This window comes from Halomonas ventosae, assembly GCF_004361885.1.
Lineage (GTDB): Bacteria > Pseudomonadota > Gammaproteobacteria > Pseudomonadales > Halomonadaceae > Halomonas > Halomonas ventosae_C.
The window spans coordinates 1-40,865 of record NZ_SNWH01000022.1; the positions used below are offsets into that span (position 1 = coordinate 1).

Annotated in this window: 41 protein-coding genes, 1 tRNA gene and 1 rRNA gene; 19 read left to right on the forward strand and 24 right to left on the reverse strand. The window is 66.0% G+C overall.

The window, feature by feature from the left end:
* Nucleotides 1-58: 58 nt before the first annotated feature.
* Entirely contained in the window at nt 59-223 is a 165-nt protein-coding gene (locus DFO68_RS15550) for a hypothetical protein (RefSeq protein WP_166637578.1), read from the reverse strand.
* Between the two features lie 272 nt (nt 224-495).
* On the opposite strand from DFO68_RS15550, the gene DFO68_RS12960 reads away from it, so the two are divergent.
* Nucleotides 496-939, forward strand: a complete 444-nt coding sequence (locus tag DFO68_RS12960; protein ID WP_133484064.1) for a MerR family transcriptional regulator — start codon at nt 496-498, stop codon at nt 937-939.
* Nucleotides 936-3,521 carry a heavy metal translocating P-type ATPase gene (locus DFO68_RS12965; RefSeq protein ID WP_133484065.1) on the forward strand — a complete coding sequence of 862 codons (2,586 nt, stop codon included), beginning with the start codon at nt 936-938 and terminating at the stop codon, nt 3,519-3,521. Before DFO68_RS12960 ends, DFO68_RS12965 begins: the two co-directional genes overlap by 4 nt.
* A gap of 123 nt (nt 3,522-3,644) precedes the next feature.
* Here the strand turns inward: DFO68_RS12965 and recJ are convergent, their stop codons facing one another.
* The 10 genes from recJ to ffh all read right to left on the reverse strand — a co-directional run bounded on the left by recJ (nt 3,645) and on the right by ffh (nt 14,235).
* Entirely contained in the window at nt 3,645-5,450 is a 1,806-nt protein-coding gene (gene recJ, locus DFO68_RS12970; RefSeq protein WP_133484066.1) for a single-stranded-DNA-specific exonuclease RecJ, read from the reverse strand.
* A gap of 446 nt (nt 5,451-5,896) precedes the next feature.
* Entirely contained in the window at nt 5,897-7,285 is a 1,389-nt protein-coding gene (gene thrC / locus DFO68_RS12975; RefSeq protein ID WP_133484067.1) for a threonine synthase, read from the reverse strand.
* Nucleotides 7,286-7,288: 3 nt separating this feature from the next.
* Nucleotides 7,289-8,605, reverse strand: a complete 1,317-nt coding sequence (locus tag DFO68_RS12980; protein ID WP_133484102.1) for a homoserine dehydrogenase — start codon at nt 8,603-8,605, stop codon at nt 7,289-7,291.
* A gap of 82 nt (nt 8,606-8,687) precedes the next feature.
* Nucleotides 8,688-9,431: a DsbC family protein gene (locus tag DFO68_RS12985; RefSeq protein ID WP_133484068.1), complete on the reverse strand. Its 744-nt coding sequence runs from the start codon at nt 9,429-9,431 to the stop codon at nt 8,688-8,690.
* Nucleotides 9,432-9,434: 3 nt separating this feature from the next.
* Nucleotides 9,435-10,325, reverse strand: a complete 891-nt coding sequence (gene xerD, locus DFO68_RS12990; RefSeq protein WP_133484069.1) for a site-specific tyrosine recombinase XerD — start codon at nt 10,323-10,325, stop codon at nt 9,435-9,437.
* Between the two features lie 128 nt (nt 10,326-10,453).
* Nucleotides 10,454-10,810 (reverse strand): 50S ribosomal protein L19, encoded by a 357-nt coding sequence (gene rplS, locus DFO68_RS12995; protein WP_133484070.1) that lies wholly within the window; start codon nt 10,808-10,810, stop codon nt 10,454-10,456.
* Between the two features lie 132 nt (nt 10,811-10,942).
* Nucleotides 10,943-11,737 (reverse strand): tRNA (guanosine(37)-N1)-methyltransferase TrmD, encoded by a 795-nt coding sequence (trmD, locus tag DFO68_RS13000; protein ID WP_133484103.1) that lies wholly within the window; start codon nt 11,735-11,737, stop codon nt 10,943-10,945.
* A 29-nt stretch (nt 11,738-11,766) separates the two neighbouring features.
* Nucleotides 11,767-12,315, reverse strand: coding sequence for a ribosome maturation factor RimM (gene rimM / locus DFO68_RS13005; protein ID WP_133484071.1), 549 nt, complete (start codon nt 12,313-12,315; stop codon nt 11,767-11,769).
* A gap of 40 nt (nt 12,316-12,355) precedes the next feature.
* Nucleotides 12,356-12,604 carry a 30S ribosomal protein S16 gene (gene rpsP, locus DFO68_RS13010; RefSeq protein WP_133484072.1) on the reverse strand — a complete coding sequence of 83 codons (249 nt, stop codon included), beginning with the start codon at nt 12,602-12,604 and terminating at the stop codon, nt 12,356-12,358.
* A gap of 230 nt (nt 12,605-12,834) precedes the next feature.
* Complete coding sequence (gene ffh, locus DFO68_RS13015; protein WP_133484073.1) at nt 12,835-14,235, reverse strand: signal recognition particle protein; 1,401 nt, start codon at nt 14,233-14,235, stop codon at nt 12,835-12,837.
* Nucleotides 14,236-14,459: 224 nt separating this feature from the next.
* On the opposite strand from ffh, the gene DFO68_RS13020 reads away from it, so the two are divergent.
* Both DFO68_RS13020 and DFO68_RS13025 read left to right on the forward strand, forming a co-directional pair.
* A complete protein-coding gene (locus DFO68_RS13020; RefSeq protein ID WP_133484074.1) occupies nt 14,460-15,260 on the forward strand; it encodes a cytochrome C assembly family protein in 801 nt (266 codons plus the stop codon).
* A gap of 76 nt (nt 15,261-15,336) precedes the next feature.
* Nucleotides 15,337-16,626 carry an HlyC/CorC family transporter gene (locus tag DFO68_RS13025; RefSeq protein ID WP_133484075.1) on the forward strand — a complete coding sequence of 430 codons (1,290 nt, stop codon included), beginning with the start codon at nt 15,337-15,339 and terminating at the stop codon, nt 16,624-16,626.
* Here the strand turns inward: DFO68_RS13025 and DFO68_RS13030 are convergent.
* Nucleotides 16,623-17,258, reverse strand: coding sequence for a 1-acyl-sn-glycerol-3-phosphate acyltransferase (locus tag DFO68_RS13030; protein WP_133484076.1), 636 nt, complete (start codon nt 17,256-17,258; stop codon nt 16,623-16,625). The two genes, DFO68_RS13025 and DFO68_RS13030, sit on opposite strands and share 4 nt — an antisense overlap.
* Before the next feature lie 49 nt (nt 17,259-17,307).
* Complete coding sequence (locus DFO68_RS13035; RefSeq protein WP_133484077.1) at nt 17,308-17,925, reverse strand: TetR/AcrR family transcriptional regulator; 618 nt, start codon at nt 17,923-17,925, stop codon at nt 17,308-17,310.
* A 192-nt stretch (nt 17,926-18,117) separates the two neighbouring features.
* On the opposite strand from DFO68_RS13035, the gene DFO68_RS13040 reads away from it, so the two are divergent.
* Entirely contained in the window at nt 18,118-18,804 is a 687-nt protein-coding gene (locus tag DFO68_RS13040) for an SOS response-associated peptidase (protein WP_133484078.1), read from the forward strand.
* Nucleotides 18,804-21,659: an insulinase family protein gene (locus DFO68_RS13045; RefSeq protein WP_133484079.1), complete on the forward strand. Its 2,856-nt coding sequence runs from the start codon at nt 18,804-18,806 to the stop codon at nt 21,657-21,659. Before DFO68_RS13040 ends, DFO68_RS13045 begins: the two co-directional genes overlap by 1 nt.
* 113 nt (nt 21,660-21,772) lie before the next feature.
* Here the strand turns inward: DFO68_RS13045 and sbcB are convergent, their stop codons facing one another.
* The 4 genes from sbcB to minC form a co-directional block, all read right to left on the reverse strand.
* Entirely contained in the window at nt 21,773-23,263 is a 1,491-nt protein-coding gene (gene sbcB, locus DFO68_RS13050; protein WP_133484080.1) for an exodeoxyribonuclease I, read from the reverse strand.
* A gap of 124 nt (nt 23,264-23,387) precedes the next feature.
* Entirely contained in the window at nt 23,388-23,639 is a 252-nt protein-coding gene (gene minE / locus DFO68_RS13055) for a cell division topological specificity factor MinE (RefSeq protein WP_133484081.1), read from the reverse strand.
* A complete protein-coding gene (gene minD / locus DFO68_RS13060; RefSeq protein WP_133484082.1) occupies nt 23,636-24,454 on the reverse strand; it encodes a septum site-determining protein MinD in 819 nt (272 codons plus the stop codon). The genes minE and minD overlap by 4 nt, the downstream gene beginning before the upstream one ends.
* A gap of 59 nt (nt 24,455-24,513) precedes the next feature.
* Nucleotides 24,514-25,260 carry a septum site-determining protein MinC gene (gene minC / locus DFO68_RS13065; protein ID WP_133484083.1) on the reverse strand — a complete coding sequence of 249 codons (747 nt, stop codon included), beginning with the start codon at nt 25,258-25,260 and terminating at the stop codon, nt 24,514-24,516.
* A gap of 255 nt (nt 25,261-25,515) precedes the next feature.
* Here minC and DFO68_RS13070 point away from each other — a divergent pair, with 255 nt between their 5' ends.
* The gene (locus tag DFO68_RS13070) at nt 25,516-28,308 is read left to right on the forward strand and encodes a DUF349 domain-containing protein (protein ID WP_133484084.1); all 2,793 of its coding nucleotides are present in this window, start codon (nt 25,516-25,518) and stop codon (nt 28,306-28,308) included.
* Between the two features lie 67 nt (nt 28,309-28,375).
* Here the strand turns inward: DFO68_RS13070 and phbB are convergent, their stop codons facing one another.
* Nucleotides 28,376-29,122 carry an acetoacetyl-CoA reductase gene (phbB, locus tag DFO68_RS13075; RefSeq protein WP_133484085.1) on the reverse strand — a complete coding sequence of 249 codons (747 nt, stop codon included), beginning with the start codon at nt 29,120-29,122 and terminating at the stop codon, nt 28,376-28,378.
* A gap of 194 nt (nt 29,123-29,316) precedes the next feature.
* On the opposite strand from phbB, the gene DFO68_RS13080 reads away from it, so the two are divergent.
* Both DFO68_RS13080 and DFO68_RS13085 read left to right on the forward strand, forming a co-directional pair.
* Nucleotides 29,317-29,393: transfer RNA gene (locus tag DFO68_RS13080), tRNA-Met, on the forward strand.
* A 315-nt stretch (nt 29,394-29,708) separates the two neighbouring features.
* Nucleotides 29,709-30,647 (forward strand): tetratricopeptide repeat protein, encoded by a 939-nt coding sequence (locus DFO68_RS13085; RefSeq protein ID WP_133484086.1) that lies wholly within the window; start codon nt 29,709-29,711, stop codon nt 30,645-30,647.
* Here the strand turns inward: DFO68_RS13085 and DFO68_RS13090 are convergent.
* On the reverse strand, nt 30,641-31,825 hold the full coding sequence (locus tag DFO68_RS13090) for a MalY/PatB family protein (RefSeq protein ID WP_133484087.1): 1,185 nt from the start codon (nt 31,823-31,825) through the stop codon (nt 30,641-30,643). The two genes, DFO68_RS13085 and DFO68_RS13090, sit on opposite strands and share 7 nt — an antisense overlap.
* 43 nt (nt 31,826-31,868) lie before the next feature.
* On the opposite strand from DFO68_RS13090, the gene DFO68_RS13095 reads away from it, so the two are divergent.
* Nucleotides 31,869-32,300, forward strand: coding sequence for a hypothetical protein (locus DFO68_RS13095; RefSeq protein ID WP_133484088.1), 432 nt, complete (start codon nt 31,869-31,871; stop codon nt 32,298-32,300).
* Between the two features lie 7 nt (nt 32,301-32,307).
* Here DFO68_RS13095 and DFO68_RS13100 read toward each other — a convergent pair whose 3' ends face one another.
* Nucleotides 32,308-32,649 carry a hypothetical protein gene (locus DFO68_RS13100; RefSeq protein WP_133484089.1) on the reverse strand — a complete coding sequence of 114 codons (342 nt, stop codon included), beginning with the start codon at nt 32,647-32,649 and terminating at the stop codon, nt 32,308-32,310.
* Between the two features lie 50 nt (nt 32,650-32,699).
* Between DFO68_RS13100 and DFO68_RS13105 the strand changes: the two genes are divergently transcribed.
* The 6 genes from DFO68_RS13105 to DFO68_RS13130 all read left to right on the forward strand — a co-directional run bounded on the left by DFO68_RS13105 (nt 32,700) and on the right by DFO68_RS13130 (nt 35,965).
* A complete protein-coding gene (locus DFO68_RS13105) occupies nt 32,700-33,524 on the forward strand; it encodes a hypothetical protein (RefSeq protein WP_133484090.1) in 825 nt (274 codons plus the stop codon).
* 60 nt (nt 33,525-33,584) lie between these two features.
* Nucleotides 33,585-33,992 (forward strand): acyl-CoA thioesterase, encoded by a 408-nt coding sequence (locus DFO68_RS13110; protein ID WP_133484091.1) that lies wholly within the window; start codon nt 33,585-33,587, stop codon nt 33,990-33,992.
* Nucleotides 33,989-34,456, forward strand: a complete 468-nt coding sequence (ybaK, locus tag DFO68_RS13115; RefSeq protein WP_133484092.1) for a Cys-tRNA(Pro) deacylase — start codon at nt 33,989-33,991, stop codon at nt 34,454-34,456. Before DFO68_RS13110 ends, ybaK begins: the two co-directional genes overlap by 4 nt.
* Nucleotides 34,457-34,527: 71 nt before the next feature.
* Complete coding sequence (locus DFO68_RS13120; RefSeq protein WP_133484093.1) at nt 34,528-34,854, forward strand: hypothetical protein; 327 nt, start codon at nt 34,528-34,530, stop codon at nt 34,852-34,854.
* On the forward strand, nt 34,826-35,347 hold the full coding sequence (locus tag DFO68_RS13125) for a DUF501 domain-containing protein (protein ID WP_133484094.1): 522 nt from the start codon (nt 34,826-34,828) through the stop codon (nt 35,345-35,347). The genes DFO68_RS13120 and DFO68_RS13125 overlap by 29 nt, the downstream gene beginning before the upstream one ends.
* A gap of 63 nt (nt 35,348-35,410) precedes the next feature.
* Nucleotides 35,411-35,965, forward strand: a complete 555-nt coding sequence (locus DFO68_RS13130) for a TIGR00730 family Rossman fold protein (protein ID WP_133484095.1) — start codon at nt 35,411-35,413, stop codon at nt 35,963-35,965.
* An 11-nt stretch (nt 35,966-35,976) separates the two neighbouring features.
* Here the strand turns inward: DFO68_RS13130 and DFO68_RS13135 are convergent, their stop codons facing one another.
* Nucleotides 35,977-36,477: a hypothetical protein gene (locus DFO68_RS13135; RefSeq protein WP_133484096.1), complete on the reverse strand. Its 501-nt coding sequence runs from the start codon at nt 36,475-36,477 to the stop codon at nt 35,977-35,979.
* A gap of 50 nt (nt 36,478-36,527) precedes the next feature.
* A complete protein-coding gene (locus DFO68_RS13140) occupies nt 36,528-37,043 on the reverse strand; it encodes a tetratricopeptide repeat protein (protein WP_133484097.1) in 516 nt (171 codons plus the stop codon).
* 222 nt (nt 37,044-37,265) lie between these two features.
* Here DFO68_RS13140 and DFO68_RS13145 point away from each other — a divergent pair, with 222 nt between their 5' ends.
* Nucleotides 37,266-38,297, forward strand: coding sequence for an NADP(H)-dependent aldo-keto reductase (locus tag DFO68_RS13145; protein WP_133484098.1), 1,032 nt, complete (start codon nt 37,266-37,268; stop codon nt 38,295-38,297).
* Nucleotides 38,298-38,415: 118 nt separating this feature from the next.
* Complete coding sequence (gene yaaA / locus DFO68_RS13150; protein WP_133484099.1) at nt 38,416-39,195, forward strand: peroxide stress protein YaaA; 780 nt, start codon at nt 38,416-38,418, stop codon at nt 39,193-39,195.
* Nucleotides 39,196-39,199: 4 nt separating this feature from the next.
* Here yaaA and DFO68_RS13155 read toward each other — a convergent pair whose 3' ends face one another.
* Entirely contained in the window at nt 39,200-39,778 is a 579-nt protein-coding gene (locus DFO68_RS13155; protein ID WP_133484100.1) for an isochorismatase family protein, read from the reverse strand.
* Nucleotides 39,779-39,887: 109 nt separating this feature from the next.
* Here DFO68_RS13155 and DFO68_RS13160 point away from each other — a divergent pair, with 109 nt between their 5' ends.
* Complete coding sequence (locus tag DFO68_RS13160; RefSeq protein ID WP_133484101.1) at nt 39,888-40,688, forward strand: Tim44 domain-containing protein; 801 nt, start codon at nt 39,888-39,890, stop codon at nt 40,686-40,688.
* A 98-nt stretch (nt 40,689-40,786) separates the two neighbouring features.
* Here the strand turns inward: DFO68_RS13160 and rrf are convergent.
* Nucleotides 40,787-40,865, reverse strand: a 5S ribosomal RNA gene (gene rrf / locus DFO68_RS16085); the annotation flags it as partial.

Here is a 40,865-nt window from a genome sequence, read left to right on the forward strand (position 1 = left end):
ACGAAGCAACAGGGCAGCGCTGTGCCGCTGCGAACATGGCCGAGGCATTAGCTTAAACTCAGGCAAATTCTGTCTTGACCGTGGGGTCCACTTTACCGCTAGCGCCTTCAACATTGGCGAAAGGCAGTCCGGCAAATGCTGGAGCGGATGCCAGCATGCCGATGCCTGCAGTGACGAGGCAGCGGGCAATGGCGAGGTGAAGCGTGTTGAAGTTGTTGTACATAAACTCGATATCCTTTGGGTGAATGGGGAGGTGTCATGATTCTTGCGGGGGTATCCAAAGTATTTGCGAATCTCCTGCCCAGGGTCAAGTACAAACGACCGTTTTAAAGCTAACAAGACTAGAACTTTGGTCATAGCATTGTTTTATTCTTTTGACTTTCAATGTCTTGAGAAGAGAGCACTTGCCCCCTTCGCCAGGTAACACGATGTCTTGACCTATGGGTAACCCAAAGGTTTTACACTCTGGTCAGGCCATAAGCGAGAGAGCCGGACATGAAGGTCAGCGAACTGGCAAGCCGGGTCGGCGTTACCGCCGAGACCGTGCGCCACTACACCCGCGAGGGATTGCTGCATCCCGAGCGCCATCCCCACAACGGCTATCAGCTGTTCGGGCAGCGCGAAGTAGAACGGCTGCGCTTCATCCAGCGCGCTCGCACCCTGGGCTTCGGCGTGGCCGAGATCCGTGACATCCTCAACCATGCCGACCATGGCGACTCGCCCTGTCCCATGGTGCGCGACCTGATGGCCAGCCGACTGCCCCAGATCCGCAAACGGATTCGCGAGCTACAATCCCTGGCCACCCGCATGGAACAGGCGCTGGCTGCCTGGGAAGAGATGCCCGACGGCACTCCTGACGGCCACAGTCTCTGTCGCCTGATCGAGGGCTTTCCCGAACCGCTGACTGCCGGCCATGAGGTTGGCGAGGAGACCCGATGAATATGAATACTAGACAGACGTTGACACGCCAAATTCCCGGCATGAACTGTCAGGGCTGTGTAACGCGCATGCGCGAGGCGATCCAGGCGCAAGATGCGCGAGCCGAGGTGATCGGCGAGCCTGCCGAGAAGCGTCTCGAGATCACCACCACCTTGGCCGATGACGACCTTGACAAGACACTGATCGAGGCCGGCTACCCTCCTGCGAACACGGAAGCGGCGCCTGCCAACGACACCGGCACCTCGAACGACGAGCCGGACGCCCCGAGATCGGGTGAACCACCACCTCAGCAAACTGCCGACGAGGGCGCCACCACCCGGCGGCTGTCGATCGGCGGCATGACCTGCGCCAGCTGCGTGAAGAGCGTCCAGCAAGCCCTGGAGCGCACGCCTGGCGTGGTCAACGCAGAGGTCAACTTCGGCACCCATACCGCCCAAGTGCGCGGCCGCGCCACTGCCGATGTCCTGGTCCGCGCCGTGGAAGATGTAGGCTACGGGGCCGAGCCGATTATCGACATGCGCGAGGCGGAGCAGGCCCGCGCTGAGCGTGACGAGCGTGACTATCACTGCCGTCTCAAGGGCAGCGCCTGGTCCCTGGCCCTGGCTGTACCGCTGATGGCCAGCATGTTCGTCTTCCACCCCGCCCCGGTGGGGGCCGGGCGGCTCTACTGGCTGGTGATCGGAATGCTGACGCTGGCAGTGATGGCCTTCCCCGGCCGTCATTTCTTCGTCAATGCGTGGAAGAACTTCCGCCACCACCAAGCCAACATGGACACCCTGATCGCCATGGGCACCGGCACCGCCTGGGCCTACTCTATGGCGGTGGTCGCCGTCGGGCCCTGGCTGCCCGAGATGGCCCGCGGTATCTACTTCGAGGCGTCGGCGATGGTCATCGGCCTAGTGCTGCTGGGCAATGCCCTGGAGCTGCGGGCACGGGGCCGCACCAGCGATGCCCTCAAGCGTCTGCTCGACCTGCAGAGCCGCACCGCGCGAGTGATCCGCGACGGCGAGGAGCGCGAGGTCGAGATCGACGAGGTCAGCGAGGGCGACCATATTCGCGTGCGCCCTGGCGAGCGTCTGCCGGTGGATGGCGAGGTCACCGAGGGCCAGAGTCATATCGACGAGTCCATGCTCACCGGTGAGCCACTGCCAGTGGCCAAGGGCGAAGGCGACGAGGTAAATGCCGGCACGATCAATGGCAAGGGCTCGCTGATCTACCGCGCCACCCGCGTTGGCAATGACACCCGTCTGGGCCAGATCACCGAGCAGGTGGCCAGCGCCCAGAACTCGCGGCCGCCCATCGGCCAGCTGGCCGATAAGGTGTCGAGCGTCTTCGTGCCCTCGGTGATGATCATCGCCGTGATCACCGCACTGGTCTGGTACAACGTCGGCGCCGAGCCACGCGTGATTCACATGCTGGTCACCGCCACCACGGTACTGATCATCGCCTGCCCTTGTGCGCTGGGCCTGGCCACGCCGATCTCGACCATGATCGGCGTGGGCAAGGCAGCGGAATACGGCGTCCTGGTGCGCAACGGCGATGCCCTGCAGACCGCCAGCAAGCTTACCACTCTGGTAGTCGACAAGACCGGCACCCTGACCGAAGGCAAGCCCGAGGTGACGGAGTCGAAGGTGATCGAGGGCGATGAACGGAAAGTGCTGGGTCTGGTGGCGGCCCTGGAGCGCGGCTCGGAACACCCGCTGGCCGCCGCGCTGCTGAGCCACAGTGAAGCCCGCGGAGTCGAGCCCGCCGAGATCACCGATTTCGATAGCGTCACAGGTGGCGGCGTCAAGGCCCAGGCCACCGATGGCAGAGCGCTACTGCTGGGTAACGCCCGCCTGCTGGAGGAGGCCGGCATCGAGCTGGACAAGGGCCGGGCGCTGGCCGGCGAGTGGGAGGAGAAGGCACGCAGCCTGGTCTACCTGGCGGTGGATGGCCGGCTTACTGCGCTGTTCGGCATTAGCGACCCGCTGCGTCATGACACCCTCGCCGCCGTGAAGCGCCTGCAGGCCGACGGGCTCAAAGTGGTGATGCTTACCGGCGACAACGCGCATACCGCCGGGGCCATCGCTCGCGAGGTCGGCATCGATGACTTTCGCGCCGGGCTGCTGCCCGAGGACAAGCATGCCGAGATCGAGCGACTCCAGCGCGAAGGCGAGGTCGTCGGCATGGTCGGCGACGGCATCAACGACGCGCCGGCGCTGGCCCGAGCCGACGTGGGCTTCGCCATCGGCCAGGGCACCGACGTGGCCATCGAGAGTGCCGGCATCACCCTGGTGCGCGGCTCGCTGCACGGTGTCGCCGCCGCCATCGAGATCAGCCGGGCCACCCTGCGCAATATCAAGCAGAACCTGGTAGGCGCCTTCGGCTACAACGTGCTGGGTATTCCCATCGCCGCCGGCGTGCTCTACCCCATCACCGGCACCCTGCTCTCGCCGATGATCGCCGGCGCCGCCATGTCGCTCTCCTCGATCACCGTGGTCAGCAACGCCAACCGCTTGCGCCTGTTCCGTGCCCGGGGCGAGAGCAACACCGACAAGGGTGGCACCATGCCCGGAGAAATGAAGGAGGCATTGTCATGAGCTGGATCGTCAATCTGGCAGGACTCGCCTTGATCGTCCTGATCGCCTGGTGGTTCTGGTTTGCCGGTTAGGTGCGGCCGGCTAGGTGCGGCCGACGGCGAGGATATCGAGCGCAGCAAGAAATCAGTCTTCACGCTCTGCGTGCTCGATCATCAGTTGCAGACTCTCGCGCCCTCGCCAGCGGTTGCGATTGAGCTTGAAGGCACAGCGCAGGCGATCGCCAACACCGAAGGCCGGCACCTCGCCGGGCGTCAGAGCACGGAACCAGATAGCCTTCAGGCTCGCTGATCCAGCCGAGAGCTCAAGCATCAGGTGGCTGCCATCGGCACCCACTGGGCGCAATGCCTCGATCAGGAACTCGCCCTGGAACAGCGGGGCATCGAACTCCCGGCCATAGGGCGCAAGTCGCTCAAGCTCGTCCAGGGTCGCCAGGCCGAGCTGATGAGGCACAAGCTCGCCGTCGGTATAGATCCGCGGGCCGAGCTCGGTATCACCCAGCTGTTCGCCCACTGCCTGCAGGAAGGCTGCACGAAACGCCGCCAGCTGCTCGCGCGGCACCCCTACCCCGGCGGCGCCGCGGTGGCCGCCGAAGCGCGGCAGCGCCTCGGGCGCCAATGCAAAGGTACGCTGCAGAGCATCGCGCAGATGCAGCCCCTCGATGGAGCGACCGGAGCCGGTAAGCATGCCAGGGGCCGCCGCCGGGGTCAGCACCAGCGCCGGTCGGCCGAAGGCTTGTACCAGCCTTGAGGCAACGATGCCCTGTACGCCCGGGTGACCATCCTCCAGAAAAACGACGATGGCGGGCTCGTCGGCCCTCAGCGCCGCCAGGGCCAGGGCCTGGGCCTGCTCGGCCATCTCAACTTCGATCGCCTTGCGCGACTGGTTGTCCTGATCCAGCGTCTCCAGGTGCCGGGCCGCCGTGGCGTCATCCGCCGCCAGCATGAAGTGCAGCGCTGCATAGGGATCATCGAGCCGCGAACGCGCGTTGATCCGTGGCCCCATCTGGAAGGCCAGGGTCTCGGCGTCGAAGGGCACGCTGTCAGCCCCCAGGCGTGCCGCCATGGCGCGCCAGCAGGCGGCCTCCATGCGGTTGATCAGGGTGAGGCCATGGGTCACCACGGCGCGGTTGGCGGGGCTGTCACCCAGCGAGACGCAGTCGGCCACCGTGCCCAGCGCCACGTAGGAGAGCCAGGGCGAGAGCTTGGGCGTGGACGGCGCCAGCACCCCCCACTCGACCAACACCTGCCGGGTCAGCGACATCATGAGCCACGCCACCATGCAGCCGGCGATGGTGGGGTCGGGATAGCTGCAATCATCGCGAGTGGGGTTGACCACGGCGTAGGCCGAGGTCGGCGGCCCCTCCACCGGCAGGGCGTGGTGGTCGCTGACCACCACCTCGATGCCGGCGACCTTGAGCCGGGCGATGCGCGGCTCGTCGGAACTGCCGCAATCGGCGGTGATCACCAGGCTCGGCCGCGGCGACAGCGCCAGGGTGCGTTCCACCAGTGGCAGACTGATGCCGTAGCCGTCATGGATGCGGTGGCCGATCAGGCTGTGCAGGCGCACCTCGGGCACGCCGAAGAGCTCGACCAAGGTCCGCCGTATCACCACGTGGGAGGTAATGCCGTCGACATCGTAGTCGGTGAGGATGCCGATATGCTCGCCGTCGACTACCGCTTGGGCGATACGCTCGGCCGCGCGGCGTGCGTCGGCGAGCTTCTCGGGATGAGCCAGATGGCGCAGGCTGGGCGAGACCAGCGGGTCGAGCTCCCCCTGGTAGCCGTTGATCCGCCCTGCCAGCACCCGCGCCTGGAGCTCGCTGAGCCCCTCACGCTGGGCACGGGCATAGAGGGTGGCGTCGCGTGGCCGTGGCAGGATGTGGGGGCGCAAGCGCGCCTGCAGATCGATGGGATCGGTGACAGCGTCCAAGCCATGCTCCTGCAATTAAGAGACAATAAGAAGAGACGGAAGACAGATGCCCGCTCGGTGCTGATCCGGCGACAAGCTCGAAGCTCGAAGCTCGAAGCTCGAAGCTCGAAGCTCGAAGACAGCCTGTATCTGTCACAAGGAGCGACCAGGCTTTTTTGGTTCTTCGCAGACTGGCGTGATTGTTAACCGCACCAGCTGGCCATCTGACCCCGTAGGCTCGGTAAGCGCCAGCGCACCGGGCATGGCGAGGGCACCATCGTCACGCCGGATGCGCCTCCGACTTATCCGACCTACGCGACTGGCAGCCGGTCCTTTGGGGTCAGACCCCGACCAGGCCACCGAGCCCGTTATGCTGCAACATTCCAACCGCATTTCCCTCCGCCGGGGCCTGACCCCAAAAGGCCTCCCCGGCGCCCCTCGCTAGTGATGTCGCTAGGGCATGCACTTCAGCGCCGATTCTCGGCCACGAACTGCTGCACGGCGGAGAGCTCGGCGGGCAGCACGGTATAGCGCTCCTCGCGCTCCAGCAGGTCGTCCATGTGCGGCGGCAGCGGCACGCCCGGGAAGCCGGCCTTGACCACCGCCTCAGCGAACTTAGCCGGGTGCGCGGTGGCCAGGGTAATCACCGGCACGGCCGCATCGCCGCGGCAGACCTCGGCCGCCCGGTAGCCAGTGGCGGTGTGCGGATCGAGGATCTGCTGAGTGCGGTGGTGCGCCTCGCGGATCACCTCCAGCAGGGTGGCATCATCCACGCTGTGGCTGGCGAAGGACTCACGCAGCCGGGCCAGTGGCGCCTCGGCCAGCGCCGTAGGTTCGTGCTGGAAGCGCTCGAGCAGCGCCTTCACCGCGGCCCCGTCGCGCTCGTAGGCCTCGAACAGCAGCCGCTCGAAGTTGGACGACACCACGATATCCATGGAAGGTGCCAGGGTGGCCACCAGCTCCTGCTTCGAGAAGTCGTTGTCGGCCAGGGTGCGGTGGAGGATGTCGTTGGCGTTGGTGGCGATGATGAACTGCGTCACCGGTAGCCCCATGCGCTTGGCCATGTAGCCGGCGAAGACGTTGCCGAAATTGGCCGAGGGCACGCAGAAGCTCACTGCGCGATGGGGGGCCCCCAGCGCCACGGCCGAGGCTACGTAGTAGACGATCTGGGCCATGATGCGCGCCCAGTTGATGGAGTTCACCGCCACCAGGCGGGTGCCGCCGAGGAACCCCTGGTCGGCAAAGCTCGCCTTGACCATCGCCTGGGCGTCGTCGAAGTTGCCCTCGATGGCGATGTTAAAGACGTTGTCGGCCAGCACCGTGGTCATCTGGCGGCGCTGCACCTCCGAGACCCGCTGGTAGGGGTGGAGGATGAAGATGTCGAGGTTATCGCAGTGGCGGCAGCCCTCGATGGCCGCCGAGCCGGTATCGCCGGAGGTCGCCCCCATGATCACCGCCCGCTCGCCGCGCTTGCGCAGGAAGTGATCGAGGAGACGGCCGAGCAGCTGCAGCGCCACGTCCTTGAAGGCCAGGGTCGGGCCGTGGAAGAGCTCAAGCAGGAAGTGGTTGGCATCCAGCTGGTTGAGTGGGACCACGGCGTCATGGCTGAAGGTGGCGTAGGCCTCTTCGACGATACCGCGGAAGGTCGCATCGTCGATCTCGCCATTGACATAGGGCTTCATGACCCGGAAGGCGATCTCGGCATAGGAGAGCCCGGCCATGGCCGACAGTTCGTCATGGGAGAGTGTCGGGATCTCCGCCGGCACGTAGAGGCCGCCATCACTAGCCATCCCAGTGAGCACGACCTCCTCGAAGGAGAGCGCGGGCGAGCGCCCGCGGGTGCTGATATAGCGCATGGTTTACTCCTGCTCGTCCAGCGACTCGACGCGGATCCGCGTCACCGGACCGGCGATGTCGGCCAGCGACTCGATCATGCGGATCGCCTCGTTCATCTGCTTCTCGCGGGTGCGATGGGTCAGCAGGATGATCGGTACCAGCTCGCCCTCAGTGGCCTCCTTCTGGATTAGCGCCTCGATGGAGATCCCCTGCTCGGAAAGAATCGTCGCTACCCGCGCCAGCACGCCGGGGCGGTCTACCGCCAGCAGCCTCAGGTAGTAGGCGGTAATGATGTCCTCCATGGGCATGATCGGCAGCTGATTGACGTCGTCGCCGATGCCACAGAAGGCCAGGTAGGGCACCCGGTAGTGGTGGTCGGTGGAGATGTCGCGCGCCACGTCCAGCAGGTCGGCGACCACCGCGGAGGCGGTGGGTTCAGCGCCGGCGCCGGCGCCATAGTAGAGGGTCGGCCCCACGGCGTCGCCCATGATGGCGATGGCATTCTTGACGCCATGCACGCTGGCCAGCAGCCTCTGCTTGGGAATCAGGGTTGGGTGAACGCGCAGTTCAAGACCCACCTCGGTACGCTTGGAGATGCCCAAATGCTTGATCACGTAACCCAGGTTGTCGGCCTGCTCCACGTCCTCGGCGGTGATGCGCGAGATACCCTCGGTGTAGGCCTTGTTGAACTGCAACGGCACACCGTAGGCGATCGAGGCGAGAATGGTCAGCTTGTGGGCGGCGTCGATGCCCTCGACGTCGAAGGTCGGGTCGGCCTCGGCGTAGCCCAGCGCCTGGGCCTCAGCGAGCACGTCCTCGAAGGCGCGCCCCTCGTCACGCATGTGGGTCAGGATGTAGTTGCCGGTGCCGTTGATGATCCCGGCCACCCACTCGATGCGGTTGGCGCCCAGGCCCTCGCGTAGCGACTTGATCACCGGAATACCGCCGGCGACGGCGGCCTCGAAGGCGACGATCACACCCTTCTCGTGGGCGGCGCGGAAGATCTCGTTGCCGTGCACGGCGATCAGCGCCTTGTTGGCGGTGACCACGTGCTTGCCGTGCGCGATGGCGGTCAGCACCAGCTCGCGGGCCACGTCGTAGCCACCGATCAGCTCGACCAGCACGTCGATATCGGGGTTGCTCGCCACCTCGAAGACGTCGGAGGTGGTACGGATGCCGGTGGTGTCACACTCGGGATTGAGGCTGCGAAAGGCGACCTGCTCAATGATGATCGGACGCCCCGCCCGACGGGCGATATCGTCGGCATTGCGTGTCAGCACGTTGAAGGTTCCGCCACCGACGGTCCCTAGGCCACAGATTCCCACTCTCACCGGTTTCAATGTCATTCCCCTCGTTCTGGCGTATTTCTCAGCGTAGAGCGAGCCCCTGCAGGCCCGCCGTGCCGACGGTTGTCGACGTCGATCATTTCTCGTTCAGGCCGAGCATGGCGGCCAGGCGCTTCGCCGGCACATAGCCGGGCACCAAGCGACCGTCGGGCAGCACAATCGCCGGCGTGCCCTGGACGCCGAGTTCCATGCCCAAATGATACTGCTCCTCGACCGGATTGTCGCAGCCGGCGCCAGCCGACAGCGCCTCCCCGCGCTTGGCCGCGGACAGGGCCTCGGTTCGATTGTCGGCACACCACACCTGCTGCAACTGACGCCCCCCGGGCGAGGTCATCCCGCTGCGCGGGAACGCCAGGTAGTGCACCTCGATGCCCAGAGCGTTGAGGCGCGGCACCTCCTCATGCAGCTGACGACAATAGGGACAGGTGGTATCGGTGAAGACCACCAGCGTGGCGCGGCTTTCGCCAACCCCGCGGAAGATCACCCGCTCGCTCTCCGGCACCGCGGCGAGACGCGCGCTGCGCTCGGCGTTGCGCCCCTGCTCGGTGAGATTGACCAGGCCGACCTCGGCGTTCTCGTAGAGATCGCCGACCAGCAAGTGGCTGCCCTCGGCGTTGGTGTAGAAGGTTTCGCCGCTCTCCAGCCGCACCTCGAAGATGCCGTCCAGCGGTGTCTCGCGCACGCGTTCCACGGGCATGGCCTGGCCATTGACGGTCAGCGTCTCGGCCAGCCGCTCGGCCGGGTCGGCCTGGGCGATGGGCAGCAGGGCCAGGGAGGCGGCGAGCATTCCACCACCGAAGATAAGGTTCCATCGTCTCATGAGTCAGCCTCGAGGGTGATGATCGGCGTGCAGGGCTTCTAGTCGCACCTGCGCCACATGGGTATAGATCTGCGTGGTCGAGAGGTCGCTGTGACCGAGCAGCAGCTGTACGACACGCAGATTGGCGCCATGATTCAACAGGTGAGTGGCGAAGGCGTGGCGCAGGGTGTGCGGCGACAGCGGCCGGTCGATGCCGGCGGACCGCGCATGAGCCTTGATGCGGTGCCAGAAGGCCTGCCGGGTCAGGCAACGGTCGCTGCGCCCGGGAAACAGCGCAGGTCGGGTGAAGTCGACCATCAAGGCGCCGCGGGCGCCGCGCAGGTAGCGCGACAGCCACGCCACGGCTTCCTCGCCTATTGGCACCAGGCGATCCTTGTCGCCCTTGCCGCGTACCCGAACCACGCCCTGGCGCAGGTTGATCGCATCGGTGGTCAACCCGACCAGTTCACTGACCCGCAGCCCGGCGCCATAGAGGACCTCGAGCATGGTGCGGTCGCGCAGGCCCAGGTCGGTGGTGAGGTCGGGGGCCGCCAGCAGGCGTTCCACCTCCGCCTCCTCCAGGGTATCGGGCAGCGAGGGGCGAACGCGCGGCAGGCGTACCGCGGCCAAGGGGTCGTGGTCGACGAGCCCTTCTGCCAGCGCCCAGCGGTAGAAGCTGCGCAGGCTGGAGAGCAGCCGGGCATTGCTGCGCAGGCTGTAACCGGCCTCGCGACGCGTGTCGAGCCAGGCCGGCAGGACGCCTTCCGAAGGCGAAAGCAGCCGCTGGTCGACACTTTCCAGGCGTGCTCGCCAGGCGTTCAGGTCGTGGCGGTAGGCGGCCAGGGTATTGGCGCTCGCCCCCCGCTCCAGCCACAGCCCATCGAGGAAGGCATCGACCAGCGTTTGCGCATCCATGGCGATTTCCCTACGGCTTTTGAACAGGCTCCAGTCGCACGAAACCCCGCCCCGCGGGCAGCGGTGACGGGGTTTCGCGGGGTGCAGGGCCCTCAGGCCCGGCACCGTGGGCGGACAGAGGCATTGCCTCAGGCCAGCTTTTCCTTGATGCGCGCAGACCGTCCACTGCGCTCGCGCAGGTAGTACAGCTTGGCCTGGCGCACGTCGCCGCGACGCTTGACCTCGATGGAGTCGACCAGCGGGCTGTAGGTCTGGAAGGTCCGCTCGACGCCGACACCGTGGGAGATCTTGCGCACAGTGAAGGCCGAGTTCAGGCCACGGTTACGCTTGCCGATGACTACGCCCTCAAAGGCCTGAAGGCGCTCGCGAGAGCCCTCTTTGACCTTCACCTGGACGACCACGGTATCGCCGGGGGCGAAGACCGGGATCTCCTTGTTCATCTGCTCGCTCTCGAGCGCCTGGATCACCTTGTTCTTGCTGCTCATGACATTGACTCCTTGATAACCGGACCCGCCGGTCGGCGTGTGTCGCCGGCGAATCGTGATCCCGGCGCCCGAGGCGTGCTCGAGAGCGCGGGAAGTGATGGGTGACACAGGTCCGCGGCGAGGCTTTGGCCCTCAGCGTGTCGCGTCCTGCACCTCCGCCCTGGCCTCTCCCGCAGACAGGGCGTGTTCCTCGAGAAACTCCGCGAGCAGCTCGCGCTGCTCGACAGTCAACGTTCTGCCTTCCAGCAGGTCGGGACGCCTGAGCCAGGTCCGCCCCAGCGACTGCTTGAGCCGCCAGCGCCGGATGGCGCCATGGTGGCCGCTGAGCAGCACCCCCGGCACCCGCCGCCCGTCGACCTCCTCCGGGCGCGTATAGTGCGGACAGTCCAGCAGCCCATCATTGAAGGAATCCTCGACCGCGGAATCCTGATGGCCCAGCACCCCGGGGACCAGCCTTGCCGCAGCATCAATCAGCACCATGGCCGGCAGCTCGCCGCCGCTGAGCACATAGTCGCCGATCGACCACTCCTCATCGATGTCGGCTTCCACCACCCGCTCATCGATGCCTTCGTAGCGTCCGGCCACTACCACCAAGGGAGGGCCCGCCGCCAGTTCCTGCACCCCGCGCTGATCCAGACGGCGTCCCTGGGGCGACAGGTAGACGACCCTCGCCCGCGTGCCGGTCGCCGTCATGGCGCGCTCACGGGCGGCATGGATGGCCGAGCGCAGGGTGTCGACCTTCATCAGCATCCCCGGGCCACCGCCGTAGGGCCGGTCGTCCACGGTACGATGCCGGTCGGTGGCGAAGTCCCGAGGGTTCCAGAACTCGAGCGCAATGCGCCCCTTGTCCACCGCTCGGCCCGTGACACCGTGGCGGGTAATCGCCTCGAACATCTCGGGAAACAGCGACACCACCCCGATCCACATGGCCGGCGCCGCCGGGGACGAAACTGTACTCAAAACGCCGGATCCCAGTCGACGCTCATCACGCCGGCCTCGAGATCGACGTCCAGCACCACTTCACCGGGCAGATAGGGCAGCAGCCGCTCGCGGGCCTCGAAGCCTTCGTCGACCTCACCCGTGATGACCATGACGTCGTTGGCGCCAGTCTCGAAGAGGTGGTCGACGCGTCCGAGCAAGGCGCCCTCACGGGTCACCACCTTCAACCCCTCGAGCTGATACCAGTAGTAGTCGTCGGCATCGAGCTCGGGCAGTTCGTCCTTGGGCAGCAGGATCTCGGCGCCGCTCAGGGCCTCGGCCGCCTCGCGGCTGTCGATGCCTTCCAGCCTCGCTACCAGGCCCTTGCCCTGGCGTCGGCCCTGGACGAGGCCTCGCCGGGTCAGGCCGTTTTCCTGGCGCAGCACCCAGGACGCGTAGTCGAGGATGCCCTCCATGGGGCTGGTGAAGGAATACACCCTCAGCCAGCCCTTGACGCCGTAGGGGCTGGTCAGCTTGCCCAGCACCACATAATCGTCGGCCGGCTGCACATGCGCCTGTTCGCTCATCGACGACCCCGGGAGCGTTGCCACCGGCAAGTCAGGCCCTTCAGGCCTGCTTGCGGGCTTCCTTGACCAGCTCAGCGACGCGATCGGAGAGCTGTGCGCCCTGGCTCTGCCAGTGGCTAATGCGCTCGAGATCGACACGCAGGCGCTCTTCCTGGCCGCGGGCCACCGGATTGAAGAAACCCAGGCGCTCGATGAAACGGCCGTCACGTGGCTTGCGGGAATCGGTCACGGTGAGGTGGTAGAAAGGACGCTTCTTGGCGCCACCACGTGCCAGACGAATGGTAACCATGCGTTGATTATCCTTCGGTTGAAGTTGCGGATGTTTCGGCCGAGGCGCCGATACTCTGCTGGCCCTCGACGGTCTGCTAGGGCAAGCGGGCCGACGGCCCGGCTTCGAGTCATTCGGTCACGACATATGGCCGCGTCGATCGCGGTCCTGCCAGTGAAGACGCAGCATTCTACGCAAAACCGCTCGGCTTGGAAACCTTTTTGCGGGAACCACCCAGGCGGCAGGCCGGTTCAGCGCCACGGCATGCCGCCGGGACCACCCATGCCCCCGGGCCCCCCGGGACCGCCGCCGCCCATCATCCCGGACATGCCGCGCATCATCTTCTGCATGCCGCCCTTCTTGCCCGCCTTCTTCATCATCTTCTGCATCTGCTTGTGCTGCTTGAGCAGGCGGTTAAGGTCAGGCACCTGCAGGCCGGCACCGGCGGCGATGCGCCGCTTGCGCGAGCCGTTGATGATCTCGGGCTTGCGCCGCTCCTGGGGCGTCATGGAGTTGATCAGCGCTTCGAGCTTGCCCAGCTCCTTCTCGGGGCCGGGGCCCTGGGCCAGCTCGGCCATCTGGCCCATGCCCGGCAGCTTGCCCATCAGGCCACCCATGCCGCCCATCTTCTTGAGTTGCTGGAGCTGATCACGGAAGTCCTCGAGGTCGAAGCCCTGACCCTTCTTGACCTTCCTGGCCAGCTGCTCCGCCTTCTTCTTGTCAACGGTGCGCTCGGCCTCCTCGATCAGCGACAGCACGTCGCCCATGCCGAGGATACGCGAGGCAACACGATCCGGATGGAAGGGCTCGAGGGCATCGACCTTCTCGCCCACCCCCATAAACTTGATCGGCTTGCCGGTGATGTGGCGTACCGAGAGCGCCGCACCGCCGCGGGCGTCGCCATCGGCTTTGGTGAGGATCACCCCGGTCAACGGCAGCGCCTCGTGGAACGCCTTGGCGGTGTTGGCGGCGTCCTGGCCGGCCATGGCATCGACGACGAACAGCGTCTCATCGGGCACCACAGCCTTATGCAGCGCCTGAATCTCGGCCATCATCGCCTCGTCGATGGCCAAGCGCCCGGCAGTGTCGACGATCACCACGTCATGGAAATGGATCCTGGCGTGCTTGATCGCTGACTCGGCGATGGCGACGGGCTGCTGGTCGGAACGCGAGGGAAAGAAGTCAACCTCGACCTCACGGGCCAGGGTCTCGAGCTGGTCGATGGCCGCCGGGCGGTAGACGTCGGCGGAGACCACCAGTACCTTCTTTTTCTCGCGCTCGCGCAGGTAGCGCGCCAGCTTGGCCACCGAGGTAGTCTTGCCCGCGCCCTGCAGGCCAGCCATCAGCACCACGGCGGGCGACCCCTTGAGGCTCAGCCCCTCGTTGGCCTCGCCCATGATCGCCTCGAGCTCCTGCTGGACGATCTTGACGAACTGCTGCCCCGGAGAAAGGCTCTGGGAGACCTCCTGGCCGACGGCGCGCTCACGCACACGATCGATGAACGCCTTGACCACCGGCAGGGCCACATCGGCCTCGAGCAGTGCCCGGCGCACCTCGCGCAGGGTATCCTTGACGTTGTCCTCGGTCAGGCGCGCCTGACCCTTGATCGACTTGAGCGTCTGCGACAGACGCTCGCTAAGATTCTGGAACATGGGCCCCTCCACTGACGATGGCCGGAGAACCGACCCGGTATCGACCGGGAGGCTCGCTGCAATGGCCGAAAATTATACCCGCTGTGGCCGGCAGTCTCCATGCATGGCGGGCATTCGCCGCTGAGGGGCGCGCCGCCGGCTGTGCGTGGCCGGCCAGATTGGGTATAGTGGCGGCTAAATCACCCACCACCTTGGCGCTGACGAAGGCGCACGGACAGCGATCGATGCCGCCGCTCTCACTTGCCGTCATGGCCTTCATCTTCTATCTCGGTGCCGCCTCCTGGCAGGGGCTGACCCTGGCCAGACGCGTACCGCCACGCGCTATGTTGGTGCGCGCCCTGAGCCTGGTCGGCCTGCTTTGCCACCTGCCGCTGGCGGCCACGTTACTGGCCCGCGGCGACTCACTGCTGCCCGGTCTCTCGACCAGCGCGGTGCTAGCCAGCGCCGTGGCCGTGCTGGTGCTGCTGCTGGCCAGCCTCGTTAAGCCGGTTCTCAACGTCGCCACCGGGCTGCTGCCGCTGGCCGGCCTGACCCTGCTGCTGGCCGTTGGCTTGCCAAGCCCTGAGCGCGGCACCGGCCTGACCCCAGGGATTGCCCTGCACGCCCTGAGCAGCGCGCTGGCCTTCGCGCTGCTGGCGATCGCTGCTATTCAGGCGGTACTGCTGGGCATACAAAACCAGGCGCTGCGCCATCACCATATCCACGGCGTGGTCCAGTCGCTGCCGCCGCTGACCACCATGGAGCGGCTTCTGTTCGAACTGATCTGGGCCGGCATGATCCTGCTGACCCTGTCGATTATCAGTGGTTTCCTGTTCCTCGACAACATGTTCGCCCAGCACCTAGCCCACAAGACGATCCTCTCGCTGGCTGCCTGGGTGATCTTCGCCACCCTGCTGTTCAGCCACCACCGGCTAGGCTGGCGAGGCATGCGGGCGGTCCGCTGGACCCTGGGGGGGTGCGCGGTGCTGCTGATGGCCTACTTCGGCAGCAAGTTCGTGCTGGAAATCCTGCTCAACCGCGGCTGATCCCGGCACGCGCCTTGACAGCGGAACAGCGACCCCCTACAACTCGAGCCTTATCCGCCGTTGAGGACCCTACGACTTGAGTGACGACTTCCCGCTGGGCCTGCTGTTCGGTTTGCTGCTGCTGCTCATCTGTCTTTCCGCTTTCTTCTCCAGTTCCGAAACCGGGATGATGTCGATCAACCGCTACCGGCTGAGCCATCAGGCAAGCAGCGGTGAGTCGCGTGCCCAGCGGGTGGTGCGGTTGCTGTCACGGCCGGATCGGCTGATCGGCGTGATTCTGATCGGCAATAACTTTGTCAACAACCTGGCGGCCTCCATTGCCACCATCATCGCCATCCACTTCTTCGGCGAGGTCACTGGCCCTGCCGTGGCCACCGCGCTGCTGACCATCATCATCCTGATCTTCGCCGAGGTCACGCCCAAGACCTATGCGGCGGTCAAGCCCGAGCGCATCGCCTACCCCGCCTCTCTGATCCTAGAGCCATTGCTCAAGCTGCTCTACCCGCTGGTGTGGATGGTCAATGCGATCTCCAATGGCCTGTTGCGCCTGCTCGGCGTGAAGAACATCGACGGTGAAACCGACCACCTAACCCGCGATGAACTGCGCACCGTGGTCCACGAGGCCGGCACCCTGATCCCGCGCCGCCACCGGGCAATGCTGCTGTCGATCCTCGACCTGGAGAATGTCACCGTCAACGACATCATGGTGCCGCGCCACGAGGTGATGGGCCTCGACCTGGATGACGACCTGGAGGAGATTCTGGCCAACATTCGCACCAGCCAGCACACGCGGATGCCGGTCTACAAGGGCGACATCAACAACATCATCGGCATGCTCCATCTGCGCAATGCGGCACGCTTCCTCTCGCGTGGCGAGGTGACCAAGGCCGCCATCGTTCAGGAGGCCCGCGAGCCCTACTTCATCCCCGAGTCCACGCCACTACACACCCAACTGCTCAACTTCCAGACACAGAAGCGACGCATCGGCATCGTGGTCGACGAGTATGGCGACGTTGAAGGACTGGTGACCCTGGAAGACATCCTCGAGGAGATTGTCGGCGAGTTCACCACCGACGTGGCGGGACTACATCAGGAGATCCACCCGCAGGACGATGGCAGCCACGTGATCGAAGGCACCGCCAACATCCGCGACATCAACAAGGCGCTCGGCTGGCAACTGCCCACCGATGGCCCCAAGACCCTCAATGGGGTGATCCTCGAGCACCTCGAGTCCTTTCCCGATGGCCCCGCCTGCCTGCAGATCGGCAATGTACGCATGGAGATCCTCGAAGTCCGCGACAACCTGATCACCGCGGCACGCTGCTGGCAAGCAGTACGGCGCCCCCTACGCCGCGGCCAAGGCTAGGCGCTGGCGAGCCACTCATCGGCCTCCTCCTTGAGCGCACGCACCCGGGCCTCGACATTGCACCGACTCGCCTGGCCGGCGGAGAGCGGCTCACCGACAAATAGCGCGACCCGCGCCCGGAAGCGCCGCGGCGGCTTGCTGAATGCCTTGCCGCCATGGTGCGAGGTCCAGGAGCCCCACAGGCCGGCCAGCCCAACGGGCACCACTGGCACCGCATCGCGCACCAGAATCAGCTCGAAACCACGCCGGAATGGTTGCACCTCACCGTTGGGGGTCAACCTACCCTCGGGAAACACCATCACCACCTCGCCCTGGCGCAGCGCGCGGCTGACCTCGGCCAGAGCATGACGCACGCTGCCCGGGTCGCGACGATCGGCATCCACGGGGATGGCACCCACCAGGCGGAACCACCAGTTGAGCCAGGGTGAATCAAAGATCGGCTTGTCCATCAGAAAGCGCAGCGGCCGGGGGCTGGCCCCGCCCACCACCAGGGCATCCATGAAGCTGACATGGTTACAGACCACGATGGCCGGGCCATGAGCCGGAAAATGCTGGCGTCCGCGGAAACGCACGCGGTAGAGGAGATGGACCAGCAGGAAGACCAGCCAGCGCAGCACGGGCCGGTAAGCCATGGCCAGTCGCCAGCCCCCCGCCTTCAGGCCCCGTTCCACCAGGCAGTCTTCACGCCATGCCGGGCGCGTGTTGGAGGCCGGCCAAGATGGTCACCAGCAGCTGGTCGAGTAGTTCGTCCACCTCCAGCGGCTCGTCCTGCCAGTGACCGAGACGCTCATTGAGCCCTAGCTGGACTAGGCCGTGGACACTGCCCCATAGGGTTCGGCTCAGCCGTCGTGCCTCCAGGTCGTCCAATGCCGGCTGGAACTCCTTGAGGGTCACCTCCACGCGCAGGAAAAGGCCCTCGATCATCTCGTTCTGCCGCTGGTCGAGTTCTCCCTCCTGGGCCAGGGGGTAGTCGAACAGCAGTTGCCAGCGGTAGGCGTCCTGGCGAGCGAACTGCCAGTAGGCCCTGGCCAGGGCCTTGAGTCGCACCTCGGGGGCAAGGTCACCGAGCAGCGGCTCGATCGCCCCGCGCAGGCGCGCCAGCGTCTCGATGTTGACGTGCTGCAGCAGGTTGCCGAAGCTGCCATAGAGCTTGAGCAGGGTGCTCGGCGCACAGCCGACCTCGCGGGCAAGGGCTCGCAGCGACAGCGTATGGGCCGGATGCGCCTGCAGCCAGGTATCGCAGGCGGCCATGACCTGCGCATGGAGTGCCTCGGGGGCATGCTGTCGGGGACGGGCCATCGGGTTCCTCGTGGAGGGAGAGGGTGATGCGCATCGCGGATCGGGCGACAAGGATACTCCCTTCGAACACTGTTTTCGACAGCTTATCCCAGTCGAATGACGATGCAAGGCGGCAGCGTGCTCGCTGTTCTTTCGGTGCTTTTCTTGCCAGGGCGACTTGGTTACCCTGAGGCCCCATCAACCGGAGAGCCCATGGCCGGCCGACTGCACATCGCCCCCCTCGATCTCGAACGCCTGTTACCTGAACTGGTCGCCGACACCCCACTGATCACCGGCGCCAACCTCGCCCCCCGTCGACCCCTGTCGATCCTGCGCCTGGAAGGAGGCCGGCTGCGCCTGGTTAACGCCTTCTGGGGGCTCACGCCGCCCTGGCTGAAGGTGCTCGATCATGCGCCCCATTGTGCCCGGGCCGAGGCGCTGACGAGCCGTCCGATGTTTTGCGAGGCCTTCGGCGCGCGGCGCTGTCTGATACCGGTCAGCGGCGTCTACGTGTGGAAATCACAACCGCGCTTCAAGCAGCCCTTCCTGGTGACCCGCGTCGACCGCGGCCCGCTGCTACTGGCGGGGCTCTGGTGCCGCTTCCACACCACCCTCAGCGCATACACTGATTCCATGGCGCTGATCACGGTGCCGACGGGGCCGCTGCTTGCCCCGCTTACCGACCGGTTACCGGCGGTGATTGACCCCGGTGCTGCCCGACACTGGCTCGATCCAAGGACGCCGCCAGTGCAGGCGCAGACACTGCTTGCGCCCGCTCCCGGGGAACTGTTGGGCGCTTTTCCGGTATCAAGACAAGTGAACGATCCTGCCAACCAGGATCCGGCCTGTGCCCACCCCACCGGGCCCATGCTGCGCCAACCCATGCCACAGGAACGATGATGACACAGCCCTTGCCTGCCCCCTTTCGCCAACCGGCCCGCCTGCTCGCCTGGCTCGTCACGGTCGTGGCCTTGATGACGTGCCTGGCTGCCCGGGCCGAGATAGCCGAAACGACGACGGCCGTCGACAAGGTCGTCTCGCCGCGGGTCAGCCCTCACGATGACCGCGACTACCGCGCCCTGACCCTCGACAACGGCTTGAGCGTGCTGCTGGTCAGCGATCCTCAAGCCGATCAGGCCGCGGCCTCGCTGAATGTTGGCGTGGGCAGCGCCCAGGATCCCCAGGATCTGGCCGGCCTGGCCCACTTCCTCGAGCACATGCTATTCCTGGGCACCGACGCCTACCCCGAGCCGGATGCCTACCAGGCCTACCTGTCGCGCCACGGAGGCAGCCACAACGCCTTTACCGCTCCCCAGGACTCCAACTACTTCTTTGACATCGAGCCCGCCGCACTGCCCGGCGCGCTGGACCGCTTCAGCCGCTTCTTCATCGCCCCGCTGTTCAATGCCGACCGCCTGGAGAGTGAGCGCAACGTGGTGCATTCCGAGTACCAGGCGCGCCTACTTGACGACGGCCGTCGGGCCCAGGACGTCCTCAACCAGTTGCTCAACCCTGACCATCCGACCACCGACTTCTCGGTGGGTAGCCGCGCCACCCTGGCCGACCGCCCCGAGGGCGAGCCGAGCCTGCGCGAGCGTGTGATCCGCTTCTACAAGCAGCACTACGGGGCCAACGTGATGCACCTGGCCGTGGTCGCGCCGCAGCCCCTCGATGAACTGGAGGAGATGGTCACCGAGCGCTTCGCCGAGATACCCGACCGCGACCTCTCTCGCCCGGTCATCAAGACGCCTCTGGTGGTGAAAAAGACCCTGCCCCGCGCCGCCGAGATGCAGTCGGTGCGAGACAGCCAGCGGGTCAGTTTCCTGTTCCCGATAGCCGACCCCGAGCAAGCCTACCGCTACAAGCCGGCCGACTACCTGGCCCAGCTGATCGGCCACGAGGGCGAGGGCAGCCTACTCGCGGTGCTGCGCGAGGCGGGCTGGGCCGATGGCCTCTCGGCGGGGGTAACGCGCAACGACGGCCGCCATGCGCTGTTCGCCGTGGACATCAGCTTGACACCGGCGGGTGCCAAGCGGATCGCCGAAATCCAGGCCAGCCTGTTCGCCGCCATCGAGCTGATCCGCACCGACGGCCTGGCGCCATGGCGCTACGCCGAGCAGGCCCGCCTGGCCGATCAGCAGTTCCGCTTCCAGCAGCATGGTTCGCCACTGAACGATGCCATGCGATTGTCCATGAACCTGGCGCGTTACCCGCTGGAGGATGTCAACATCGCGCCCTATCTCATGGAGGGCTTCGATCGCGAGCAGATCATGCGCTGGCTCGACGACCTGCGACCCGGCCGGTTGTTGCGACTCTACAGCGGCCCCGAGGTCGAGGGCGACAAGGTCTCGCCCTGGTTTGACGCCCCCTGGCGCGAGGTCGCGGCTAAAAGCGACGCCGAACCGCTGGCAGGCCTCGCGCTACCCGAGCCCAACCCCTACATCGCCGAGGATCTCGCTCTGCTCGATGTCGAGGATGCTGACCCGGTAAAGCGCATCGAGACGCCGGGCGCCAGTGTCTGGCACAAGGCGGACAGCACCTTCGACACCCCCAAGGTGGAGTGGCGCTTCAGCCTGCAGAACCCCGCCGCCAGCCAGCAAGCCCGCGAGGCGGCACTCTCCCGGCTGCTCGCCGATTGGCTGGGCGACAGCCTCAACGCGACCCTCTACCCGGCGCGCCTGGCCGGCCATGAATTCGAGGCCTATGCCCACGCACGGGGCATTACCCTGTCGTTCTCCGGCTGGCGGGACCGCCAGGAGCGGCTGATTGCCCGGGTGCTCGACCAGTTGCAGCACGGCGAGATCGACGCGGCGAGCTTCGACCGCGTGCGCTATCGCCTGCAGCGCGAGTGGCGCAACGCCCCCCAAGATCCTCTCTACCGCCAGGCCCATCGCACCCTAAGCGAAGCCCTGGTACGCCCACAGTGGCCTAGCGATGCCCTGCTCGAAGCCAGCAAGACGCTCGATGTGGAGGATCTGCGCGACTTCCGCACGCGCATGCTGGCCAACCTGCACCTGGAAGCCATGGCCGTGGGCAATCTCGACGCCGCGCTCGCCAAGCACGAGGCCCGGCTGGTCATTGAGGCATTATCGCCGTCACTGGCGGAAGATAAGATTGCGGATCTCGTGCCCCTGCAGGCAGAGGATCTACCCACCTTGACCCCGGCCACTACCCGCCAGGAGTCGCTGGTGCTGCGCTACCTGCAGGGGCCAGATCGCTCGCTGGACAGCCAGGCGCGCCTGGCGGTACTGGGCCAGCTGCTGAAGACCCCCTTCTACCAGCGACTGCGCACCGAGCAGCAACTCGGCTATGTGGTCAACGCAAGCTACTCGCCGATGCTCGACGCCCCCGGCATCAGCCTGCTGGTGCAATCCCCCGACACCGCAAGCGAGACGATTCAGGCCCGCATCGATGCCTTCCTGGACGACTTCACCAAGCGGCTTGCAACGCTTGATGACGCGGAGCTTGCCCCCTATCGCCAGGCCGTACACGACAGCTTGATGCAGCGCGACACCAGCCTCGCCGGCCGCACCAACCGCCTGTGGCACGCGCTGGCCTATGGCGACACCGCCTTCGACCGCCACCGCCGTCTCGCCGAGCGGGCCCTGGCCGTGACGGCCAACGAACTGCGCGAGAGCTGGTCGGCACTGCGCCATGACGCTGTGGTCAACGTCACCTTCGACCCGGGTGACACGCCCAGCGACGTGCTCGACCTGAGCCGCAAGCTCACTCCCCTGCCGAAGGGCGCGGAGTAAAGTAGCTGGAATAAGCCGAAGGCGGATCCGGCGGGGGTGAATTGGCCGCAAACAACGCCCGGTGCGCTGACGCTTACCGGGCCTACGGATCGGGCTTTGAACCTTCTGATCTGCTAATCGAAGGCCTGGGGCGGCATGATCGCCTCCACGTGCATCACCAGTTCCTCGAGGACCTGCCGGTCACGGTCGGACAGCGGGACGCCATTGAGCCGCTCGATCTCCCGGGCGAATTCCTTGAGGGTCAGCCCGGCGATGGCAGGGTCGTTCATGCGCTCCCAGCGGAAGGCCTCCCAGCGCGCCTGCTCCTCGCTTTCCAGGGTCTCCGGGTAGCTGCGGGCCCGGTAGCGGAACAGCATCTCCTCGAGGCGCGAGTCCTGGAAGGCGAAGCGTGCCCCCACCAGTTCCCAGGGGTCGGTCTCGCGCACCCGTTGCATCTGCGCGCGATCCGCCGGCGAGAAGAAGCCACCCGAGTAGAGCATCAGGTCCGGGTCATGCGGCGGCTCGGGAGGTGGCGCGGCAAACACTTCGGCGACGCGGGCGGCCAGCTCGGGATGAATCGACAGCTGCTTCCAGTGAGCCCGGCAGGCGGCCAGGTCCAGGCCCAGGCGCTCGATAATCGCGCCGTACTCGCCCTGGTGCGGCCCATCCACGTCCTTGAGGGCGCTGGTCGGGAAGAGTACCGGACACTTGTTGCGGTGGATCACCTTCAGCGGAATGCGCTCGGCTCCCTCCGCCAGGTCATCGTTGCTGACGAAGACCCGTTCGCGGATCTGCTCCGCCGTGAGCTCCAGCAACGGGGCCGGATCCATGGAGAGATCGAAGACGATCACTCCATTGGGGTTGGAGGGATGCTCGGCCAGCGGCATCACCAGAGCGCTGCAGCCGCGACTCGCCGGATAGCGACGCGAGATGTGCAGCACCGGCTTGCGGCCGGGCAGGTCGAGTTGCCGGGCCACGGCACGCTTGCCGCGCAGCCCCAGCAGGTAATCAAAGAGCTTGCCGTTGCGCTCGCGCAGCAGCCTTGCCAGGGCGATGGTGGCACGGACGTCGGCCAGGGCATCGTGGGCCCCGGCATGGGCGATGCCGTTGGCAGCGGTCAGATGCTCCAGCTTGAAGCTCGGCGCGCCATCGTCGCGCGTTGGCCACGCGATGCCTGCAGGGCGCAGGGCATGGAAGGCACGCACCACGTCGATCAGATCCCAGCGCGAGTTGCCGTTCTTCCACTCCCGGGCATAGGGGTCGAGCAGGTTACGGTAGAAGAGGTGGCGACTCACCTCGTCATCGAAGCGCAGGCTGTTGTACCCCACCCCGCAAGTACCCGGCTCGCTCATGGCCGACTCGACCACGCCGGCGAACTCGGCCTCGGGCAGGCCACGACGGCAGGCCAGCTGGGGCGTGATGCCGGTGATCAGACAGGCCTGGGGGTGAGGCAGAAAGTCGTCGGCCGGCTTGCAGAAAAGCTCGAGGGGCTCGCCAATCTCGTTGAGGTCGGCATCGGTTCGAATGGCCGCGAACTGCGACGGGCGGTCGCGACGCGGATCGGCACCAAAGGTCTCGTAGTCGTGCCACAGAAAGGACTGCGGGGCGGCGGGGGACTGCGCCATGGGCGGGAGCTCTCCGAAGGGCGTGAATTCTCGGCCCAGCCTAGCATAGCCCCGCCAACGACTCAGCCGCGGGCACGCCACGGCGTCGCTGGGAGCCGTCAACCCTCGCTCAGGGCTTGTCCGCTCAGGTCTTGGGCAGGGTCACGTTGAGCTCCAGCACCGAGCAGTTGTCCTCGCTGTCGAGGGTGATGTTCACTGCATCGTCATCGATCTGCACATAGCGGCGGATCACCTCCAGCAGCTCCTTCTCCAATAGCGGCATGTAGTCCGGCTGCCCCCGTTGGGTGCGCTGATGAGCGACGATGATCTGCAACCGCTCCTTGGCGACCGAGGCGGACTGCTTGCGCTCGCGCTTCAGGAAATCGAGCAATTTCACCGGCGAACTCCTCCGAACATGCGGCTCAACAGGCCCTTCTTCTGGTACTCGTGAAAGCGCAAGGGTACCTCCTCGCCCAGCAGGCGGGCCACGGTGTCGGTATAGGCCTGGCCGGCATCGCTATCTTCATCGTGGGTCACCGGCACCCCCTGGTTGGACGCCCGCAGCACTGCCTCGGACTCTGGAATCAGCCCGAGCAGGTCGATGGCCAGGATCTCGCGAATGTCGTCGAGGTTGAGCATGTCACCCAGATCGACCCGGCTGGGATTGTAGCGAGTGATCAGCAGGTGCTCCTCGATGGGCTCCTCGCCGCGCTCGGCACGCCGGGTCTTGGAAGCCAGCAGGCCAAGGATACGGTCGGAGTCACGCACCGAGGAGACCTCGGGATTGGTGACCACGATCGCCGCGTCGGCGAAGTACATGGCCAGCTGGGCGCCACGTTCGATGCCCGCCGGGGAGTCGCAGATGATGAAATCGAAGTCCTTGCTCAGCGTATCGAGCACCTTCTCGACGCCCTCCTGAGTCAAGGCATCCTTGTCGCGGGTCTGGGAGGCCGGCAGGATGTGCAGATTGTCGACTCGCTTGTCACGGATCAGCGCCTGGTTCAGCCCCGCCTCGCCCTGGATCACGTTGACCAGGTCGTAGACCACGCGCCGCTCGCAACCCATGATCAGGTCGAGGTTGCGCAACCCCACGTCGAAGTCGATGACCACGGTCTTCTTGCCCCGCAGCGCCAGCCCTGTGGCGATGGCAGCTGCGCTGGTTGTCTTGCCGACCCCACCCTTGCCGGAGGTCACAACGATGATCTTGGCCAAGTGTCGCATCCTGTCTTGTGATGATGAAAGGGAATGGCGGAGAAAGCGCCCGGCCAATCTCAAGCCAACGGCATGATAGTGAGTTGGTCGTCGCTCAACCGGATCTGCACGGCGGTACCCAGCAGGTGCGGGTCGATATCCTCGAGGCGCTTGTAGTTGCCAGCCACCGAAAGCAGCTCGGCATGCAGTTCCCGGCAGAAGATGCCGGCCTGAACATCGCCATGGATGCCGGCTAGGGCCCGCCCACGCAGGGCGCCGTAGACATGCACGCTGCCGGCGGCAAGTACCTCAGCGCCAGCATTAACCGCCCCCACCACCACCAGGTCGCCCTCGGGAGCGGTCACCTGCTGACCGGAACGCACCGTGCCACGGTAGATGCGACCGCCCGCCGCCGCCCCCGATAGCGCCTCGGGCATCTCGAGCTCGGCCATCACGGCCGTATCGTCCTCGGCGACGCTCTCCAAGGGACGCTGGCGCGCCACATCCTGGGGCGGGAACCAGCCTAGCCCCAGGGCCCAGGCCGACTGCTTGACCGGATCCGGCCCGCCGCGCACTGCCACCGGCAGCAGCTTGTGGGCGCGGCAGACCGCACAGATGCGTTCCAGCGCCAGGTGCGGCTCATCGAGCTTTTCGACATTGAGCACCACGGGAGTGTGCTGGAAGAAGGCCGGCGACTGGCTGATCTTGCCCGCGAGCTGCTCGCGGATGCGCTCAGGATCGGCGCTGGTCAGCTCCATGACCGTCATCGGCAGCATCCCCCCTTTGAAGGTGAATGCCATGCCGTCCCTGTCCACTTTGAGACTCATTGCCGAACTCCGCGTCGGGTGATGATCGGGGGTAGCACAACAACGCTAAGCGAGTGCCTGTGCCCCTGCAACCGATGATACGGTCAAGGAGCCGCTTTGTCAGTGTCTCCACAAGGCCACACCTTTCCGTCGACTGGACTTTTCTGCCGCCCCGCCACGTGCTTAGATACACGCGACCCAGGCCCACGTCGGTGCCGCCAACAATAACGACCTTCCCGTAACCGCCGGGAAGCGATTCCTTTGTCAGGATGCCCCATGTCAGGACTCCTTCGTCGCCTGTTCGCCCCGCGCTGGAATCACCCGGACCCCGAGGTCCGTCGACAGGCCGTGGGACGTCTCGACCCTACCCACGATGACCAGCGCCAGACCCTTGAGCAGCTAGCGCGCGATCCCCAGCCCCAGGTGCGGGAGGCGGCCCTGTCACGACTGCAAAATCCCGAGCGTCTGCTAGCCATGTACCAGCAGGGCGACGCCTCACCGGAGCTGCGCCACCATCTGGCAGCGATGCTGGTGGGCCAGCGCGGCCAACATGACCTGCCGACCCGCATCGCCCTGGTAGAGCGACTCGAGGACCCCGAGTTGCTCAACGACGTGGCGCTACGGGGCGACAACCAGCAACTGCGCCTTGCCGCCCTGGCCCGTCTCGATGCGGAAGAGCACCTGATCCGCCAGGCCTGTGACAACGGGATCGCCGCCGTGCGTCATGCTGCCGCCGCTCGCATCGAGAGCGAAGCGGGGTTGTCGCGACTGGTGCAGGGCGCGCGCCGTGACCGGCAGGTGGCACGCATGGCGCGTGAACGTCTTAACCGATTACGCGCCGACGCCGCCTCCCTGGCGGCCGCCCACCAGCGCCGCGAGGCCCTGCTCGAGACCCTTGAGCAGCATGCTGCAAGCCCCTGGGAACCGCTCTATGCCGGTCGCTTCCGCCACCTGAAGCGCGAGTGGAGCAAGCTCGAAGACCAGCCGGATGCGCAGCAGGAGCAACGCTTCCAGGAGGCCTGCCTGCGCTGCCGCAAGGTTATCGGCGACCACGAGGCCCAGGAGCATGCACGCCATGTCGATGATCGCCAGCGCGAGAGCGCCGACCAGACGCGGCAGGCCTTGGTCGAAGCGCTGGAGGAGAGCCTCGCAAGTCTTCATCAGAGTGACCGGCTCACCGACCAGGACATCGCCAGCCTGCGCGCCCAGAAGCGCCTGCTGGCCGCCCGCTGGCAGGCACTCTCAGAGCAGCACCTCGCCGACGAGGCACTGCGTGAGCGCTACGACCAGGCCCTGGCCGCCTACGAGGATATCGTTCAGGCACGCGTGCGCCTGGAGGAACGCGCCGAGGCGATCGAGCAGGCCCTGACCGATGGCGATGACCAACGTCTCGAGGCCCTGGTCGAGGCCTGCGGCTGGCCAGCGGGACTGGCCCCGGCTCCGCTGCTGCAACGCGCCCACCAGCGCCTCGCCAGCGAGCGAAGCCGCAAGGATGACGACCTGAACGCGCGAATGTCGCGCTTCGTCGAGGAACTCGACCAGCTCGAGCGCCTGCTGGAAAGCGGCGCCTTCAAGGGCGCCAGCCGCCTCCAACAGGACCTGCGCCAGCAAGCCGACCGGCTACCCCAGGCACCGCTACAGCCCCACCAGGCGCGACTCAAGCGACTCACCGCGCGACTCGCGGAACTGCGCGACTGGCGCGGCTTTGTCGCCGGCCCCAAGCGCGACCAACTGTGCATCGCTATCGAGGAACTGGCTAACAACGCCACGCTGAGCGAAGCCGAACTCGACCGCCACCACCGTCAGCTGGTCAAGGAATGGAAAGCCTTGGGCAACGCCGCCGCCAACCGTCAGCAGTCCGAGCGCTTCCGTGCCGCCTCCGAGCGCATCCACCAGCGACTGGCTCCCTGGCGAGAACACCAGCAGGCCGAGCGTCAACGCAACCTGGAGGCTCGCGAAGCGCTGTGTGAACAGCTCGAGACACTACTCGAGCAGCCCGCTCACGAGGCCGACCCTGATGCGCTGCGCGAGATTCGCGATCGCTCGCAAGAACAGTGGCGCCGCTTGGCCCCAGTGCCCCGCGATAAGGCCGACACCCTCGGCCGTCGTTTCGGGCGCATCCGCCATGACCTTCAGGCGCTGATCGAACGGCGCGCCGGGGAGATCGCCGAGGCCAAGCGCGAACTGATCGAACAGACACGCGCGCTTCTCGACCAGGACATGCACTCGACCCGGCGAGCCGAGCAGGCTAAGGCGCTGCAACGCCGCTGGCGCGAGTTGGGCCGCGCCCCCAAGGGAGAGGAGCAGGCCCTGTGGCGAGAGTTCCGCTCACTGTGTGACAACATCTTCGCCAGCCGGGAGGCCGCCCGGGATGACCAGGCCCAGCGCAACCGCGCCCGACTGGAAGCCATGCAGTCGCTGATCGACCGACTCGACAGCTGGCATCCGACACATAGCCACGAGGCCGGCATGCTGGATGAGGCCGTGCGCGAGGCCACCGCCCTGGAGCCGCTACCTTCGGGGCGGCGCAGCGAGGGCATGCGGCGCCGCTGGGCTGGCATTGTGCGGGCCCGCCGCGAGCGCCTGGCCCGCCTGTCGCTGGCCGAAGAGGCCCAGCGCTGGCAGGCCATCCGCCCCTTGCTCAATGCTCACCTGCAGGCGGATGCCCGGTACCTGGCAGGCGGCTCCGCCGAGCAGATTGCCCTCCCCGCCGAGCTGACCCTCTCGAATGCACTACGCCAGGCCCATGAGCATCGCAATGCTGCCCGAACGTCGAAGGCCGATCACTCGGCCGATCAAGCGGTAGTGGAGCGCCTGGCACGTCTGCGGGCCCACCTGTCGCTGCTGGCCGGCGGCCGGGGCAACCGGCGTGACGACCCGTTGCGCCTGGCAATCCAGGTCGAACGCCTCAACGACACGTTGGGCCAGCAGACTACCCGAACCGAAGAGCTGCGCCAGATACTGGCCGGCCTGCTCGCCAATGGCCCGATGCCCGAAGGATTATGGGCACGCGAGGTGGGAGAGCTCGACCGCCTGCTCGAGAGCCTCGCCGAACTGCCTCCGTCCTGATCAGAAATGCTGCCCCCCGCCGCCAGGGTTACCGGCGGGGGGGGGGGCGGGTGCGACGGTCGGGCGATCAGCCCATGAACTGCCCGCCATTGATGTCGTAATTGGCGCCGGTAATGAAACCCGACTCCTCGTCGGCGAGGAAGGTCACCAGGCGACCGATCTCCTCGGGCTTCCCGTAGCGCTTGACTGGAATGGTCTCGCGGATGGCCTCGCGCACCTTCTCAGGAATGTTCATGATCATGTCGGTGGCAATGTAGCCGGGCGACACCGTGTTCACGGTGATCCCCTTGGTAGCAGTCTCCTGGGCAAGGGACATGGTCAAGCCATGCATGCCCGCCTTGGCGGCAGCATAGTTGGCCTGGCCGAACTGACCCTTGCGGCCATTGATCGAAGAAATGTTGATGATCCGTCCATAACCTTTGTCGAGCATGCTCTCGATCACGCTGCGGCAAGTATTGAAGACACTGTTGAGGTTGGTGTCGATGACCTCGTGCCACTGCTCGGGCGACATCTTCTTGAGAGTGCCGTCCCGAGTGATCCCTGCGCAGTTGACCAGCACGGCAATGGGACCATGCTTTTCCTCGATCTCCTTGACCCCCTTCACGCAGGCGTCATAGTCGACCAGGTCAACCCCGGCGATGTCGATGTTGTCGAAGCCCTCGGACTTCTGGGCCTCCAGCCAGGTCTTGGCCTTATCCGGATTGTGGTATCCCGCCACCACCATGTAGCCCTGCGAGGCCAACGAACGGCAGATGGCGCTGCCGATACCCCCGGTACCACCGGTGACCCAGGCGACGTGTGCTTGAGTTGCCATTGATTACCTCCCTGATATGCATGACATCTTGTCTGGCGAGATGCCAGTCTGGCCATCACCCGCCAGTATTGTTAATGGACCTGTCACCTTCATGACAGCAAAAGCAGTATGGACCAGGTAAGGTCCTCGGGACGAGCGTTTGAAAGCAACCCTTGACCAAAGGCGCATAGTCTGTAGAATATGCCGCACGTTGATGCGGGGTGGAGCAGTCTGGTAGCTCGTCGGGCTCATAACCCGAAGGTCATCGGTTCAAATCCGGTCCCCGCTACCAAACATCGAAAAAAGCCGATTCCTAAGGGGGTCGGTTTTTTCCTATGCGGCATAACCATCGGTCATCGGTTCGCTTTCACCTCAACTTCAGCGGTCCCCGCTACCAAATCCCAGAGAGAGGCCATAACCTACCCGTTCTGGCCTTTTTCATGTCTCGGGTAACCCCTTCTGTCCCTTCTGGTCGCTCGTCGGGCTCGGCTTCGCCAGCCCGGCGGGTCATACGCAGAATTTGCCCTAGCATGGGCTGCTCCCCTTGAAGTCACGGGCGATCACCCGCATCTGCAAACAAATTCATCCCCACGCAAGGCTAGCGATTATGCCCATCGTCGACCCCCGTACCGGTGAGCCGCTCACCGATGACATTCCCGCCGGCGAGCATGCCGATGACGCCTCGCCCGGCGGCCAGGACGTCGAGATGATCATCGACGTCGATGCCAGCAACATCCAGCAGCTACTCGAGACCTCGATGCAGGTGCCCGTGCTGCTCGACTGCTGGGCACCCTCAAGCGAGTCCAGCAAGAACCTGACACCGATCCTTGAGAAGCTGGCTCGCGAGTACCAGGGTGCCTTCATTCTTGCCAAGCTCAACATCGACGAGAATCGGGAGATCGCCGGTCAGCTCGGCGTGCGTTCGGTGCCTGACGTCAAGCTGATCAGCCAGGGCGGGCTGGTCGACCACTTCCAGGGGGCCCTGCCCGAGAAGCAGGTGCTCGAATGGCTGGGACGCTACTTCCCGGCGCCGGAGGAGGCCCCAAAAAGCCCCGAGGACCAGGCCGCCGAGGCCTTGGCCGCCGGTGACGCTGCCACAGCCCGAGCCATCTACCAGGAACTGGTGCAGCAATATCCACAGCATACCCCCTACCAAGTGGAATTGGCCCGAGCCCTGGTGGCCGAAGGCCAGAGCGAACAGGCTCGCCATCTGCTCGACAACCTCCCGCCGGAGGAGCGCGACGCCGCCCCGGCTCGCGGTGTACGCGCCCGCATCGAGTTCGGCGAGCAGGCGCCCACCGCTGAGGAGCTGGCCGCACTGGAGGACCGCGACGACAGCGAAGCCCAATTCAAGCGTGCCCTGCGCCAGGTGGCCGACGGCCACTACGAGGCTGGTTTGGAAGCCCTGCTCACCTTGATGAAGCACGACCGTACCTATGGTGACGATGCCGCCCGCCGCACGCTGTTGCAGGTCTTCGATGCCCTGGGCGCCGACCATCCGCTAACGGTCGCCTATCGTCGCAAGCTGTTTGCGCTGCTCTACTGAGTCTGGCGCAGCACGCCATCCAGCCGCGCCAGCGCCGCCTCCAGCTGCTTGGCCGTGGTGCCGAAGTTGAGCCGGGCAAAACCCGGCCAGCCGAAATCGGCGCCGTCGGATAGTGCGACGCCAGCCCGCTCGAGCAGCAGCCGCTGCGGCGGCCCTGACAGTCGCTCGAGCGCATGTGCCTCACGCAGATCCAGCCAGGCCAGATAGGTCGACTGTGGCGGGCTCATGGCCACGCCGGGCCAGTTGGCCACCCGCTCCTCCAGCGTCCGGCGATGACCGCGCAACACCTCCAGCAGCGCCTGCCGCCAAGGTTCGCCATGGGCATGGGCGGCTTCGGCAGCGACCAGCCCCAACACGTTGCCATCGGGTGTCAACCCCTTGATGCCCCTGGCGAAGCGCTGCCGCAGGTCGGCGTCTGGAATCACCGCGCAGGCAGTGGTCAGCCCCGCCAGGTTGAAGGTCTTGGAGGGCGCCCAGAGCGTTAGGATGCGCGAGGCCAGCTCGGGGAAAGCGGCGGCCAGCGGCAGATGGTGGGCGCCCTGGTCGAGCAGCAGGTCGCAGTGCAGTTCGTCGGAGACCACCAGCAGATCGTAACGCTCGACCAGCGCCGCCAGCCCAGAGAGCTCCTCCCGCGTCCAGACCCGCCCGGTAGGGTTATGGGGATGGCACCAGAGCAATAGCCGGGTCTCGGGCGTGATAGCGGCCTCCAGCGCCGCGAGGTCGAGCCGCCATGGCTCGCCGGGCGCTGCCGGGGCGCTCAGCGTCGCCTGCTGGGGCCGCCGGCCGGTGCGCTCGGCCACCCGCAGGAAAGGCGGGTAGATGGGCGTGACCGTCAGTATGCCGTCGCCGGGTTCAGTCAGCGCCAGGCTCGCCATGTGCAGCGCCGGCACCACCCCCGGCAGCCACAGCTGCCAGCCAGGCTCGATGGCCCAGCCGTAGTGCTCGATACTCCAGTGGCAGAGAGTCTCGCGCAGCGAGTCGGGCACCAGGCCATAGCCGAAGACGCCATGGGATACTCGCGCCCGCACCGCCTCGATGACCGCCGGGGGCGAGGCGAAGTCCATGTCAGCGACCCACAGCGGCAGCACGTCATCGCCGTAGCGATGCCACTTCTGTGACGGCCAGTCAAACTGCTGCGGATGGCGACGCTCGATGGGCGTGGCAAAATCGAATTCCATGGGCAACTCCCGACACCAGAAGGCCAGCAATATGCACGAGACCATGCCCCAATTCAGCTTCTATGCCAAGGTACGCCGCGGTCTATCCGCCCTCGTGGCCCAGTGGCTGACCCTCGGCCAGGGCGATGCCGAGCATCTGGCGCTGCTGCTTGCCGAGACCGCCCGGGTAACACGGATCGGCCATCCCGAGCACACCCCGGATGGCGAGACCCTCGCCAAGTGGAGCCACCCCGACGGCGAGGAACCGCCCCTGTGGGCGGCGCGCACCGCCACCTTCCTGCTGGTGAAGATGCCCGCTCGGCCGCTGCCGGCCGGTGACGATGAGGCCAGCGCCTGGGCCTACTGCTGGCTGCGCAACCGCAACTTCGTGGACCTTGCCGACGCCGAGCAGGCGCTACCCGACCATCTTCGCGTACCGCTGGCCGTTGCTCTGAGGGCCGCCTGGCGCGATCTCAAGGGGCTGCGCCTGATCTGACGATCGACTAGCGTCGCCGCACGGCCCGCTTCTTGGGTCGGAAACCGGCGGGCTTGGTAGAGAGCCATGCGACGAAGGTCTGAATCTGCGGATGCGCCATCAACGCCTCGCGGCTGCGATAATGCTCAGCCATTTCGCGTTCGCTGAGCACCGCGTGCAGGTGCTTGTGGCAGGCGTGGCAGACCCACAGGATGGCGGTAAGCCGCTCCACCCGGTCGAAACGACGCCGATAGCGGGCCTTGCCGTGCAGGGCTCGCGGGATAAGGTGGTGACGGGTCAGCGGCGCGGCGCGTCCGCACAGTTCGCAGACCGCCGGACGCGGCGGGGGCGACAGGTGATTCCCGGCCATGTGGGCCTCCCGACATCTCAGGATGCACCCGAAGAGATAAGGAAAACTGGATGGAAGTTCCCCTCAGCTGGCAGCTGGCCAAGTTGCTGGTATCGATCGGTGTGGTGCTCGGGCTCTCGGTGATCGCCGAACGGGTCAGCACCCGGGTGGCCGGCCTGCTCGCCGGTTACCCGCTGGGTACCGCCATCGCGCTGTTCTTCATCGGCCTGGAGATCTCCCCCGCCTTCGCTACCCAGAGCGCCGTGCATACCCTGGCCGGCTTCACCGCCACGCTGGCGCTGAGCGGCGGCTACCTGCTGTGCGCCCGCCGCGACGGCCTGCCCGGCGTGCTCGCCGGCACCGCGGGCGGATTCGCCGCCTGGTTGGCGGTGAGCCTGCTGCTGACCCAGGTGGAGTTCACACGCCTGACCGGTACACTGACCACCCTGGTCGCCATCGTCGTCTTCTTGCGGCTTTACCGCCGGGTACCGGAAACCGCCACTGGCGTGCGTGGCGGCTTCAGCTGGGCCGCCTTGGGTCTGCGTGCCGTGCTGGCCGCCGCGATCATCTTCCTGATCACCGGCCTCGCCCACGTGATGCCGGCCGCCTGGGCCGGAGTCATGGCCGCCTTTCCGGTGACCATGTATCCCTTCCTGGTGATCCTGCACCTGACCCATGGGGCCGCCCCGGTGGCCACGGTGATCAAGCATTACCCGGCCGGACTGGGTGCCTTGCTGTGGTATGCGCTGTGTGTCTCGCTGACCTATGACCGCCTGGGGCTTTCGCTCGGCACCCTGATCGGCTTCGCCGTGGCCACCGCCTGGCTGCTGGCCTGGACCCGACTGCTGGCCTGGCGGGCAGCACGCCTGGCCAGGCACTCTCGCCCGCAGGCTTGACCGAGTGCTTGCTTGGCGCAAAGCTGTTCTCCCTGCAAGGTCATCACGAGGAAACGCCAGATGTTTATCCGCACCATCGAGCCCGCCTTCTACGACACCGATGCCCTGGGCCACGTCAACAATACCCGGCTGCCGGCCTGGTTCGAGCTGGCCCGCAACGACCTCTTTCGACTGTTCACGCCGGATCTGGACCCGCGCAAGTGGCGCCTGATCATAGCCCGTATGGAGGTCGACTACCGGGCCGAGCTGCAGTACGGCCGTGAGATCGAGATCCGCACCTACATCTCGCGGCTTGGCAACAGCTCTTTCACGGTGAGCCAGGAGGCGCGCCAGGACGGCCAGCTGACCAATCTCGGCCATGCCGTGATGGTGCATTTCGACCATACAACCAAGAAGTCCGTCCCTATCGAAGGCGAGCTGCGCGAGGCCCTCGAAGCGCATCTCCAGGCAGAGCCGGCAGACGCATGACCCCGGCGGTGAAGGCGCTCGAGCGAGCCGGCGTGGCATTCACCCTGGCCGAGTACGACCACGACCCGCGCAGCCCCGCCTATGGCGAGGAGGCCGCCCGGGCGCTGGGCCTCTCGCCCGAGGCGGTGTTCAAGACCTTGCTTGTCCGGCTCGACGACGGCCGCCTGGCGATGGCCATGCTGGCGGTCTCTGCCCAGCTCGACCTCAAGGCCCTGGCCCGGGCCGCCGGGGCGCGCAAGGCCAGCCTGGCCGACCCCGCCGATGCCGAGCGCGCCACCGGCTACGTGGTCGGCGGCATCAGCCCGCTGGGCCAGAAGAAGCGCCTGCCCGCCTTCCTCGATGTCGGCGCCGAGCAGCGCGAGACCCTCCACGTCAGCGGCGGTCGCCGCGGGCTGGAGCTCTGCCTGGCGCCTAGCGACCTGATGCGCCTGACCGAGGCCCGCCTTGCCGCTCTGGCTCGGTAATAAACCGCACCGAGCCGAACTCAGGAAAGCATTGTCACAACAGGGCCGCCAACTACCTACGGGAGCCCTACATGGCTATCCGCTATACCCTCTGGCTAGACCCGGACGACACGCCTCGGCATCGCGCCGTCGAGGCCGACCTGGAGCGCTACTTCCTCGAGCGCTTTGCCGATTACCCGCATATCCGCTTGTTCGGTGCCGACCCTTACGATTATGATGCGCCGTTCAATCGCCTCCACGATGTGCTGATGGCGCGCGCCGGCGAATACTGCGAGCGGGAGTGGCGCTACGTACCCACTCCCGAGCAGCTCAACCGCGCCTTCTTCCTCGCCGTAGGGCGCTCGAACAAGTTCGTACGGGATGACGACGATGGTGATCCGCACCGATCTGGCCCCTGATGCGCGACAACTGGCCATCATTACCGAGCAGCTGGGTCGCGCACCCCGCGGCATCGAGAGCGTGGCGGCCACCGACGGTGAAGGTACCCCACTGGTGCTGCGCATGGCGCCCATCGTCGACGGCACCCCCTTCCCGACGCTCTATTGGCTCTGCTCCGCGCGGCTCAAGGTCGAGATCTCGCACATCGAGGCCGCCGGGGTGATCAAGCAGCTGGAGAGACGCCTGCAGCAGGACCCCGACTTCCTGGCCGCCTACCACCGCAGCCACGAGGCCTATGTGGCGGCCCGCTGGGCCTACATGAGCGAGGCCCAGCGGGCCGAGGTGGTCCGGCTGGGTTATACGGAGGTGCTCACCCGGCGCGGCATCGGCGGCATCGCCAACCGCGACCAGGTGCGCTGCCTGCACACTCAGTATGCCCATCATCTGTGCGGCGAGAATGTCATCGGCCAATGGCTCGACGCGCACCATGCGGTAGCCGACTGCCTGCCCTGACCCCAGTAGGCCCCCTGGCCATCAGCTCCTGGGAGGGCAAACGCTTGTTGCCAAGGAGAAGAGATGTCGAGATTCTGCGTCTATCTGGGCTCCCGGAAGGGCCGTGACCCGCAATTCCTTGCGGCCGTGCGCCAGCTCGGCGGCGAGCTGGCCCGGCGTGGTCACGGCCTGGTCTATGGTGGTGCCCGCGTTGGCCTGATGGGCACCCTGGCCGATGCAGTCATGGCGGCCGGCGGCGAGGTCATCGGCGTCATGCCCGACCACCTGGTCGAGCGCGAGCAGGCTCACCATGGCCTGAGCGAGCTGGTGCGGGTACGCAACATGCACGAGCGCAAGGCGAGCATGGCGGCCCATGCCGATGCCTTCCTGATGCTGCCCGGCGGCATCGGTACCCTGGAGGAATTCTTCGAGGCCTGGACCTGGCAGTACCTGGGCCTGCATGACAAGCCGATCGGCGTGCTCGACATCGCCGGCTTCTATACTCCACTGCTGGCCTTCCTCGACACTACCGTGGCGCAGGGCTTCCTCAATGGTCGCACCCGGGCCGAGCTGATCGACGCTGCAGACCCCACCGAGCTGCTCGATGCACTGGAGAAGCGACTGGCCATGGTGGGCTGAGCGACCCGGCCTCAGGCGCCGGCGGCGAGCGCGAGGGTGCGCAGGTAGGTGAGCTGCAGCAAGTGGGCGTCATCGCCGGCCCGATGCCGATGGATGCCCTGCTCGCGGATGATGAGCTCCTTGGTATGGCTCCACAGGGCCTGCTGCCGCTCGCTGAGCAGGATGCGCAAGGCCTCCAGGCGGAAGCCCGGCAGCATGCCCGCATGGTGGAAGAGCAGCGACAGCCAGGTGTTGTCGTAGCCCCAGCTGTCACTGTAGGCGATACCCGGCTCCGTCAGCTCGTCATTGAGCCAGCGAGCCACCTGACGCACCGGGTAGCCCTCACGCTGCAGACGTCCGCGGCTGATGCCGTGAAGCAGCTCGGCCTTGGGGTCCCAATGCGTCCACTCGGTCAGTGGCTGGATCAGGAAGGCGCAGGTACTGCCATCGGCGCGGGCCAAGCCGACCTCGATGGGGTAGCTGCCGCGCCCAAAGCCGGACGCCTCGATATCCAGCAGAGTGGGTAACGTCACGGGCGGGAGCGTCCTTGATCGAGATAGCCGATGGCAGGAAAGGCAAACGACTAGTGTCGCGTCTCGCCGTCGGCCCTGTCCAGCGAGCCGGCAAGCCCCGCCAGGCGGTCGGCCAGAACCTGCCAGTGCCTCGCCTTCTCGACATCCACCGGCAGCCCCAGCTCGCCGTCGCAGTAAGCACGGGCCAGTCGGCTCGCCGCCAGCGGATGACCCGCCTCACCGGCGCGCGCATACCAGGTCACGGCATGCTCGTGGCGGGAAGGATACTGGGCGCAACCGTGCTCGTGGATCTGGCCGGCCTGGTACTGGGCCTTGGCATCCCCGGCATGGGCTGCCTCGAGCACGTAGCGCGCCCCGCGGGACTTGTCCTGGGGACTGACGCCGCGGTGGAAAAGCATATGACCATACTGCGACAGCGCCGCCGGATGCCCGGCATTGGCGCAGCGCTGGAAGAGGTGCATGGTCAGGCGCTGGGTACGCGGCGAGCGGGGCAGCCAGCGGGTATGGAACAGTTGCTGTGCAAGCCGGTACTCGAGCCGGGTGAACAGTGAGGATGCCTCTGACATGGCAACAGCCCTGCGTCCAGTGGTGCGAAAGCGATACCGGCCACCTCTTGTGGCCGGCATTGCTTCCTGCAGTACAAAGGTGGCCCTGCGGACTCCGCCGGGTCAACGGGCAGCAAGCATACGCGCCCCCAGGCAGTGACTCAACCCCGCGATTTGCCGCCTCGGCTAAGCCCCGCTACCCTACCAGGTCAATCCCTTCAGCACTCCTACCAGGAGCCACCGATGCAGACAAGACCGCTAGGCGATACCGGCATCGAGGTCAGCCGCCTGTGCCTTGGCACCATGACCTTTGGCGAGCAGAACAGTGAAGCCGAGGCCCACGAGCAGCTCGACCGCGCCGTGGCCTTCGGCATTAACTTCATCGATACCGCCGAGATGTACCCGGTGCCTCCCAAGGCCGACACCCAAGGTCGTACCGAAGCCTTTGTCGGCAGCTGGCTCAAGCGTCGCAGCACCCGTGATGACGTGATCATCGCCACCAAGGCCGCTGGTCCCGGCCTCGAACACATCCGCGGCGGCCCGCGTCTCACCCGCGAGCATCTCCACCAGGCGATCGACGAAAGCCTCGCCCGGCTGCAGACCGACTACGTGGACCTCTACCAGCTGCACTGGCCCGAGCGGAAGACCAACTTCTTTGGCAGGCTCGGCTACGAGCACGATGCCCAGGAGGATGCCACACCGCTGGAGGAGACCCTGGCGGCGCTCAAGGAGCTGGTGGATGCCGGCAAGACACGCGCCATCGGGCTCTCCAACGACACGCCCTGGGGTGTGATGCGCGCTCTACACCTGGCCGACACTTTTGGCCTGCCACGTGTCGCCAGCATCCAGAACCCCTACAGCCTGCTCAATCGCACCTTCGAGGTGGGGCTGGCCGAGGTCGCCCATCGCGAGCGGGTGGGACTACTGGCCTACTCGCCGCTGGCCTTCGGCATGCTCTCCGGCAAGTACCTTAATGGCGCCCGTCCTGCCGGCGCCCGGCTGACCCGCTTCGAGCGCTTCCAGCGCTACAGCAACCCGCTGGCCGAGGAGGCGACCTCGGCCTATGTGCAGATCGCCCGCGACCATGGCCTGGACCCCGCCCGTATGGCCCTGGCCTACGTCAACTCGCGCCCCTTTTTGACCAGCAACATCATCGGCGCTACTACCAAGGAGCAGCTGGAGAGCAACCTGGCCAGCGAGTCCCTGCGGCTCGACGCCGAGGTGCTTGAGGCCATCGAGGCGGTTCATCGACGCATTCCCAACCCCGCATCCTGAGCCCACGCCAGCACGAGGAGCTATCGCCACGATAGCCCCTCGCACCAGGGGGGCTTGGTATACTGGCTTGCATTCATTGCCATCTGGCTACCCCCTCCTTCAGGTACAGGAACGCCCCATGCTGAGCGTGATCTCACCCGCCAAGACGCTGGACTTCGAGACTCCGGCCACCACGACCCTGCACACCCAGCCGGAGTATCTCGAGCGTAGCCGTGAGCTGATCGAGATCCTGCGCGACTACTCGCCCCAGCGGCTCAGCGAGCTGATGGGCATCAGCGACAAGCTGGCCGGGCTCAATGCCGCCCGCTTCGCCGAATGGCACACCCCCTTCACGCCCGAGAACGCCAAGCCCGCCGCCCAGGCCTTCCAGGGCGATGTCTACATGGGTCTTGAGGCAACGTCCTTCAGCGACGACGACAACGCCTTCGCTCAACAACACCTGCGCATCCTCTCTGGCCTCTATGGCCTGCTGCGCCCCCTCGACCTGATCCAGCCCTACCGCCTGGAGATGGGCACCAAGCTCGACAATCCCGCCGGAAAGGACCTCTACGCCTTCTGGAGGTCGACCCTCACCGCCGAGCTCGACCGCGCCGTGGAGAAAAGCGGTACGCCGGTGCTGGTCAACCTGGCCTCCAACGAGTACGCCAAGGCGATCGACACCCGAGCACTCACCTCACGGGTGATCACCCCGGTGTTCAAGGACGAGAAGAACGGCAAGCTGAAGATCATCAGCTTCTACGCCAAGAAGGCCCGCGGCCTGATGGCCGCCTGGATGATCCGCGAGCGCCTGGACGACCCCGAGGACCTCAAGGACTTCGACGTGGCGGGCTATGCCTACAACGCCGCTCTCTCGGAAGGCGACACCCTGGTCTTCACCCGAGCCGAGGGCGCCACCTGATTGACTAGCCGGTAAACACCAGAGGGCGCGCCGAGCGGCTCCTCAGAAAGCGACGGTGAGCCTGCTTGAAGCACGCATCGTCACAGCGGTGCAACCACTCGTAGGCAACCATGTCGGCACTCACCGGCACCGCGCCGGCCTGGACCATCCGCTCCTTGGCCAGCCGGGCCTCGGCTGAGCGCCGACTGGCGCAGGCCTCCACCAGCCAGTAGACCTGGTAGCCCGCCTCGAGCAGGCCAAGCCCGGTCTGCATCACGCAGATGTGCGCCTCGGTACCGCACAGCACCACTTGATGGCGATCTGACGCGCCCATCGCCTCAGCGAAGGCCGGCTCGGCATGGGCATCGAAGTGAACCTTGTGCCACAGGCGGTGCGCCGGCAGTGCCTCGAGTAGCCGCTCCTCGCTGCCTCCCAACCCCTCGGGATACTGCTCGGTAACCCACACCGGCACCTCGAGTTCGCCGGCCATGCCACCCAGCCAGGCGGCCTCGGTCACCGCCTGGTCACCATGCTCGATGACCGGCAGCAGGCCGGTCTGCAGGTCGACGATCAGCAGCAGGCTCTTCTCTCGCCTCAGGCGCATCAGCGGCACCTCTCTGTTTATGCGTTAATTGTCGTGGCTGACCAGCATAATCGGTAGAATGGAGGCTTCCGACCCTTTCTCATCCCCCTTCCCCGATGGAGAATTCCCGATGCGTCACCTTCTCGTCATGCTGATAGTCGGTGTGCTGGGCTTCGGCCTAGCTGTGGACCATGCCGATGCGCGCCGCCTGGGTGGCGGCAAGAGCTTCGGCAGCCAGTCCCGCAGCGTGCAACAGCCCGCGGCTACCCAGAACCAGACCACCGGCAACCGCACCACCCAGGCCCGTCCGGGCTCGCGGATGGGCGGCATGCTCGGTGGAATGCTCGCAGGCGGCTTGCTTGCCGCGCTGTTCTTCGGTGGCGCCTTCGACGAACTGCGCCTGATGGACCTCCTGCTGGTTGCCGGTGCCGCCTTCTTGCTCTTCAAGCTCTTCGTTCGGCGCCGCCCGTCCATGGCCGGCGGACCGGGTCAGTCCGCCGGCCCGCAGAGCTTCCAGGCCGAACCCGGACTACAAGGTAATAATGCTGCCTTTGCCACGAAACCCGAGTGGTTCGACCGCGAACGCTTCCTCAGTGGCGCCAAGGAGCATTTCATGACCCTCCAACGCGCCTGGGACAACAATGACTTCACCGGTATTCAGGAATACGTGACTCCCGAGCTTTATAACCTGTTGCGCGAGGAACGTGCCCAGCAGCCGGCCAACAATCACACCGAGATCGTGCGGATGTTCGCCGAACTCGGCGGCATTCGCGAAGTAAGCGACAAGGCCGAGGCCACCGTGATCTTCCACGGCATCATCGCCGAAAACGGCGAGGAGAACGAGTTCAACGAGACCTGGCACCTGATCCGCGAGTTGCGCGACGGTGCCCCCTGGTACCTGCAAGGCATCGAGCAAAACCCCGGCGCCTAACGCCTGGATCCGTTTGTCGGGAACAAACGGGGCCAGGGGGAAGCCCCCCATAAAAAAACCCCGAGCTCAAATGAACTCGGGGTTTTTTCGGGATAAGTGCCTGACGATGACCTACTCTCGCATGGGGAGGCCCCACACTACCATCGGCGCTGAGCGGTTTCACTGCTGAGTTCGGCA

Coding starts and splice junctions, on each gene's coding strand:
- DFO68_RS15550 (WP_166637578.1), bottom strand. CDS start 223: ATGTACAACAACTTCAACACGCTTCACCTCGCCATTGCCCGCTGCCTC.
- DFO68_RS12960 (WP_133484064.1), top strand. CDS start 496: ATGAAGGTCAGCGAACTGGCAAGCCGGGTCGGCGTTACCGCCGAGACC.
- DFO68_RS12965 (WP_133484065.1), top strand. CDS start 936: ATGAATATGAATACTAGACAGACGTTGACACGCCAAATTCCCGGCATG.
- thrC (WP_133484067.1), bottom strand. CDS start 7,285: ATGCGCTATATCAGCACCCGCGGGCGCTCGCCCGCGCTCTCCTTCGAG.
- DFO68_RS12985 (WP_133484068.1), bottom strand. CDS start 9,431: ATGAGACGATGGAACCTTATCTTCGGTGGTGGAATGCTCGCCGCCTCC.
- xerD (WP_133484069.1), bottom strand. CDS start 10,325: ATGGATGCGCAAACGCTGGTCGATGCCTTCCTCGATGGGCTGTGGCTG.
- rplS (WP_133484070.1), bottom strand. CDS start 10,810: ATGAGCAGCAAGAACAAGGTGATCCAGGCGCTCGAGAGCGAGCAGATG.
- trmD (WP_133484103.1), bottom strand. CDS start 11,737: ATGTGGATCGGGGTGGTGTCGCTGTTTCCCGAGATGTTCGAGGCGATT.
- rimM (WP_133484071.1), bottom strand. CDS start 12,315: ATGAGCGAACAGGCGCATGTGCAGCCGGCCGACGATTATGTGGTGCTG.
- rpsP (WP_133484072.1), bottom strand. CDS start 12,604: ATGGTTACCATTCGTCTGGCACGTGGTGGCGCCAAGAAGCGTCCTTTC.
- ffh (WP_133484073.1), bottom strand. CDS start 14,235: ATGTTCCAGAATCTTAGCGAGCGTCTGTCGCAGACGCTCAAGTCGATC.
- DFO68_RS13020 (WP_133484074.1), top strand. CDS start 14,460: ATGCCGCCGCTCTCACTTGCCGTCATGGCCTTCATCTTCTATCTCGGT.
- DFO68_RS13030 (WP_133484076.1), bottom strand. CDS start 17,258: ATGGCTTACCGGCCCGTGCTGCGCTGGCTGGTCTTCCTGCTGGTCCAT.
- DFO68_RS13035 (WP_133484077.1), bottom strand. CDS start 17,925: ATGGCCCGTCCCCGACAGCATGCCCCCGAGGCACTCCATGCGCAGGTC.
- DFO68_RS13040 (WP_133484078.1), top strand. CDS start 18,118: ATGGCCGGCCGACTGCACATCGCCCCCCTCGATCTCGAACGCCTGTTA.
- DFO68_RS13045 (WP_133484079.1), top strand. CDS start 18,804: ATGACACAGCCCTTGCCTGCCCCCTTTCGCCAACCGGCCCGCCTGCTC.
- sbcB (WP_133484080.1), bottom strand. CDS start 23,263: ATGGCGCAGTCCCCCGCCGCCCCGCAGTCCTTTCTGTGGCACGACTAC.
- minC (WP_133484083.1), bottom strand. CDS start 25,260: ATGAGTCTCAAAGTGGACAGGGACGGCATGGCATTCACCTTCAAAGGG.
- DFO68_RS13070 (WP_133484084.1), top strand. CDS start 25,516: ATGTCAGGACTCCTTCGTCGCCTGTTCGCCCCGCGCTGGAATCACCCG.
- phbB (WP_133484085.1), bottom strand. CDS start 29,122: ATGGCAACTCAAGCACACGTCGCCTGGGTCACCGGTGGTACCGGGGGT.
- DFO68_RS13085 (WP_133484086.1), top strand. CDS start 29,709: ATGCCCATCGTCGACCCCCGTACCGGTGAGCCGCTCACCGATGACATT.
- DFO68_RS13090 (WP_133484087.1), bottom strand. CDS start 31,825: ATGGAATTCGATTTTGCCACGCCCATCGAGCGTCGCCATCCGCAGCAG.
- DFO68_RS13095 (WP_133484088.1), top strand. CDS start 31,869: ATGCCCCAATTCAGCTTCTATGCCAAGGTACGCCGCGGTCTATCCGCC.
- DFO68_RS13100 (WP_133484089.1), bottom strand. CDS start 32,649: ATGGCCGGGAATCACCTGTCGCCCCCGCCGCGTCCGGCGGTCTGCGAA.
- DFO68_RS13105 (WP_133484090.1), top strand. CDS start 32,700: ATGGAAGTTCCCCTCAGCTGGCAGCTGGCCAAGTTGCTGGTATCGATC.
- DFO68_RS13110 (WP_133484091.1), top strand. CDS start 33,585: ATGTTTATCCGCACCATCGAGCCCGCCTTCTACGACACCGATGCCCTG.
- ybaK (WP_133484092.1), top strand. CDS start 33,989: ATGACCCCGGCGGTGAAGGCGCTCGAGCGAGCCGGCGTGGCATTCACC.
- DFO68_RS13120 (WP_133484093.1), top strand. CDS start 34,528: ATGGCTATCCGCTATACCCTCTGGCTAGACCCGGACGACACGCCTCGG.
- DFO68_RS13125 (WP_133484094.1), top strand. CDS start 34,826: ATGGTGATCCGCACCGATCTGGCCCCTGATGCGCGACAACTGGCCATC.
- DFO68_RS13130 (WP_133484095.1), top strand. CDS start 35,411: ATGTCGAGATTCTGCGTCTATCTGGGCTCCCGGAAGGGCCGTGACCCG.
- DFO68_RS13140 (WP_133484097.1), bottom strand. CDS start 37,043: ATGTCAGAGGCATCCTCACTGTTCACCCGGCTCGAGTACCGGCTTGCA.
- DFO68_RS13145 (WP_133484098.1), top strand. CDS start 37,266: ATGCAGACAAGACCGCTAGGCGATACCGGCATCGAGGTCAGCCGCCTG.
- yaaA (WP_133484099.1), top strand. CDS start 38,416: ATGCTGAGCGTGATCTCACCCGCCAAGACGCTGGACTTCGAGACTCCG.
- DFO68_RS13155 (WP_133484100.1), bottom strand. CDS start 39,778: ATGCGCCTGAGGCGAGAGAAGAGCCTGCTGCTGATCGTCGACCTGCAG.
- DFO68_RS13160 (WP_133484101.1), top strand. CDS start 39,888: ATGCGTCACCTTCTCGTCATGCTGATAGTCGGTGTGCTGGGCTTCGGC.